We start from the raw sequence: 57,671 nt of genomic DNA, 5'->3' as shown, positions 1-57,671 counted from the left end.
AGCCCGGCACGCCACGCCAGCTCGGTGGCGTTCAGCTCCTCCTCGTCCGGCAGGTCGCGGCGTACGGTCGCGGCGGCGGAGCGTATGACGTGGGGCGGCAGCTGGAACTGGGCGACCAGCGTGCGGAGATGGGCGTCCTCCACCTCGGGGAGGTCAGCGAAAGCGTCCGCCCAGAGGCCGAACTGCTCCTCGTCGTCCAGCCGGGGCACGGTGACCCGCTCGCCGCGCGGCTGGCCGGTCGGGCGGGGGTCAAGGCTGGAGACGACGAGCGGGACGGCGGCACCTGCGATGAACGCGTCGGTGGCGGCGGCCTGTTCGCGGTCCATGTCGCCGACGTCGAGGAGGAGCGCGGCGGGGAGGAGGATCGCCTCGCGCTGCCAGAGGCGGGCGAGGCGGTCGCGTTCGGCCGCCTCGGTGGGGACGTCGTCGGCGGCCATCGCGTACAGGCCGAGCCCGGAGCGGCGGGCGGCGGCCGCGGCGATGTCGGTACGGGTGCGCAGGTCGCCGCCGACGAGTTCGACGCGGAGCGGGGCGTCGGGGCGGGACTCAGCCCAGCCGGCGGCGACGCGGTTCGCGGCCTGGTCGTACGAGGCGGGCAGCGTGTCCGGGACCGTGGCACGGCGGAGCAGGCCGTGCAAGCGGGCGTCGAGGTACGGCGAGCCGGCGAGGAAGTGCAGGATGCGCTCGTCGAAGCGGAGGCGGGTGGTAGTGAGCCGGGTGTCGTCCTCCAGCTCCACGATCCGCCAGCGGCGCAGCGGGGCGACGGGCGTGAGCGCGCTCCAGTGCGGGTCGGTGAGCGCGGCGAGGGCGAGAGAGAAGGTGGGGTACGTACGGGCAGGGTCGCCGCTCGCAGCGGCGCAGCGCGCGGCGGCCGTCGGCTCCAACTCCGCTGCTGCGCCCAGCAGGACGATGTCCCGTTCGAAGTCGCTGAGGCCGAAGCAGGCGACGAGCGCGTCCAGGGTGCTGGGGCCGGGGGGTGTGGCGGGCGGTTGGGTAGGCGGTGGCGCAGTGGGTTGGAGGGCCGGGCCCTCACCCTCCGGCTCGTCCTTCCGTACGGACGGCTCTCCTGCGGCCGTACGGGTGGCGCGGCGGGCATGGGCGTCGACGCGGGCCAGGACCGCCTGGACGGCGGCGGCCAGTGCCAGGCCGTCGGACCCGGCGCTGTCCGCCGCGCCCGCCGCGCGTTCATCGTGCGTGCTGTCCATGCCCTCCCCTGCCCCCGTCTCTCGTCGCACCGCGCCTCAGCTCTCCGTGCCGTCAGGAGTCCCGGACGAGCCTGAGCCTGAGCTGCCTTGGTTGCCGCCGCGCGGCCTGCCGCGTCCGGTCGCCTTACGCGTACGGGCCGGTGCGGCGGCCGACTTGCCCGTGCCGCTCCTGGAACCGGCGCGCTTCTTCGTGGGCGCGGGCAGCTGGGCTCCCGCCTCGGCGGCCTCCGCGGCCTGCGCTGCCTCGTCTGCCCTGCCCGGCTCGGCAGCCGACGCCCCGCCCTTCGCTGGGGCGGACGCGCGGGACGCGGCCCGCGCCTTCCCCACGGCGGACGTTCCAGCTTCCCCGGCCGGCTCACTCGGCTCCGTCGGCGGCTCCAACGGCCCCGGCGGTTCCGGCGCGCCCGGCGCCCCGAAGGGCAGGACGCGCACCGTGTGCCGTTCCACCGGCTTCGCCGGGACCGGCTTCTCGCGGCCCTCGATCAGGACCAGCGCACCCTGGTAGCAGACTGACAGGGTGTACGGCGTCTGGTGGAGCATTCCCCAGAGCTTCGAGGTCTCGTCGACGTCCATCTGCGTCGGTGTGAACCGCACCCGTTGGATCGACTCGGCCAGGTCGCTGCCGGCCAGGTACGGGTATCGGGCGACCACCTCCTCGATCACGTCCTTCGGCAGGACGGGTATCTCGTGCAGCGTGCGCACCACGCACCCGATGAGCCGCTGCCCGATCAGTTCGGCCTCCTCCCCGTACGCGCTGATCAGGTAGTTCAGGTCCATCGCCGCCGCCGGGCGCTTGAAGAGCGTGCCGTCCGAAGCGCGCGTCGGCAGGTCGTTGTGGCGCATGGAGGCGTTCGGCGTGACCTGGTAGAGGAAGACGTTGATGGTGGGTTCGAGGGGCGGTTCGGCCGGGGGTTTCTTCGTGTCGACCGCGACCGCTATGTCGATCTCAGGGGCCAGGTTGTTGGCGATGAGAATCGCCAGGGCCTTGGTGACCGTCGCGAAGGCGAGTGCGTTGCTCATCTGTACGTCAGCCCCTCTTCTCGCCGCGCGACAGGTAGTCGTCCAGACTCAGCGCGGGCGTGCGCCGTCCCGCCTGCTCGGGGCGGGCAGCGGACGGACGGCGGCCGGACGGTTCGGCGGCGCTGACCTCCAGCCGCCCGATCTGCACGTGGACGACGCGCTCGGCGGCCTTGGGCCGGCGCCGGACGGCGGCCGTCCGGACGGCGGCACGGTCCACGGCAGGGTTGGCAGCGGACGGCAGCGCGGAGGGGGTGGCCGCGCGGGCGGCGGCAGTGAACGGGAAGCCGGGCGCAGGCGTCGCGGGCCGCTGCGTCCCGTCCAATGCGGGACCAGGGGCCGGGACCCGACGCCCGGCGCTCGGCGCGCCGTCGAGGGCGGCCGGGCGCGGCCCCGGGGTAAGCGGGGTGGCGGGGCGCAGCAGCGGGGCGGCGGCCGGGGGCTGGGCAGGGCGGTCCGCCTCGGAGTGGGGGGCGGGCTCGGCGGAGCGTACGACGGTCTCGCGGTCGGTGGTCCTGATCTCCCGGACGAGGAGCTGCTCCGGTACGGGCGCGGGGTCGGGCGGTGGAGTGAGCAGCGGGCCGGGCTCGTCCAGGAGCGGCTCGGGGGCGCGCAGGGCCTCGATCCGCTCGTACGGGCCGGGCAGCCGTGGCCGTACCCGCGCCGTGGCCGTACCGTCGGCTCCGCCCGGCGGTACGGCCACGGCGGTGGCGGGGGCGTGGCGCGCGATCAGCCGGTCGAAGTAGTCAGCCATCTGCGCATAGCTCCAGGTAGTAGCGGCGCCGCAGCGGGCTGAGCGCCAGGATCTCCGGCTCGTTCCAGCCGTATGCGGTGGCGAGCAGGTGGACGTCGAGCAGCAGGTCCCGTGCCCAGGAGTCGAGTTCGGTCCAGAGGTAGGAGGTGATGTCCAGCTCCGCCCGGGTGGCCTCGCCGCAGGCGGGGCAGGCGACGTTCAGTGTCACGTCGGCGGCCGGATCGGCGGCCGCCACGGCGTCGGCGAGCCGCCGCCGTACGGGCTCGGGCAGGGCGGACGCCAGCCGGTCCGCCGGGACCGGCTGCCCGGCCCGTACGGCCGAGAGGGTGCAGCGGGCCAGCAGCTGGTGCGGGGCGTCGGGCCCGGCCGCGGCCGCCGCCTCGATGTCGGCGACGGTGGGCAGCCGGAACTGCACCACCCACTCGCCGTCCTCCACCCGCAGGGGCGACTCCCGCTGATCCGGCCCGGCGGCCGCCAGGTCGCGTACGTCGAGGTCGAACTCCATCGCCTCGCCGCACGCGCCGCACTCCACGCGCGTCTGCATCCGCTCGCCGAAGAGCGCGCGGCGCAGCGCGAGGAGATCCGCCTCCCGCTCCCCCACCGGGACCGACCGCAACGCGTCGGTGCCGGACTCCGGGCGGGCGGCCCGGTGCAGCAGCAGGGCGCGCTCCGGGCCGTGGTGTGTCAGGCCCGCCTCCCAGATGGCCAGCAGCTCGGCGGGCCCGGTCCCCGTGTTCACCATCCCTCAAGCCCGTTTCCGTTCCGTTCCAGTTGTCGCGAGCCTTACGCGGGGTGGGTGAAGGAGGGTTCTTCCGGCTCCGGTACCTCGTAGTCCCGTTCCCAGCCCTCGCATTCGAGCTTGAGGCTCTGAATGGCGACCGCGTTGGCGTTGGCGTCCAGCTCGCCCAGCACCTGGTATTCGCTGGGCCAGGTCCGGTAGAGCTTGTGCGAGACGGCGACCTGACCTGCCTCGTTGAGGACTTGGATCACGAGGTCCTTGCGGAAGTCGGCGAGGGAGACCTCGGAACCGAGTCCGGCGCCGACCTGCCAGACCTTGTTGGCCCAGCGGTCGAATTCGGGGTCGTGGGTGACTCCGCGTTCCAGGGTCACTCCCTCGAATTCGGAGCGGCCGGGGGATTTCCGGGGCGAGCTGGGGTCGCCGCCGTGCCGGTGTTTGACGACTTCGGTGGTGCGCTTCAGCGGGCTGATCTTGCTGACGCCGGCGACCGTACGACCGTCCCAGAGGACCAGAAACTTGAAGTTCTTGTACGGGTCGAAGCGATGGGCGTTGACCTGAAACTCTGCCATCACATTCCTAAATCTCGAACTGTCCGGCCATCTGCTGGATCTTGACGATCACGAACTCCGCGGGCTTCACCGGCGCGATGCCGACCACCACGTTGACGATGCCGCCCGCGATGTCCTCGTCGGTCGTCGTGTCCTTGTCGCACTTGACGAAATAGGCCTGGCGCGGAGTGCTGCCCTTGAAGGCGCCCTTTTCGAAGAGCGTGTGCAGATACGCCGACGCGTTGAGCCTGATCTGCTGCCACAACTGCTCGTTGTTGGGCTCGAAGACGACCCACTGCAGTCCGCGGCGCAGGCTCTCCTCGATGTGGAGGGCGAGCCGCCGGACCGGTACGTACTTCCACTCGCTGTCGGCCGCGTCCGAGCCCTCCAGCGTGCGCGCGCCCCACACCAGCGGGCCCACCACGGGGAAGGTGCGCAGGCAGTTGATGCCGAGAGGGTTCAGCAGCCCGTTCTCGCGGTCGGTGAGCTTGACGGTGAACGAGCGCACCCCCGCCAGCCGCGCCTCGGTGCCGGCCGGGGCCTTCCAGACGCCGCGCTCGGCGTCGGTACGGGCGATGACGCCCGCGAGGGCACCGGAGGGCGGGAAGGAGCGCAGCCGGCCGGTGAGCGGGTCGGTGAGTTGCAGGTGCGGGAAGTACAGGCCGGCGTAGTTGTTGCGTACGGGCTCGAAGGCGCCGATCCCGGCGCGTGCGGCGTCCACGCTGCCCCAGGCGGACGGCGCGTCGACAAGCAGGAAGATCCGGCGTTCCTGGCAGAGCCGCTGGGCCGCCGAGATGACGGTGATCATGTCCTCGACGGACTCGTACGAGGCGAGTTCCGGCAGCGAGAGCAGGTTGACGTCCTCGATGTCCCGCAGCGCCTGGAGGCCGGTCTTGCGGGCCTCGCCGCCGATGATGTCGCGGGGACCGGGCAGGCCGCCGTCCTCGCCGCCCGCGAGCGGGAAGACGGGCGGGTTGACGGAGGCTTCGAGGCCGAGGTCGTTGGCGCACTCCCCCAGGAAGCGCACGACGTCGTCGGGGTCGACGGACCCGGCGACGACCTGGAGGCGGCGGCCGAAGGCGGTGACCTGCACTCCCGCGTAGGCGTGCTGCCCCGGAGCGTCGGGCAGCGCGCGCAGCTTGTGCTCCAGCAGCAGGGCGAGTTCGGTGATGTCGCAGGGCGCCTCGCCGTCGCAGTCCGGGTCGTAGAGCGTGAACTCACGCTCTACTTCGCCGATCTTGACGGTCAGCTCGACGTTCAGGTCGGGGAGTTCGGCGGCGAACTTCTTGGACACGGTGCCGGACGGGTCCGGGCGGCCCTCGCCGACGACCTTGACGCGGATCAGACCGGAGCCGGAGCCCACGACCGTCTCGACGAAGCGGCCGTGGCTCGCGTCCATGGACAGGCCCGGGAAGGTCTCGCGAGCGGTGCCGCGGGCGTCGAGGACATGGAGGTTGAAGGTCTCCTCCGGGCACCTGGTGTCGTAGTCGACGGCCAGCCGCAGCCCGGAACCCCACACTCCGGGCTCCTTGGCGTGCACCTCCAGCACGGGGCACTCGCTGTGCCCTTCGGTGGAGTGGAGGGTCACGCAGGCGGCCTTGCCGGTGCCGGACTTGGCCACGCGGACGATGACGGCCACGGTCCCGCCGTTGCCGAAGAACTGGTGCACGGCGTAGCCGACCGCGCTCTGTGAGGTGAGGCCACCGAAACGGCGTTCGAAATCGGCGAAGCTGGTGATCCGCACGGGGGTGTTCAACGGACCCCGGCGGGTGTGCCCTACGAATGCGGTGACCGATGTGGTGACCGAGGCGACCGTACGTACGCTGCTGGGAAGTTCTTCGACGTATACGCCGGGATAGCCCGCTTGTGCCGGCATTCCCCCTCCATTCTCTGCGCGCATCAAGAGATGAGGAGAGGAAGTGAAGAAAGTGCGAGCATGTGCCGTCGTGCACACGCTTCCTCCATCAGTTCCCCCGTCGCACACCCCCCGCGAAATCCGTATCGCGAGACCCGACACGCCGCTTGCGGCTCCTGATGCATGAGTGCTTCTTGGAGTTTCTAGGCCGACCGAATGAGGGTCAAGAAGACTTTCCGGCCATCCCCTACAGGACCGAGACAGGGGATGGACTCAGCCGATGTCGCCCGAACGAGAGCGATATAACCCGACGTATCCCCCTTCACCACGCATGATCATTTTTTCGGCGACCACGCGAGGGGACAGAAACAAGCCGAATAACTCGCGCCTCGGCGCGTCAAATTGTCAGCAGGAAGGACGCCGGGATAAAGCCCCTAAAAGGATCATGGCCGTACCCGATTAACGGAAATAGGAGTACGCCCAGTGGTCCGACCAATGGCACGAGCGCCTGTCGCGGGAGCAGCTCGGTAGCATCGCGGTGAGCGGTGAACCGACAGCAGCCAGCCAGACCGTGAAGGAGCGCCGACGTGCGACTCAGCCCGCGCACCGTACGCGAGATCGATTCGCCGATGGGTGCGACCTACGCCCTGCTCGCGGACCGCGGCGGGGAGCGCGCGCTGCTCGATCTGGCCCAGGCCGCGCCGAGTTACCCGCCCGCGGCCGAGATGATCGAGCACGTCGCCGCGGTCGCGCACGAGCCGAACGGCGCCGCGTACGTGCCGAGCCCCGGGCTGCCCCAGCTGCGCGAGGCGTTCGCCGCGGACCTCGGCCATGGGTACGGAAGCCCGGTGGGGGCCGACCAGATGGTGGTCACCGCGGGGTGCAACCAGGCGTTCTGCCTCGTCGCCCAGGCGCTCACCGAACCGGGTGACGAGGTCATCGAAGTCCTGCCGTACTACTTCAACTACGACATGTGGCTGCGCATGAACGGCGTCGTGCCGCGCTACCTGGACCCCGGGCCCGATCTGGTGCCCAGCCCGGAAGCGGCCGAAGCGCTCATCACACCCCGCACCCGGGCGATCGTCCTGGTCACCCCGGGCAATCCGAGCGGCGTCACCATCCCGCCGGATGTGCTCGCGGGCTTCTACCAGGTGGCGAAGCGGCACGACGTCGCGCTGATCCTGGACGAGACCTACCGCTCGTTCCGCGCCACCGGGGAGCCCGCGCACGAGCTGTTCGCCGAACCGGACTGGGCGGGGACCCTGGTGAGCCTGCACAGCTTCTCCAAGGACCTGGCGATTCCCGGCTACCGGGTGGGCGCGGTCGTCGCCTCGCCGGAGCTGAACCGCGAGGTGATGAAGCTGCTCGACTGCGTGGCGATCTGCCCTCCGCGGGTCGGGCAGGAGGCCGCCTGGGCGGGGCTGACGTCGGCCCGGGAGTGGCGGCGTGCGCGTGCGGAGGAGGTCACGGACAAGCGGCGCCGGCTGGAGTCCGTGATGGCCGACCGGCCCGGCGGCTTCGAGCTGCTGAGCTGCGGAGGGTTCTTCGGCTGGGTCCGCCACCCCTTCGCCGGGCGCGGCACCGACGAGGTCGTGCGCGACCTCGTCACCCGCTACGACACACTCGTCATCCCGGGCACCGCCTTCCTGCCCGAGGACCGCGAGGTGTTCCGGGTCAGCTTCGGCAACGTCGACCGGGCCGGGCTCACCGAATTCGCGGGGCGGCTCCGGCTGATGGCCGAGGACGTCCCGGGCTGACCCGGCGTCACGAGGCGTTCACCCGTCGGTGAGCGGCCGGAGGGGGTCGTCTCCCAGGTCGCTGGTGTGGGTCTCCTTCAGGAACCACACGCACAGCGCGGAGACCAGGGCGACGACCACGATGTAGCCGGACACCGGCAGCGACGAGCCGGTGGTGGCGACGAGCTGGGTGGCGAGGAGGGGCGTGACGCCACCGCCGACGATGCCGCTCGCGTTGTAGGCCACGGAGGCGCCGGTGTAGCGGTAGCGGGTGGCGAACATCTCGGGCAGGAAGGCGCCCATCGGGCCGTACAGCGCGGCGAAGGCGAGCATCCCGACGGCCATGGCGAGCCCGATGAGCAGGGGCTCACCGGTGTTGATCAGGGCGAACATGGGATACGCCCATACCGCGGCCAGGATGCCCGCGCTCAGGCAGACGTTGCGGCGGCCGACCCGGTCGGACAGGACGGCCAGCAGCGGAGTGGCCAGCCCCAGGACGAGCGCCGCGGCCATCGCGCACAGCAGCAGCATGTCCTTGTCGAGGTCCAGCACCGTGGTGCCGTACGAGAGCGCGAAGGTCGTGATCGTGTAGAAGAGCGTGTGCGCGAGGATGAACGCGCAGGTCGCCAGGGCCAGGGTGGTGCCCTGGCGGCGGACCACGTCGACGATGGGCGCCTTGGCCCGCTCCTGCTGTTCCAGCGCCTTCTGGAAGACGGGTGTTTCGGCGATCCGCATCCGGATGTAGAAGCCGACGATCACCAGCGCCGAGCTGGCGACGAACGGAATCCGCCATCCCCAGGACTCGAACGCCGCGTCGTCCATCACCCGGCCCAGCAGCAGGAACGAGCCGCCCGCGGCGATGAAGCCGATGGCGGGGCCCATCTGCGGGAAGCTCGACCACAGCCCCCGCTTGCCCGGGGGCGCGTACTCGGTGGCCAGCAGCACCGCGCCGCCCCACTCGCCGCCCAGCCCCACACCCTGCAGGAACCGGCACAGGACCAGCAGCAGCGGTGCCGCGATGCCGACGTCCCGGTAGGTGGGCAGCAGCCCGATGGCGACGGTTCCCGTGCCCATGACGAGCAGCGAGGTGACCAGCATCGTCTTGCGGCCGGTGCGGTCCCCGAAGTGTCCGAAGATCACCGCGCCGATCGGGCGGGCCACGAAGCCGACACCGAAGGTGGCGAACGCGGCCAGGGTACCCGCGAGCGCGGAGAAGGTGGGGAAGAAGAGCTTCCCGAGGACGAGCGCGGCGGCGGTCCCGTAGATGTAGAAGTCGTAGAACTCGATGGCCGTTCCGACGAAACTGGCGACCGCGATCCGTGCGGTGGACACCGTACGGACGGCGGGTGGGGCGATGGTGGACATGGCGGCGGCTCCTGGGTGACCTTGGACTGCGGTCGGAGTATGGAGCGCGGTGGCGAAGGGTGCCACCGCGCCCTGTCGGGAATCGGCCGGGCGTTTTCCTCGCTTTGTCGAAATCCGCCAAGGCTCACCCGTAGTCGGCCGCGCCCATGAGCGCGTGGAGGCGGAGCCCCAGGTGGAGGGCGAGCCGGTTGTCGCCGTCGGCCAGGTCGAGCCCGGTGAGTTCCGTGATCCGCTGCAACCGGTAGTAGAGCGAGGTGCGGTGGAGATGGAGCGCCTGCGCGGTGCGCGGGGCCGAACCTCCGTGGTCGAGGTAGGCGGTGAGGGTTTCGGTGAGACGGCCCGAGGAGTCCTGCGCGAGGAGGACGCGCAGCGGTCCGGGCAGCAGCGCGAGGGTCAGACGGTCCGGCGGGAGCAGCGACAGGGGCGCCAGCGCGCCGAGTTCCGACCAGTGGACGATGCCGTCGCCACCGGTCCGCACACCGGCCGCCCGTGCGGCGCCGAGGGCCTGCTCGTACGACATCCACGCCGCCTCGGCGCCGCCTTCCACGGTCTCACCGGTCCCCGCGACCCACTCCGCCGTTCCGGCCAGCACCGACCGTGCCTGTTCGAGGAGTGCCGCCGCGCGGGCGCGCAGCGTCTCCCCCGGCAGGGGGCGGTCGGAGAAGGTCAGCAGGATGCCCTGCGGACCGGCGAGGCAGAACTCGGTCCGCCACGATCTGTCGGCCGCCACCCGCTCCAGCCCCGTGCGCAGCGCCACCTCCGTCGCTCCCGTGCGGTCGGCCGGTGGGTCGCCGACGATGCGGGCGACGGTGACGGTGGCGTAGCGGGACGACGGCAGGCGGCCACCGCCCGCGAGCGCGTCCCGCCCGGTTTCGCGCACGGTGGCCGACGGGTGCAGCAGTTGCCGCAGCGCTCCCTCGCGGGCCGTGCGTTCGGTGTCGGCGGCGGCGACGTCCTGGTACATCAGGGGCGCGAGGGTGCGGGTGGCCTCGGCGACGGCGTCGACGCTGGAGCGCGGGAGGGAGCCGTCGGGGTCGATGACGACGAGCAGGCCCAGCAGTTGGTGCCGCCACCGGATCGGCGCGCACAGCCGGGCCCGCATGCCGAGGTCGGCGCGCGGCGGGATGACACCGGGTTCGGTCCAGCGGTCGACGCCCTGGGCGAGGATGTGGCCGGCCGCGGCGCTCCCCGCGTCACGCTGCAGCACGGCGCGCACCCGCACCCGGTCCTCGTCGCCGAAGTGGCGGCTGGCGCAGAGGATGTGAACGCGTGGATCGTTGACCGCGACGGAGCGGCCTATGCGCTCCGCCAGGTCGTCCACGACGCCCTGGAGTCGGCCTCCGAGCATCGCGCATCGCCTCCCACCGGACAGGGGGCGGCGGCCCGGTCCGTCGCCGCCACCGACAGGGGAAGATCATTACGTATGTCCTCGGTCCGGCGGAAGGGTTATGACCTGGCGTTTTCTACAGACCGAGGAGCGGGTACGGCAGGTTTGCGACGGCCGTCGGTGGTCCGGGGGCGTCTCGGCGCCCAGGATCGGGCCATGCGCAGGGGACGACGGCTGGACGGCCGCACCGCACTTGTCTTCGGGGCCGGGTCGAGCGGGGACGGAGTGAGCAACGGCAAGGCGGCCGCGCTCGCGTTCGCCCGCGAGGGCGCGCGCGTCGCGGCGATCGACAGGGACCCGGACCAGGCGCGCCGTACGGCCGAGGCGATCACGGCCGAGGGCGGTGAGGCGCTGCCTCTGACGGCCGATGTGACGGTGGAGGAGCAGGTGGCCGCCGCCGTCGTGGCGGCCGAGCGCGCCTTCGGTACGCCCACGGTGCTGCACAACAACGTCGGTGTGGCCCATCTGGGCGATGTCACCGCGCTCGACCTCGCCACGTGGCGGTCCGCGCTCGCGGTCAACGTGGACGGTGTCTTCCTGGCCTGCAAGCATGTGCTGCCGCGGATGCTGGCGGCGGGCGGCGGGGCGGTCGTCAACGTGTCGTCGATCGCCGCGATTCGCGACACCGGCTACCCGTATCCCAGCTACAGCGCGGCGAAGGCGGCGGTCAACCAACTCACGGTGGCGCTGGCGCTGCGCCACGCCGCCGAGGGCATCCGCGTCAACGCCGTCCTTCCGGGCCTGATCGACACCCCGCTGGTGGCCCAGCAGATCGTGGCCGGTTGGGACGACCCCGAGGCCGCGCTCGCGGCCCGCCACGCGGCGAGCCCGACCGGACGCATGGGCAGCCCCTGGGATGTGGCGGCGGCCTCCGTGTTCCTCGCGTCCGACGAAGCGGCGTACGTCAACGGCGTGTGTCTGCCGGTGGACGGCGGCCTCACGGCACGCTGCTGAACCCCCCGTGCGGTCGTGCGTCAGGTTCCGGCCAACGAGCGGCACTGTCCACAACTGCGCAACTCCTTGACACTCCGTCACCCGTGCCTTGTCGTAATACCCGCACAAAGTCGAACGCCCTCGCACAGCACCGCACGGACAACGAGGAGTATGGGACATGACGTTACCCACCCGCCCCAGACGCCGGGCCATGGCCGCCGCCCTGGCGGCCGCCCTGGCGGCCGCCACGTTCACGGTGGCCGCGCCGGTCGTGGCACAGGCCGCCGCCCCGGCGAAGGCACCGATATCCGCGCAACCGCAGGCCCAGCGGGCAGAGTTGGCGTCCCTCACCTGGACGCTGCAGAAGGCCCCCAATCCCACCCCGGACCAGCAGGACGCCTATAGCCGCATCACCTCGGCCATGAACGCCGCGGTGGCCCGCTACAACAACCTGAGCGACCTGGGCAAGTCCATCACCGTGCAGTACGACCCGGGCGTTCCCACCGCGGACGGCAACATCAACGGGACCATCCGCTTCGGCAACCGCGCCTATATGACCGAGCGCACCGCGCTGCACGAGATCGCGCACACGATCGGCGTCGGCACGAGCGGCCGTTGGGCCTCGCTCACCAGCGGCGGCACCTGGCGTGGCGCGGAGGCCACCCGGCTCGTCCGGCAGTACGACGGCGCCGCCGCCACGCTGTCCGCCGGGGGCGGCCACTTCTGGCCGTACGGCCTGAACTACGACAACGAGTTCTCCCAGACCGCCGCCGACCGGCACGTCAACATCGTCGCCGCGATGGTACGGGACGGCCTGTAGCGCACCGCACACCGCGCGCCCGAGCGGTCACACGGCAGGGCTGTAGTCCGGCAGGATCAGGCCGGTGTTGGCGGCACGGAACTCGGCTCCCGTCAGCTGGGCGGGGTCGAGCAGGGCCTCGTTGCGAGCGTCGAGCATGTCCTGAGTGCCGGGGACCATCACGGTGCCGCCCGAGGTGGCCAGCGCCTGGTTCTGTTCGGCGAACGGGCGCATCCTGCGCTCGTAGGCGGCGAAGGCGTCCGCGTGGTCGGTGTGCTGGGCCAGTTCCCCGGCCAGGACGTAGGCGCCGACAAGAGCGACGCTGGAGCCCTGGCCGGAGAGGAACGAGGTGGCGTGGGCGGCGTCGCCGACGAGGGTGACACGCCCGCGCGCCCAGGTGGGCAGGTGGATCTGGCTGACGATGTCGAAGAACAGGTCGTCGGCCTCGCGCAGGGCGGCCACCAGGCGCGGAATGTGCCAGGTGTGCTCGGGGAACGTGGCGGCGACGAGCTCGCGCTGGGCCCCGGGGTCGCGGAAGGCGCTGAAGGGCGGCTCCTCCTGCCGGAAGACGAGGAACCCGTGCATCCGGTCGTCGGGTTCGTGGGCGTAGAGGACGGCCGCCCTGCCGGGGGTGTTCCAGATGACCCCCTCGTGTGAGAGCCCGAAGTCGTTGGGGAGGGTGAAACCGGCGAAGGTGTGGCCGAGGTAGCGGTGGAACCGCTCTTCGGGGCCGAAGACCAGGTGGCGGGTGTGGGAGTGCAGTCCGTCCGCGCCGATGACCAGGTCGAAGGTGCGGTGGGCGCCGCTGTCGAAGGTGACCTCGACGCGGTCCCCGCGGTCGTCCAGAGTGGCGATGGAGTCGTTGAACACGAACTCGGCCCGGTCGCGGACCGGGGCGTAGAGGGCGTCCGCCAGGTCGCCGCGCCGCACTTCGAGGTCCAGCCCCTCCGCTCCCCCGGTGATGGCTTCGGGGCGGACGGAGCCGATGAGGGTTCCGTCGGCGTCCACGAAAGACAACTTGCGGCTGTCGACATGGGCTTCGCGCAGTTGTGGGAGCAGTCCCATGCGGTCCGCGACGCCGCGGGCCGTGCCGCGGATGTCGACGGGATAGCCACCGCCGCGGATCGCGGGTGCCTTCTCGACGACGGTGACGTCGAAGCCGTAGCGATCGAGCCAGTAGGCCAGGGCCGGACCGGCGATGCTCGCGCCGGAGATGAGGACCGTGCGGTGCGTGGAGTGGGTCATGACCGCGATAATATAGATACCTAAGTTAGGTAATCAAGTAGAGGCATGGCGACGCCACGGCTTGACGTCGGTCAGAAGTTTCGGCGAGCGCTCAGTCGAAGAGGTCCAGGACGGGCGCGAGCCCCGCCGGGCGCTGGTCAACCGGCAGATGGTCGACGAAGTGCACCGGACAGCCCAGCGCCTTGGCACCGCCGTCCGCGGTGCGGTCGTCACCGACCATCAGCACCTCGGAGGGCGGCAGGCCGAGCGTGTCGCACGCGGCTCGGAAGATGGCGGGGTCGGGCTTCTGCCTGCCCAGCTCGAAGGAGAGCACGTAGGCGTCCACCAGCCCGTCGAGGTCATGCGCCCGGAAGACCGGCCGCAGGTCCCAGCCGATGTTGCTGACCACGGCCACCGGGACCCCGCGTCGGCGCAGTTCCCGCAGCGTGGCCTCGGTGTCGGGGTAAGGGCGCCACGCGGCGGGCGTCTTGTGGCGGTCGTAGAGGGCCTGCGTCAGCTCCGCCCTCGGCAGCCCGGCCTCCGCGATCAGCGCGGTGTAGGCGGCTCGATGCTGATGTGCGCTCAGGTCTCGTTCGCGCCACAGCTGTTCGAGGTGGGCGGGAATGTGCCGGGGTGCCGGTTCGCCCGGCAGTGCTCCGTACTCCGTCAACTGCCCTACCCAGTCCGAGAACTGCTCGCCGTCCGCGGGGACGGCGGCCTCCGCCAGGACCGCGCCGAGCCACTCCCCTACCGACTCGACGCGCATCAGCGTTCCGGAAAAGTCGAACATCACTCCGTTGGCCATACCGCGATCGTAGCCAGCCCCTCAGCGGCACACGGTGGCAATGCGCATCCGGTCGCTGTCGTCGTCCGACAGGAACGACGCCAGGGCCCGGCCCTCCTCGGTGACGGCGGTGTGCTCGGCGCGGGAGAAGCCGCGCAGCGGGGTGACGGTCACGGTGCCCGCCTCGACGGTCCAGGTCGCGGCGACCCTGCCGTCCACCAGGACGACGCGGGCGCCAGCCACGGACAGGCCACGGTGGGCGTCGTCGATGATCCGGCCGCGGTCGTGGTAGCCGAGGATCGCGTTGTCGAACGCCGGCAGGAACCGCACTGGGGCGGCTGTGCCGGGGTCGGGGCGCGGCGCGTCGGGCAGGTCGAGAGGTTCGCGGCCGCGCGTGTCGCGGAAGGTGACGAGCTCCCCGCGGACGGCGGCCACGGCGGTGGGCAGTCCGGCGAGGCCGCACCAGGCGCGCAGGTCGGCCGAGGCGGCGGGGCCGAACGCGGCCAGGTAGCGGCGTACCAGCGCCTCGCCGACCGGGTCGGTCCCCTGGGGTGCGGGCGGATCGATCTCGCGGCCCAGCCAGCGGGCGAGCGGAGTGTTGCGCACCCGCGACGTCGCGCGCCACAGCCCGCGCGGCGGCAGCTGCACGACCGGGACGAGGGCGGCGATCGCCATCTCCCCCAGCGCCCTCGGGCTCGGTGCGGGCCAGCGGTCGGCGAGGATTCGCGCGATCTCGGCCATCGAGCGGGGTTCGCCGTCGGCGAGCACCGCGCGGGCCGCCGTGGCGAGTTCACCGAGGTCGACCCCGTCGAGGTCGCGCCGGTAGGTGCCCATCACTTTCTGGCGCAGCATGGTGTCGTGGCGGGCCCGCCAGGCCAGCACGTCGTCGGCGGCGAGGAGGTGAACGGTGCGGCGCATGAGGTGGGTTCGCACCGCGCTCCGCCCGGTCAGCAGGGTGTCCAGGGACGCCGGTTGGAACCCGCGCAGCCGCGACCACAGGCCGGTGAACGGCTCCTGCGGCTCCTGCGCCTGGAGGCCGCCGAGGTGCGCGACGGCGTCGAGGACCGGCATGTCGGCGCGGTCGAGCAGCAGCTGCCGGGCCAGCGTGGCGCGGCCCAGCGCCCTGGTGTCGAGAACGGTCATCGACGCGTGTTCCCTTCGGTTCCGTGCGTACGGAACGACGATCGCAGGAGATGCGGTCAGGATGTGACCGCATCTCCGGGCGATCGGCGGCGATCGACGCCGGAACCGCCGTGCCGCCTACGGCAGCTCCGGGCCGCGGTATTCGCTCATCGCGTCGATGAGCCAGCGCGCCAGGTAATCGGCGAACGAGGACCGTGGGAGGAGCCGGTACGTCGGCGCGTCGTCGGCCTGCCAGAGCAGCACCGCGACCGGCCCCACCGTGGTCGACACCGCCCGGCCGGAGCCGAAGGCCCGGGGGTGCAGGTCCAGGGGGCAGCCCTTCTCCAGCACCTGCCGGGCGGCCGGGCCGCTCAGCTCCAGCGTGGTGCGGTTCGCCGAGACGTCCACCACCGATCCGGGGTCTCCCGCGAGTGCCTCCCGCAACTCGGCGGCCACGGCGGGCCCGTCGGCCGGGGAGGCCGGGGAGGCCGGGGACACCACGAGCCACTCGTCGGGGCCGAGCCAGAGGACCGTGTGGGGGCCGGAGGCCATGGTGTGGCCGCACTGCCTCGGGAGCGGCGCCCCCAGGGTCTTGCCGATGCGGTCGGCCGCCTCCGAAGCGGGGTCGACACGCAGGTTCACCATGGTGAGGAACGGCCACTCGGCCAATGCCACGCCACGGGCGCCGGTGACGGCGGCGGCGCGCATCCGCTCCTCCCAGTGGGCCAGCGGGCTGGTGCGCAATGCCACCGGGCCCGCGCCCGCGTCGATCGTCGGTTCAGCCATCGCGCTTGGTCCCTTCGGGGTCGTACAGGACGGTGTCGGCCACCAGGACGGGCACCAGTTCCTCGCCCACCGGGGCGAGCAGGGTCTGCCCGATCCTGGCCCGCCCGTCGGCGACGAGGGCGAGGGCGAAGGGGCGGCCGAGGGCCGGGCTGTGGTAGCTGGAGGTGACGTGGCCGAGCATCGGCACGGGCACCGTGTCCAAGGGGACGTCCGGCGCGACGAGCTGGGCGCCCTCGGGCAGCCGGGTCCTGCCGTCGCTCGGCAGCAGGCCGACCAGCTGCTTGCGGTCGGTGCGTGAGGTGTCCGGGCGGGCGTAGGACCGCTTTCCGACGAAGTCCTTCTGCTTGGAGACCACCCAGGACATGCCCGCGTCCTGCGGAGTGACCGTCCCGTCGGTGTCCTGGCCGACGATGATGTAGCCCTTCTCGGCCCGCAGGACGTGCATGGTCTCGGTGCCGTACGGGGTGATGCCGTGCGGCAGCCCGGCCTCGTACACCTGCTCCCAGACGGCCCGGCCGTACCACGCGGAGACGTTGATCTCGTAGGCGAGTTCGCCGGAGAAGGAGATCCGGCAGACGCGGGCGGGGACACCGGAGGCCAGGGTGGTCTCGCGGAAGGCCATGAAGGGGAACGCCTCGGCGGACAGGTCGAGGTCGGGGGCGAGTTGGGCGAGAACCTGGCGGGAACGGGGGCCGACGACGGCGATCGTCGTCCACTGCTCGGTCACCGAGGTGCAGTGGACGTCGAGTCCCGGCCACTCGGTCTGCAGCCACTCCTCCAGCCAGTCCAGGACCCCGGCGGCGCCGCCGGTCGTGGTGGTCATGAAGTAGCGGTTCTCGTCCAGGCGCAGCGTGACGCCGTCGTCGAAGATCATCCCGTCGGGCCCGCACATCACGCCGTAGCGGGCCATGCCGGGCTTCAGCTTCTTGAAGCCGTTGGTGTAGACGCGGCCCAGGAACTCGCCCGCGTCCGCGCCCCAGATCTCGATCTTGCCGAGGGTGGTGGCGTCCATGAACGCCACGCCCTCGCGGGCGGCGCGGCACTCGCGGTCCACGGCCGCGTCCATGTCCTCACCGGGCCGGGGGTAGTACCGGGGGCGCTTCCACTGCCCGACGTCCTCGAACACCGCCCCGTGCGCGACGTGCCAGCCGTGGACGGACGTGGTGCGCTCCGGGTCGAACAGCTCGCCGCGCTCACGTCCGGCCAGGGCGGCGAAGCCCACCGGCGTGTACGGCGCCCGGTAGGCCGTGGTGCCGATCTCACCGGGTGACGCGTCCGAGCCGAGGGCCTCGGCGATCACACCGATCGCGTTGACGCCGGACGTCTTGCCCTGGTCGTTCGCCGTGCCGAGCGAGGTGTAGCGCTTGACGTGTTCGACCCCGCGCATACCGGCGCCGACCGACCGCCGGACGTCGGCGACCGTCACATCGCGCTGCAGGTCGACGAAGTGGGTGTCCCAGGTGCCGGGTTCGCCCCCGGGTGCGGGGACGAGCCACAGTGCGCGAACGGGCCCGGTTTCGGACCGCGCCTGGTCGGACCGCGCCTCGTCGGACGGCGGCACGGGGACCGGGAATCCGGCGTCCGTCGCGGCCCGCGCACCGGCCCGCGCCCCTTCGGCCAGAGCGCCGTCGAGGCCGTACGTCCCACGGGCCGCGCCGACGACCCGCTGGTCCCGTACGGTGCCGTCGGGCACGAAGGCGGCCAGGTCCTCGTCCCAGCGCAGCCTGCCCTGGCGCTGGCTGTGCAGGTGCACCACCGGGCTCCAGCCACCCGAGACGGCCAGCAGGTCGCAGTCGAACGACTCGGGGTCACCGGTGAGTTGCCCGTGGTCGTCGAGGGGCAGGACGGTGACGCCGGTGAGGCGGCTCCCGCCCGCGGTGGCGACCACCGCGCTGCCCGTCAGCACCCGCACGCCGGTCGCCACGGCCACCTCGGCGGCCCGCCGGGACAGCTCGGGACGGGCGTCCACCACCGCGGCGATGTCGATGCCGACGGCGTGCAGATCCTCGACCGTGGCGTAGGCGCTGTCGTTGGTGGTGCTCACCACGGCCCGCGAGCCCGGGGTCACGGCGTACCGGTTGACGTACGAGCGCACGGCCGAGGCGAGCATCACCCCGGGGCGGTCGTTTCCGGCGAAGACCAGCGGACGCTCGTGGGCGCCGGTCGCCAGGACCACCTGGCGGGCCCGGATGTGCCACACCCGCTGGCGCGAGACGCCTTCGGACGGGTCGGGGGCGTCGGCGCCGAGGTGGTCGGTGCGGCGCTGCAGGGCCAGGACGTAGTTGTCGTCGTAGCTGCCGAACGCCGTGGTGCGCAGCAGGACGACGGCCTCGGGGGCGGCGTCGAGTGCCGCGTGGGCGTCGGCGACCCACGCGAGGTCGGCCCGCCCCCCGGAGAGCAGCGAACCGCCCGGCTCGGGCTGCTCGTCGAGGAGGATCACGCGGGCGCCGGAGCCCGCGGCGGCGGTGGCGGCGCTGAGCCCGGCAGGCCCGGCGCCGACAACGAGGACATCGGTGTGGACGTACTTCTTGTCGTAGACGGCGGGGTCGGCGGCCGGGTCGAGGCGGCCCATCCCGGACAGCGTGGTGGCGGACAGGCCGTCGTACAGCTCCGCCGTCGTCGCGGGCAGCATGCCCTCCGCGCACGGCCCGTCGATCCGCACCAGGGCGTTGGGCTCCTCGGCGCCCGCGGCGGCGATGCCGCGCGGGCGGCCGCGGTAGAGCGACGGAGCGACCTCCACGAGCCCGTTCGCCAGCATCGCCGAGGCGACGGTGTCTCCGGGGTGCCCGGTCATCTCCCGGCCGTCGACGGTGAACCGCAGCACGGTGCCGCGGTCGACGCGGCCTCCGCCCGGGAGCCGGAATGGCTGGTCGGTCATCGGTTCCCTCCGGCCTGGGGCAGTTCGGGGCGGGGCTCGTCGAGCCGGTAGGCGGCCAGCATCTGGTAACTCGCGGTGTCACGCAGGACGTTGAACCAGCGGCGGCAGCCGGTGCCGTGCATCCACCGCTCGGCGAAGGGCCCCTTGGGGTTGTCGCGGTAGAAGACGTACCCGGCCCACTGCTCGTCGGTGAGGTCCGCGGTGTTTCCGGGGTAGGGGACATGGGCCTGTCCCCCGTAGTGGTATTCGGCCTCGTCGCGAGGACCGCACCATGGGCAGGTGATCAGCAGCACGGTGTTCTCCTCAGTGCGCCACGGCCGCGGCGCCGTGTTCGTCGATCAGTGCGCCCGTCGTGAAGCGTTCGAGGGCGAAGGGGGCGTTCAGCGGATGCGGTTCGCCCGTGGCGATGGTGTGCGCGAAGGTCAGGCCGGCGGCCGGAGTGGCCTTGAATCCGCCGGTGCCCCAGCCGCAGTTGACGTAGAGGTTCTCGATCGGGGTGGCGCCGATGACCGGGGAGGCGTCCGGGGTGACGTCGACGATGCCGCCCCAGGTCCGCAGTACGTGCGCACGGGCGAAGACGGGGAACAGCTCCACCGCGGCGGCCATCTGCTGCTCGATCACATGGAACGAGCCGCGCTGCCCGTAGCCGTTGTACGCGTCGACGCCCGCACCCATCACCAGCTCGCCCTTGTGCGCCTGGGAGACGTAGACGTGCACATGGTTCGACATCACCACGGTGGGGTGCACCGGCTCGTGCAGCTCGGAGACCAGCGCCTGGAGGGGGTGAGACTGCACCGGCAGCCGGAATCCGGCCAGCTCGGCCAGGACGCTGCTGTGCCCGGCGGCCGCGAGGCCGACCCGGCCCGCGAGGATACGGCCGCGGCTGGTCTCCACGCCCACGACCCGGTCGCCGTCCTTGACGAAGCCGGTGACCTCGCACCCCTGGATCAGATCCACGCCCAGCTCGTCGGCCCGCCGGGCCAGCGCCCAGGCGACGTGGTCGTGCTTGGCGATACCGGCCCGCGGCTGGAAGGTGGCGCCGAGGACCGGATACCGGGTGCGGGGCGAGACGTTGAGGATGGGGCAGACCTCGGCGACCTCGTCGGGTTCGAGCCACTCGGCGTCGACTCCGTTGAGACGGTTGGCGCTCACCCGGCGCACGCCCTCGCGGACGTCCTGCAAGGTGTGCGCGAGGTTGAGGACGCCTCGCTGGCTGAACAGGAAGTCGTAGCCCAGCTCCTCCGGGAGCCGTTCCCACAGCCCCAGCGCGTGCTCGTACATCGCCGAGCTCTCGTCCAGCAGGTAGTTGGAGCGGATGATCGTGGTGTTGCGTGCCATATTGCCGCCGGCCAGCCAGCCCTTCTCCAGGACGGCCACGTTGGTGATGCCGTGGTTCTTGGCGAGGTAGTAGGCGGTGGCCAGGCCGTGGCCGCCCGCGCCGACGATGACGACGTCGTATGAGGAGCGCGGCTCGGGGTTGCGCCAGAGGAAGTCCGGGTGCTCCGGCAGCGGCTGGGTGGTCATGCCGCGTCTCCGTTCAGCTGGAGGTGTTCAGGTGGGGGTAGAGGGGGAACGCACCGGCAAGCTTTTCGACCCGGTCGCGCAGCGGGCCCGCGCTCGCGTCGCCGAACCGGTCGACCTTCAGGGCCTGGGCGATGATGTCCGCGACCTCCCGGAACTCCGTCTCGCCGAAGCCCCGGGCGGCCAGGGCCGGGGTGCCGATCCGCAACCCCGAGGAGACCATCGGCGGGCGCGGGTCGAACGGCACCGCGTTGCGGTTGACGGTGATACCGATGCGGTGCAGCCGGTCCTCGGCCTGCTGCCCGTCGAGCGCGGAGCCGCGCAGGTCCACGAGGACGAGATGGACTTCGGTGCCACCGGTCAGCACCGTGATCCCGGCCTCGGCCACATCGTCGGCCAGCAGCCGCCCGGCGAGGATGCGGGCACCGGCCAGGGTGCGCCGCTGGCGTTCGGTGAACTCCTCGCCCGCCGCCACCTTGAAGGCCACCGCCTTCGCCGCGATGACGTGTTCCAGCGGTCCGCCCTGCTGGCCGGGGAAGACCGCGGAGTTGATTTTCTTCGCCAGGTCGGCGCGGCTGAGGATCACACCGCCGCGCGGGCCGCCGAGGGTCTTGTGCGTGGTGGTCGTCACGACGTCGGCGTACGGCACCGGGCTCGGATGGAGGCCCGCGGCCACCAGACCGGCGAAGTGCGCCATGTCCACCAGCAGATACGCGCCCACCGCGTCGGCGATGCGCCGGAACGCGGCGAAGTCCAGCCGCCGGGGATAGGCCGACCACCCGGCGACGATCATCTTCGGGCGGTGTGCGAGGGCGAGCTGCTCGACCTCGTCCATGTCGACGCGCATGTCGGACTCGCGCACGTGGTACGGCACGACGTTGTACAGCTTGCCGGAGTAGTTGAGGCGCATGCCGTGGGTCAGATGGCCACCGTGCGCCAGGTCGAGCCCGAGGATGGTGTCGCCGGGATTCAGCAGCGCGAACATCGCGGCCGCGTTGGCCTGGGCGCCCGAGTGCGGCTGGACGTTGGCGGCCTCCGCGCCGAAGAGTTGCTTCACCCGGGCGATGGCCAGCTTCTCGACCACGTCGATGTGCTCGCAGCCGCCGTAGTAGCGGCGGCCGGGATAGCCCTCGGCGTATTTGTTGGTCAGGACCGAGCCCTGGGCCTCCATGACCGCGGCCGGAGCGAAGTTCTCCGAGGCGATCATCTCCAGGGTCGACTGCTGGCGGTGCAGCTCGGCGTCCACCGCGGCGGCGACGTCGGGGTCGAGTTCGCGGAGCGGGAGAGAAAGCGGGGAGGGGTGGGAGGTGGGGGCGGTGACCGTGGTGATCGACGGGTTCGTTGCCATCTGTGCACCATCCTGAGAGCCAACTAATGGGCAACTGATATATCAGCCTCTGCGGTAAGGTATGGGAGCTCGCCGGACAGGTCAAGGGGGCTTCTTCCATGCAGCACGTGGCGACCGAGCCGAGGGACGAGGAGCTGTCCCTCGCCGAGCGCGCCTACCGCGCCATCCGCGACCGCCTCGTCATGCTCGAAATCCGCCCCGGCGCGCCGATCAACGAGGACCAGCTGGCACAGTCCCTCGGCGTCGGACGGACACCCGTGCGCGAGGCGCTCAAGCGGCTCCAGTACGAGCGGCTGATCGCGACCTACCCCCGGCGCGGCACCTTCGCCACCGATGTGAACATCACCGACCTGGCCCATATCTCCGAGGTGCGCCAGGAGCTGGAGCCGCTGGCCGCCGCCCAGGCCGCGCGCCGCGCCACGGCCACGGACCGTGCGGCGCTGACGGCCGCCCTACGGGAGCTGGCGGGCGTGGATTCCGGTGGGCGGGAAGCCGGCGACCTCATGCGCCTGGACCTGCGGGTCCACCGCGCCATCTACGCCGCCACCCACAACCCGTACCTGGAGGACACGCTCGTCCGCCACGACAACCTGGCCACCCGCATCTGGTGTCTGTTCATCGACCGGCTGTCGGACATGGCCGGTCATGTCGAGGAGCACGGACCGCTGATCGAGGCAGTCGTCGCCGGTGATTCCGAGAAGGCGGCACAGCTCGCCCGCGATCACGTCGAGGGCTTCGAACGGGCCATTCGCGCCGCGATCTGAGACGGCGTCCGGCGTGCGGCCCGAGATGCGGTCCGAGGGCCCAAGGCGCCGCTGCGCGTCAGGGTGAATCGTCCGGGCGGGTGCGGGGCCTGCCCGCCAGGGTGGTCCACAGATGCGGGGCCGCGTCGTCCTCGGGGAGCTGGGCGATCATGAAGCGGACGCAGCGTTCGATCTTGACCCGCCACAGGCGGGCCGCCTCGTTCCCGTCGGCGTCGCGCAACGCCTCGTAGACGGCGGTGTCCTCGTCGGTGATGGTGTCGCACGCCTGGCTGTAGTCCATGTCCAGCACCGTGACGAACATGCGCAGACGGGCCGTGAGGCGTTCGAAGGTCTGGGCTGCCTGTGGCAGGTCCGCGGTGCGGGCGAGGGCGTCCTGAAACCACAGGTCGACTTCCCGGACCCGGGCGTGATCGCCGTCGCGGGCGGCGGCGCGGACCTCCGCCAGGGCCGCCGATGCCGGGGCGAGCTGCTCGCGCCCGAGCATCGCCACCCGCCGGATGAGCAGCGCGCCCAGGCTGGCGCGCAGGGCGTAGAGGTCCAGGACGTCCTTCGCCGTGACGGCGGGGACGGCGGTCGCGCCGCCCGGGAGCAGGTCGAGCATGCCCTCCTCGGCCAGCGCCCGCAGCCCCGCGCGGACGGCCCGGCGCGAGAGGCCGAGGCGGCTGCCGAGCGGCGTCTCCCGGACCCGGTCGCCGGGGCGGAGGGGCCCGGCGAGGAGGGCTTCGCGCAACAGACCGACCACGGGATCGGTCGTGAGCGGTGCGCCGGGCGGCTCGTCGGGGGATGTGAACCTGGTCGCCGTGGGGACGTCGGCGTGGCCGGGCGCGCACACGTCCCGGGCGTTCGAGTCGTTGCCGGAGCCGCAGATGGACGGGGTGTCGTACACCGGACGCGGGGCGGCGACCCGGGTGAAGGGGGCCGCGGACGGGGTCCAGGTGGTGGACCAGGTCAGCAGCGCGTCACGGAGGCGGTGCGCATCGGGGGCGGGCTCGGGAGCCGTCTCGGGGGCGGTCTCATGAGCGGGCCGGGCATCTGTGGCGAGGAGGCGCCGGGTCTCGTCGGTCCACTCCGCCGGGCCGGGTACGTGGTGCCAGCGCAGCCGCGGGGACACGTCCTGGCACCCGGAGTGGCATTCCGCGGTGACGCCGTGTGCCAGGAGGTGCACCACTCCCCCGGTATCGGCCGCCACCCCCGCCTGCTCCAGGAACGTACGCAGGGCGGGGTGGTCCGTCCGGGCCGTGTCCCGCGGGTGCCGCCCGCCCCGGAGCGCGGCGAAGGCGGAGGCCACAGCCAGGACGTGGGGCGCCTCCCGCTCCTGGCCGAACAACCGGCCCGCGCAGGTGCGCACGGCTCCGCCCCGCCCCGGCCGGGCCGCCACGGCGAGCACGCACACCGGTGGCGCGATGAACAGACCGACGACCTCCTCGGCGCGCTCCGGCAGGGACCACGCCCGGCGCGGCCCGGGAGCGGTACCCGCCCCCGGCTGGACCCGGCAGGCCCGCCAGATGCGGCTCACCGTGCTCTGGCTCAGACCGGTCTCGGCGGCCAGGGAGCGGGTCGACCAGGCCTGCCCGGCACCGGGCGGTGGTGGGGTGAGGGTGCGGACGAGGACATGGGCCACGGTGTCGTCGTCCGCCGCGGGAGGCCGCCCCGGTCGGGGGTGCTCGTCGAGGCCCGCCAGCCGTTCGGCGAGGAAGCGGGCGCGCCACTTGCCGACCATGTCGCGGGAGATGCCGAGGCGGTCGGCCACACCGGTGTTGGTGGGCTCGTCCTCGCAGGCCAGCACGATCCGCGCGCGCAGCGCCCGGGCCTGTGAGCAGCTGCGGCTGCGGGTCCATGCCGTCAGTGCGGCCCGTTCGTCCTCGGTGAGAACCACGGCGTTGCGGGGACGGCCGACCATGGCGGCAACCGTAGCCGAACTTCTGATTCGGATGTACCCCGGCGCCGGGTGTGATGCCGCGGCCATTGTTGGCCGCTCGCGGCGTTCACATACTTCGTTGCCATCCGGCGGCCGCCGACGACATCGACCCCGACCTGGACCGGACGGCCCCTCCAGGGCACGTCCGGGTACCGCTCCCGGAGGCAGTGATGACCGCGAACGCAGGAAGCAGAGTGGACGAAGCGCCACTGACGAGCTTCCACAAGAAACTGGCGCTGTACTCCTCCGGGGGCCCGTTCCTCGATGGCTACATCCTGAGCATCATCGGCGTCGCCATGGTGCAGATCACGCCGCAGCTGGATCTGTCCGACTCCGCCCAGGGCCTCATCGGCGCCTCGGCGCTCATCGGCATCTTCCTCGGCGCCTTCGCGGGCGGCTTCCTGACCGACAAGTTCGGCCGGCAGCTCCTGTACACCATCGACCTGATCGCCATCATCGTCTGCTCGGTGGCCCAGTTCTGGGCCACCGATCCGGTGTGGCTGTTCATCCTGCGCCTGCTGATCGGCATGGCGGTCGGCGCCGACTACCCCATCGCCACCTCCCTGCTGGCCGAGTTCACGCCGCGCCGTTACCGGGGGCCGCTGCTCGGCGGCCTGGTCGTCATGTGGTTCGTGGGCGCCGCCACCGCGTACATCGTCGGCGAGATCCTGCTGTCGGTCGGCGACGACGGGTGGCGGTGGATGCTCGCCAGCGCCACCCTGCCCGCCACGATCATCGTGCTGCTGCGTCATGGCACGCCCGAGTCCCCGCGCTGGCTGGCGAACAAGGGCCACACCGACAGGGCCGAGGCCGTCCTCAAGCAGGTCTACGGTCCCGACGCGACGGTCGCCGACCTGCCGACGGAGGATCACGAGAACGTCGACGTCATGGCGATCATGCGCTCCGGTTACGGCGGACGGATGCTGTACATCTCCGTCTTCTGGACCTGTTCCGTCGTCCCGCTGTTCGCCATCTACGCCTTCGGGCCGAAGATCCTGGACGCGCTGCAGCTCAAGGGCGGCCTCGCCAATATCGGGGAGGCGCTGATCACCGTCATGTTCCTCCTCGGCTGTGTGGTGGCACTGCTCGGGGTGAACCGTATGGGCCGGCGCCCGCTGGTCATCCACAGTTTCGTCTGGTCGGGCCTGGCCCTGCTGCTGCTCGGCATCTTCCCCCACGCGCCGTCGGCCGTGATCATGACCCTGTTCGCGCTGTACGCGATCATCATCGGCGGCACTCAGATCCTTCAGTGGATCTACCCGAACGAACTGTTCCCGACGGAGGTACGCGGCTCCGCCGTCGGGCTGGCCTCCTCCGTCAGCCGTATCGGCGCCGCCGTCGGCACCTATCTCGTCCCGCTGGCCCTGACCAGCTGGGGCATCGGCGGCACCATGATCGCCGCCGCCGCGATCAGCCTTCTCGGCGCCCTTGTATCCGTCCTGTGGGCGCCCGAGACACGGGGCATGGCCCTGCACGAAGCCGCCGCGCTGCACCCCCGGGCCGCCGAGCCCGCCGGGCGCCCGGCCGGTGTCTGACCGCCGCAATTCTCCAGCCGCGAATCCCCTATGGGTGCAGGAGGGTATCGATGAAGGACGTAGTGATCGTCGGAGGCGGCATCGCGGGACTGGCCGCGGGCTGGCGACTGCGGCACTGGGACACGCTCCTTCTGGAGTCGGAGGGACGGGTCGGCGGACGCATCCGATCGGAGCGCCGCGGTCCGTACTGGCTCAACTGGGGCGGACACGTCTACGCCGGTGGAAACTCCTCCACGGCGTGGCTCCTCCGCGACACCGGCGTCGACTCGACACCGGTGACGGGCTCGCTGGCCGGACTGGCCATGAACGGCAAGCTTCTGCTGAGCGGCCGGGTGGAGAGCTATCCGTTCCGGATTCCCATGCCGTGGTCCGCCCGCGCCGGGATGGTGAAGGCCGGTGCCAAGGTGGCGCTCGCCGTCGCCGCCTACGCACGGATCGTCCAAGTGCGGCCCGGCGAGGACGAGGCCGCCCGGCAGCAGCGGGTCTACGACTTCATGAACGACCGTTCCTTCAAGGACTTCATCGGAGATCTGCCGGAGGACGCCGAGGCGCTGTTCAAGCCCACGGTGACCCGCTCCTCCGCCGACATCGACCAGTTGTCGGCGGGCGCGGGCGTCGGCTACTTCAGCCTGGTGTGGAACATCGGTGCCGGTCTCTCGCAGAGCATCCTCGGCGGCCCGTCCACCCTCACCGAGGGCATCGCCGCGGCCCTGTCGGACCGGGTGCGGCTGAACGCGACCGTCGACGAGATCGTTCAGAAGAACGGCTCGGTCGTGGTCCGTTACCGGCAGGACGGAGCCGAGCGGGAGGTCGAGGCGCGCTGCGTGGTCCTGGCCACCCCCGCGACCGTCAGCCACCGGATCGCGGTCGACCTCGACCGCGACGTCCGGGAGGCCCTGTCGAAGGTTGTCTACGGCCCGTATGTGAGCGCGGCGTTCCTCACCGACGAGACCGGGCGTCAGGTGTGGGACGACGCGTACGCCATCGCGACGCCGAAGCGATCCTTCAACGTCCTGCTGAACATGTCGAACATCGCCCGCGGACTGGAGCCCGAGCGACGGCCCGGCAGCAGCATCATGGCTTTCTCGCCGGGCAGTCTGGCGCGCGAGCTCCTCGAACGCGACGACGACGAGATCCGCCGGACCTACCTCGACGACCTCGGCCAGATCCTGCCGGGCTTCGCCGATCACGTCGTGGAAGCCGAGGTGCAGCGCTGGCCCACCGGCTCGCCCTACTGCTTCCCCGGCCGCGGAAAGCTCCAGCCGACGCTGACCCGCCGCAGCGGCCGGGTCCTCCTGGCCGGGGACTACCTCGGCACCCTCTACACCGAGACCGCGATCCAGACCGGCCTGTCCGCCGCGCAGGAGGCCCAGAGCCTGCTGGCCACCGACCGGCAGGCCACCCCGCACGGCCCGGCGCCCTCGCCCGCCGTCTGCTGAACCGCCGTCTGCTGAACCGATGGCCTCTCAACCGATGGCCTCTCAACCGATGCCTTCCGCACCGATGCCCGCACCCAGCTTCATCCGAGGAGAATCACGCATGTCGTCACAGCTGAGCGGTGTCCTGACCGCCCTTGCCTCGCCGTTCGCGGCGGACGGGCAGCTCGACGAGAAGACCCTGCGCCGCCTGGTCGACCGCAGCGTCGACGGCGGAGTCGACGGCGTCGTCGCCTGTGGATCCACCGGTGAGTTCGCGGCCATGAACGGCGCGGAACGGCGCCAGGTGGTCGAGACCGTCGTCGACCAGGCGGCCGGACGTGTGCCGGTCATCGCCCAGACCGGTGCGCTGAGCACGAAGGAAGCGGTCGCGCTGTCCCGCCACGCGGAAGCCGCCGGAGCCTCGGTGCTGATGGTGGTCGCCCCGTACTACGAGCCGCTCACGCTCGACGAGACGCTGCGCTATCTGCGCACCGTGGCCGACGCCGTGGACATCCCGGTCATGCTCTACAACCTGCCCGCGGCCACCGGTGTCCCCCTCTCGCCGGAGATCGTCGGACAGCTCGCCCGCGAGGTCGAGAACATCCAGTACATCAAGGACACCAGCGGCGACATGGCCCAGGCCGGGCAGCTGATCCACCGCTACGGCGACGTCATCTCCACCTTCATCGGCTGGGACAGTCTCCTTCTGCAGGCGATCTCCGAGGGCGCCGCCGGTGTCATGGCCGGGACCGCGAACGTGATCCCCGCCGAGCTCGTCTCGGTCCACCGCGCGGTGCGCGACGGCGAACTCGGGCGGGCACGGGCCGAATGGGCGCGGATCTACCCGCTGATGGACGCCATCATGTCCGCTCCGTTCATCCCGGCCGTCAAGGCCGCCCTGAACGCGGCCGGGTTCCCCGTCGGAGAGCCCCGCGAGCCGCTGCTCGGTCTCGACGCCGCCACGACCGCCACGATCTCCTCCCTGGTCGAGGAGGGTCCGCGACGGCCCGTGTGACGTACCTCGGCGCACCCCGGCGCCTTCCCATCACCGCTCAGGCCACCACTCAGGCCATCACTCAGGGAGCCACCGATCATGACCACTGACGCCGCCACTCCGACGACGGTCACCGTCCGGCGCGCAGCGGACGCCCAGCCTCTGATCTCCGCGGCCGATCTCCCTCCGGCCCGCCATTTCATCGACGGAACGTTCCCCGAGGGGACCTCGCCCGACGGCTCTCCCGGGCGTGTCATCGATGTGATCGACCCGAGCACGGAAAACGTCATCGCCCGGATTCCCGAGGGAACCGCCGGGGACATCGACCGAGCGGTGGCCGCCGCGGCGGGGGCGAAGGGCCGGTGGGCGCGGCTGGTCCCCAAGGACCGCTCGGAGGTGCTGCACGCCATCGCCGACCGGCTCGCCGAGAACACCGACCTCCTGGTCAGGCTGGAGTCGGCGAACACCGGCAAACCGCTCGCGGTGTCACAGGACGACATCGGCATGACCATCGACACCTTCCGCTTCATGGCCGGTGCGCTGCGTGCGAACACGTCCATGGCCGCCGGGGACTACGTCGAGGACCACCTGTCGGTCATTCTCCGTGAACCGCTCGGGGTCATCGGCGTGATCACCCCGTGGAACTATCCCTTGCTCATGGCGGCCTGGAAGATCGCGCCCATTCTCGCCGCGGGCAACACCCTGGTCATCAAGCCGTCCGAGCAGACCCCGCTGACCACGCTGAAGTTCGCCGAACTCGTCGCCGATCTCCTGCCGCCCGGCGTGGTGAACGTGGTGAACGGCCACGGCCCGGAGACCGGTGCCCGGCTCGCCGAACACCCGGACGTCGACATGATCGCCCTGACCGGTTCGGTCGCCAGCGGTCGCGCGGTGGCCCGGGCGGCCGCGGACACCCTCAAACGTGTCCACCTCGAACTCGGCGGCAAGGCCCCGGTTCTGGTCTTCGAGGACGCCGATCTCGCGGCCGCCGCGTCGGCCCTGAAGGGAGCCGGGTTCTGGAACTCGGGCCAGGAGTGCGGGGCCGCCTGCCGCATACTCGTCCACGAATCGGTAGCCGACCGGTTCATCGGGCAACTCGTCGACGAGGTACGGTCGTTGGTCGTCGGTGACCCGCGCTCCGGCGAGGATGTCGAGGTCGGCCCCATGGTCTCGAAGGCCCACTTCGACCGCGTCACCGGATACGTGGAACGCGCCAGGAACGAAGGCGCCCGAGCCGCGACCGGAGGCGCGGCCCTCGACGGACCCGGCTACTTCATCGCCCCGACCGTGCTGGTCGACCTCCCCGAAGGAGCGGAAGCCACCCGTCAGGAGATCTTCGGCCCTGTGGTCACGGTCGAGACCTTCGCCGACGAGGAGGAGGCGGTACGGCGCGCCAACGACGTCCCCCTGGGCCTGTCGGCATCGGTGTGGACGGAGAACGCCCGCCGCGGCCACGACATCCCCGCGCGCCTCGACAGCGGAACGGTCTGGGTCAACTCACATCTCGTGCTGGCCGCCGAGGTCCCCTGGGGCGGATTCAAGGGCTCCGGCTACGGCCGGGACCTGTCGGTCTACGCACTGGACGACTACTCGCGCACCAAGCACGTCATGCACCACCACGGCCGCTGACCGCCCGTCGGCTTCGCCTTCCCCGCGCGAGGGATCTTCCCCGCGCGAGGGATACGGCGAGCGGCTCCGGGGCGCGGGCCGGTCAGCCCTCCCGCGCCCACGGCCGCAGCTTCTCCGGGTTGCGAACCACCCAGATCCGGTTGACGCGCCCATCGGAGACCTCGAACGAGGCTACGGTCATGACGACACCGGCACGCCGGGCCACCAGGCCCGGCATACCGTTGACCGAGCGCTCCAGGAGTTCGAGCCCCGGAGCCTTGTCGGCGATGGCGACCATGTACCGGGCGATGCGCACGCCGCCCTCGACCGGGCGCAGGGCGGTGCCGACCATGCCACCGCCGTCGGCGGTCATCACGGCGGCAGGGTCGAGGAGACCGACGAGGGCTGCGATGTCCTTGGTCTCCCATGCCTCTTTGACGTGCCTCACCACATCGCCCCGGCCGGTCGCCGACACCGCCGTCACCGTCGCCGGAGCGCGTGTGGCGCTCACCCGCCGCCGGGCGGAGGCCGCCAGCTGTTTGCAGGCCGCAGGGGTTCGGCCGAGGACGTCGGCGATCTCGGCGAACGGGTACCGGAAGACGTCGTGCAGGACGAACGCCACCCGCTCGGCGGGCGTCATCGACTCCAGGACGACGAGGAAGGCCATGGCCACCGACTCGTCCAGGACGATCTGGTCGGCGGGGTCCGCGGGGCCGGTGGGGTCGGCGCCGCCCGCGCGCTCCCCCTCGGTGCGGTCGGGCAGCGGCTCGGGCAGCCACGCGCCGACGTAGCGTTCACGGCGGGCCCGCGCCGAGCCGAGCAGGTCCAGGCAGATGCGGCCGGTCACCGTCGTCAGCCAGGCGCCGGGAGACAGGATCTCCTCCTGTCGGCTTCGCGGCAGCCCGTACCAGCGCGCGTAGGCGTCCTGTACAGCATCCTCGGCCTCGGTCACCGAACCGAGCAACCGGTAGGCCACATTGATCAGTTGGCGCCGCTCACCCGCGATCCCCTCCGCGCCGGACCCGACAGTCCCCATGCTTCCGGCCGCCCCCTCGCCTTACCTTCCGCAGGCCCGCGTCGTCGGGCTGGTGAGACCTTAATCGATCGCCTGCCCGACGGCGGAAAAGGGGAATGTGACATGGCCACTGAGGTGACGGCGACGGCGAGCCCCCAGCGCGGCTCCGCGTTCCTGCGGATCGCGATCGCCCTGCAGACCCTGACCATCTTCCTTCAGTCGGTCTCCGCCGGACTGCTGCTGACCTCGTCCTACGGGGAGACGCTGCACAGTGCCGGAGCCCGTGTGATGTACGGGGCGTCGATGCTGTACGTGCTCGCGGCGGTGCTGGCGTGGAAACCGGGCGGCGGCTCGCCCCGGCCCGTCCGGCACGCGTCAGGTTTCCTCGTACTCGCCTCGGTGCAGGTCGCGCTCGGCATCGCACACGTTCCGGCGGTCCATCTTCCCTTGGGCGTCTTGATGTTCGGCCTGAGCGTGCTGGCGCTGGCCCGTCGCTGAGATGCGGACGGCCACGGCACAAAGCAAAGGCAAGGAGAGAGGTCTCCTTGCCACTCTTAACTTATAGCGCACTGGGGGGCTTGCGGCAAGACCCGGGTCGGGGCGCAGAATCATCCGCCGAGCCCCGGAGGTAGCAGCAGTGATCGGTCAGTATGTGTGGAATCTTCAAGAGCTCGACGAGACGCGGGTCGCGGTCGTCGGCGGCAAAGGCGCGCACCTGGGCGGGCTGTCACGGATCGACGGCATCCGTGTGCCGAGTGGCTTCTGCGTGACGACGGACGCCTTCCGGCGGATCATGGCTCAAGCGCCGTCGATCGACGATCGGCTCGATCAGCTGTCGCAGCTGAACTTGGAGGACCAGGAGGCGATCCGCACGCTGAGCGCGCAGATCCGCCGGATCATCGAGGAGATCGCCATCCCGGACGATCTCGCGGCGGCGATCACCCGCGCGCTCGCCCCGTTCGGCGAGCAGACCGCCTTCGCCGTCCGGTCCAGCGCGACGGCGGAGGACCTGCCGACGGCCTCCTTCGCAGGCCAGCAGGACACGTACCTGAACATCGTGGGGCCGGCAGAGATCCTCCGGCACGTCAGCCGGTGCTGGGCCTCGCTGTTCACCGAGCGGGCCGTGACCTACCGCCGGAGGAACGGCATCGACCACCGGACGGTCCACATGGCCGTGGTCGTGCAGCGGATGGTCTTCCCCGAGGCGGCCGGCATCCTGTTCACGGCCGACCCCGTCACGGGCAACCGGAAGGTCGCCACCGTGGACGCCGGTTTCGGCCTCGGCGAGGCGCTGGTCTCCGGCCTGGTGAACCCGGACATCTTCACGGTGCGGCACGGCGAAGTCGTCGCCAAGGCGATCGCCGCCAAACAGCGTGCCGTCCACGCCCTGCCGACCGGCGGTACGCGGGAAGTGGCGGTCGACCCGCGGCGGCAGGAGCAACCGGCGCTGACGGACGCCCAGGTCGTGCGGCTGGTAGGGCTCGGGCGGCGGATCGAGGCGCACTTCGGCCGCCCACAGGACATCGAATGGTGCCTGGCCGGCGATGACTTCCAGATCGTTCAGAGTCGGCCGATCACGACGCTGTTCCCCATCCCCGAGACCGGCGACCAGGACAATCACGTCTACGTCTCCGTCGGCCATCAGCAGATGATGACCGACCCCATGAAGCCCCTGGGGCTCTCCATGTGGCAGCTGACGGCCATGGTGCCGATGCACGAGGCCGGTGGGAGGCTGTTCGTCGACGTCACCCCACGCCTGGCCTCGCCCGCGAGCCGCGCCACTCTTCTGGACCTCATGGAGAAGGGCGATCCGCTGGTCAGGGACGCGCTGGAGACCATCCTCGACCGCGACGACTTCGTCCCCCCGCTCCCGGACGCGAGTCCCGGCGGGCCGCCCGCCCGTGGCACGTCCGCCCCGGTCGAGCCGGATCCGGCCATCGTCACCGGGCTGATCGAACGCAGCCAGGCATCCCTCGCCGCCCTGGAGCGCGACATCCGGACGAAGACCGGACCGGCGCTGTTCGACTTCCTGCTGGAGGCCTTCGGCGAGCACAAGCGAGTCCTCGGTGACCCGCAGAACTTTCAGGCGATCATGGCGGGGATGGAGGCCACCTGGTGGCTCAACGACAAACTGCGGGAGTGGCTGGGCGAGAAGAACGCGGCTGACACGCTCACGCTGTCCGCCCCCGACAACATCACCTCGGAGATGGGGCTGGCGCTGCTCGACGTCGCGGATGTGATCCGCCCGCATCCGGAGGTGGTGGCGTTCCTGCGGGGCGTCGAGGACGAGGGATTCCTGGACGAGCTGGCGAAGGTCGCGGGCGGGGCCGAAGCGCGCGACGCCATCGAGGGCTACCTCGACCGGTACGGCATGCGCTGCGTCGGCGAGATCGACATCACCAGGCCGCGCTGGCGCGAGCGCCCCACCGCGCTCGTGCCCGTGATCCTCGACAACGTCAGGATTTTCGAGCCGGGCGCCGCCGAACGGCGCTTCGCGCAGGGGCGGCAGGAGGCGCGGAAGAAGGAACAGGAGGTGTTGTCGCGCTTGCGGGTCCTGCCGGACGGGGACCGGAAAGCCGACGAGACCAAGCGGATGATCGACCAGGTCCGGGCCTTCGTCGGGTACCGGGAGTACCCGAAGTACAACATCGTCAGCCGCTACTTCGTCTACAAGCGGGCCTTGCTGGCGGAGGCCGAGCGCCTCGTGCGGGCCGACGTGCTGCCCGAGAAGGAGGACATCTTCTACCTCAGCTTCCAGGAGTTGCACGACGTCGTGCGCTCGCACCAGGTGGAAGGGGGGCTCGTCCAGCGGCGCAAGGACGCGTTCCGGTCGTACCAGGCGCTCACACCGCCCCGGGTGCTCACCTCGGATGGCGAGGCCGTCACCGGGGCGTACCGGCGCGACGGCGTGCCGACAGGTGCCCTGGTCGGCCTGCCGGTTTCCGCCGGGACCGTCGAGGGGCGGGCCCGCGTCATCCTCGACATGGCGGAGGCCGATCTGGAGGCGGGCGACATCCTGGTCACGGCCCATACGGACCCCAGCTGGTCGCCCCTGTTCGTGGGAATCACGGGCCTGGTGACGGAGGTGGGCGGCCAGATGACCCATGGCGCGGTGATCGCCCGGGAGTACGGCTTGCCTGCCGTCGTGGGCGTGGAGCAGGCCACCCGGCTGATCCGGGACGGGCAGCGGATTCGCGTGCACGGAACCGACGGGTACGTCGAGATCCTGCCCTGACCGGCCGCCGGATCATCCGGAGCGTGGCCTGAGGTGTGAGGGCACTGTCCGCCGGGCTGTCGCGGCGGATGGTGCCCCGCTCCACCTCGTCACGGAACTCGCCCTTGCCCCAGTGCTCGTTCACCAGCGGCCCGACCTCGTCGCGCTTGAGGGCGCGCGTCTTGAGGAGGATCTCGCTCACGTGTCGTCACCTGTCGGGCTGCTCCTGGCTCTTCGGTCCTCATCTCACCGGCCCGTCCAGCGCGGGGCGCGGCGCTCGGCGAAGGCGGTCATGCCCTCGCGGACGTCGGCCGAGGCCATCAGGGCGCCCATCTCGCCGCGCTGTACGGCGAACGCGTCGGCCTCGGGCACACCGTCGGCGGCGCGCACGGTCTTCTTCACGGCGGCCAGCGCGAGCGGGGCGTTCAGCGCGAGCCGCTCGCCGAGCTGCAGCGCCACGGCGGCGGCGTCGCCCGTGTCCGTGACCCGGTTGACCAGGCCCAGCTCGGCGGCCCGGCGGCCGCTGACCGGTTCGCCGGTCAGCAGGAGCTCCATCGCCAGGTGGTACGGAATCCGCCGGGGCAGCCGGATCACGCCGCCGCCCGCGGCGATCAGGCCGCGCTTGACCTCGGGCAGGCCGAACGCCGCGTCCTCCGCGGCGACGATCAGGTCGCAGCTCAGCGCCAGCTCGAAGCCGCCGCCCATGGCCCAGCCCTCGACCGCCGCGATCAGCGGCTTCGTCAGCTCGGCCTCGGTCAGGCCGCCGAACCCGCGGCCCTCGATCTCGGGCGACTCGCCCCGCAGGGCGGCCTTGAGGTCCATACCGGCGCTGAAGGTGCCGTCCGCGCCGGTCAGGACTCCCACCCGGAGGCCTTGGTCGGCCTCCAGTTCGTCCAGCGCGGCGGCCAGACCGGCGGCGGTCGCGGCGTCCACGGCGTTGCGCGACCGCGGGCGGTCGATCGTGATCAGCAGGGCCGGGCCGATGCGTTCGGTACGCACTTCGGAGGTGCTCATGGCTTTGTTCCTTCTCTCTGTCCGCCGCTTCTTTCCGTGAGCCGTGGGCTCAGCGGGTGGCGAGCTCGGCGAGAACGTCCGCGGTGTCCTGGCCCGGGACCGGAGCCAGGCGGCGGATCGAGCCGGGCGTGGCGGAGAACTTCACCGGGATGCCGACGGTGCGGATCGCGCCCTCGGTCGGGTGCTCGACAGTGTCGAGCAGGTGGCCGCCGCGGACGTAGGAGTCTTCGTGGGCGCGGTCCAGCTCCAGTACCGGTGCCATCGGGATGCTGTGCTCGGTGCACACCTCGGCCCACTCGGCGGTGGTCAGCCGCGGGGCGCACTCGTCGATCAGCGCGGCCAGGGCCTCGTGGTCGGCACTGTCGATGGCTTCGCCGTTGACGCGCGGGTCCGCGGCCAGGTCGGGGCGGTCGGCGGCGGCGAAGAAGTCACGGAAGTTCCGCGGGTGGTAGGGGATCACGCACGCGAGACCGTCCTTGGTGCGCACCGCCCGGTGGCCCTTCGCCATCGACAGCGGGAAGCCGGTGGGGCCCTGCGCGGGCTCGTACACATGCCCGGCGAGGTGCTCGACCAGATTGAACGCGATCAGCGTGTCCGTCATGGGGATCTCGATCCGCTGGCCCTGTCCGGTCCTGCTCCGGTGGAGCAGCGCGGCGAGCACGCTGTAGGCGATGGTCAGCGAGGAGACCTTGTCGCCGAGGATCGTCGGCAGGTACACCGGCTCGCCCAGCGCGCGGTCGGCGATGTCGACCAGGCCGGAGGCGGCCTGCACGGTCTCGTCGTACGCGGCGTCGCCGACGCGGTCGGAGTCGCTGCGGAAGCCCTGGGCGTGGGCGTAGACCAGGCTCGGGTTGCGACCGGCGAGGTCGTCGTAGGTCATGCCCAGGCGGCCGAGCGCGTCCGGGCGCATATTGGTGATCAGCACGTCCGCGGTGTCGATGAGTTCGAGGGCCTGGGCGTGCTCGGTCGCGTCCTTGAGGTTGAGCGTGACGCTGCGCTTGTTCCGGTTGACGTTGAGGCTCAGCGGGGTCATACCGGGCGTGGTGCGGTAGTGGCCCGTGCGCACGGCGTCGACGGGGGACTCGATCTTGACCACGTCGGCGCCCAGGTCGCCGAGGATCTGGGCGGCGTACGGACCCATCACCACGGTGGAGAGGTCGATCACGCGCACACCGTCCAGCGGGCCGGTGGCGGTGGTGGTGCTGATGGAGTCCGTCATTGTTCGTCCTTTCGCACTGTGCTTCGCTGCTCTGCGATCGACGTTAGTGACGAAGGGACGAAAACGGAATGATCTTGTGACGAACAACGGTATGACCACAGCGGTCATACCCTTCCGAGAAGGTTTCCCGTCTCAGCCTCCGTCACATATCCAGTGGGTCACCGAAAACCTCTCGGGCGGTATTGACGAGCTCTTCGAGATCGCCTCCGCGAGCACGGTCGCGGTGCCAGAGCAGGGCGGTGTCCAGGCGGGGGTGGAAATCCGCGAGGGGCAGGATGGCCACGTTCTCCATCCGGTAGCCCTGCATGGGGCTTTTGGCGTCGAGCATGGAAATAGAGAATGCCAGCCCGCAGGAAACCACTTCGACTGCTCCCCCGAAACCCGTGTGAGAGAGCTTGATGCGTTTTTTGACTCCGAGTTCGGACAATTGGCGGTCGAGCTGATCGAAATAGGCGGGAGTGATTTCCGCGGGAGAGGCGACGTAAGGGAGATCGGTCAGTTCGGCCAGCGCGATGGATTCGCGCCCGCCGAACTGATCCGCCGGAACGACCGCGCCGAGCCGTTCCGACATCACCGTCAGCTGCTCCAGCGCCGGATCGGCGACCGGGAGTCGGGCCAGCGTCAGCGCGAGTCCGCCCTCGCGTACCGCGGTGACGAGATCGGCGGTGGCGCCGGGCCAGCGTTTGAGCTCGAACCGCTCACGGACCCGCCCGGCGAGGGTGTTGACGCGTTCGCGCAGCTCGGGATGGACACCGGCGGGCACCCCCAGGAACACGGTGCTGCGCCGCGGCCGGGCCGCCTCGCCCAGCCGCCACGGGATGGAGTTGACCTGCTCCAGTACGTCCCTCGCGATCGGCAGCAGCGCGGCCCCGGCCGCGGTGAGCACGACGTGGTGGGTGCTGCGGTCGAACAGCTGATGCCCGGTCTCCTGCTCAAGATCCTTGATCCGCCGGCTCAGCGGGGAGGCCGACATGTGCAGTCTGCGGGCCGCGGCGGTGAAATTCAGTTCCTCGGCGACGGCGACGAAATATCGCAGATGCAGCATCTCCACGACGGCCAACCCTATCCACCACGGGTGCTCCCGGGCCGTCGGGGCCTCGCCGCTACGGCCGCGTACCGCCGCGAGGGGTGCGGGCCACACCACGGGCCATGGTGGTCGCGCTCCCCAGATATCGGGCGGGATCACACAGCTCGCTGATCCGTTCGGCGCCGAGTCGCTTCACCAGCTCGGCGTGGCCGTGGAGTTCGGCTTCCAGGGTGGTGCCGGTTTCGATGGCGGTGCGGCAGGCTTCGTAGACGACGTCGTGCGCCCGCTGGCGGCCCAGGACGGGCGCGACGTCCATCATGACGGCTTCGGCGACGATGAGCCCGCCGGTGATGTGGGTGTTCCGGCGCATCCGGTCCACGTTCACCTCCAGTCCGCAGAGCATGAACTCGGCCTGGTGGAGGGAGCTGGAGAGGAGCAGGAAGGCCTCGGGCACCGCCGCCCACTCCAGGTGCCAGGGGCCGGTGGCGCGTTCGAAGTCCTGCATCATCGCGTCGAGGACGGTCGTGGACTTGTCGCGGAGCAATTTGGCGGCGGCGAACATCAGCTCGCTGGAGATGGGATTGCGCTTCTGCGGCATGGTCGAGCTGGCTCCCCGTCCGGGGACGAAGGGCTCCGCCACTTCGCCGAACTCGGAGGAGCACATCATCATCACGTCCCAGGCGATCTTGCCCAGGGAGCCGCCGATCGCGGCGAACAGCGCCACGAGTTCGACGAGTCCGTCCCGTGCGACGTGCCAGGTGATCTCGGGGTCGCGCAGCTCCAGTTCGGCCGCCAGGACGGCTCGGGTCTCCAGGCCCTCCGGGCCCGGGCCGAGGGAGGCCAGGGTGCCGGCCGCGCCGCCGAACTGCACCATCAGGGCGCGCCTACGGGCCTGTTCCAGGCGCTCGGCGTGCCGGTCCAGGGCGGAGAGCCATACGGCGCAGCGGTAGCCGAAGGTGACCGGGAGGGCGTGCTGAAGGTGGGTGCGTCCGGCGGTGACGGTCTCCGCGTGGTCGTCCGCGAGCTGCTGGAGGGCGTGGCGTACGCGGTCGAGCTGGTCCTGGAGGAGCGCGACGCCGCTCTTGCACTGGAGCATCACCGCGGTGTCCATGATGTCCTGGGTGGTGGCACCCCAGTGGAGGTACCGGCCCGCGTCGCCGCACTGGTCCGCCACCTGCCGGACGACCGGGAGGACCGGGTAGCCGACGATCTCCGTCTCCGTGCGCAGCCGCTCCAGGTCCAGGCCGTCGAAGCGGGCCCTGGCGGCTATGTCCTCGGCGGCGTCGGCGGGGATGACGCCCACTTTGGCCTGGGAGCGGGCGAGGGCGATCTCGGTGTCGATGATGCGCTCGACGTAGGCGGTGTCGCTGAAGATCTCGCGCATGGCCGGGGTGCCGAACATGTCGCGGAACAGCAGGGAATCGAAGACGGTGCTGCTCATGGGGTGTCTCACCTCACGGTGGTGGGGCTGGTACGGGAGGGCGCGGGGAGGGTGGTGCCGTCGGGCTCGGACTCGGACTCGGACTCGGACTCGGCGAGGAACGCGTCCGGGTCGGCCAGGGCGCGCCGCACCTTGTGGACGTCCATCTCCTTGCACCACTTGGCCAGGACGAAGGTGGCGACCACGTTGCCGAAGGTGTTGCAGAACGCGGTGGCCATGGACATGAAGCGGTAGACGCCGAAGAGCACGGCCGTGCCCTCGATCGGGAGGTTGCCGGTCGCGGCGACGGTGGAGGCGAAGACGACGAAGGTCCCGCCGGACACGGTGGCCGCGCCCTTGGACGTCAGCAGCATGATGAGCAGCAGGCCGAGCTGTTCGGGGATGCCCATCGGGATGCCGTAGGCGTTGGCCACGAACAGGGTGCAGATGGACATGTAGAGGGAGGTGCCGTCGAGGTTGAAGGCGTAGCCGGTGGGCACGATCAGGCCCACGCTCTGCTTCGAACACCCGGCCCTGGTCAGCTTCTTCAGCAGCCCGGGCAGCGCGGCTTCGGAGGAGGCGGTACCCAGGACGAGCGTCATCTCGACGCGTACGTAAGCCAGGATGCGCCAGATGTTGAATCCGGCGATCAGACAGACGAGGCCCAGGACGCCGAAGACGAACACGGCGACGACCAGCCAGTACTGGAGGACGAGTTCGGTCAGGGCCAGGAGCATCGTGCCGCCGCTGGTGCCCACCGAGTACGCGATGGCGCCGAAGGCCCCGATCGGGGCGAGCTTCATGACGACGTTGACGAAGCCGAAGAACGCTTCCGAGACGACGTCGAGGCCTGAGTTGATCCGGTCCTGTATGTGCGGCTTGAGCGACAGGAGGCCGACTCCGAACAGGACGGCCACGACGACGACCTGCAGGAGCTGCCCGGAGGAGAAGGCGCCGACGAAGTTGTCGGGAACGATGTCCCGGAGGAAGGCGGTGACCCCGTGCTCGCCCTCCCCCGCCGGGGGCGCCTGGGACGCGTCGGCGCCCGTGGCGAGGTCCCCCGCGCCCTTGCCCACGCCGAAGAGGTTCGCGGCCACCAGGCCGAGGAGCAGGGCGGCGGTGGAGACGACCTCGAAGTAGATGAGCGCCACGAGCCCGAGGCGGCTGGCCTTCTTCAGATCACCGGCCGAGGCGATGCCCATGACGACGGTGAAAAAGACCAGCGGCGCGACCCCGGCCTTGACCAGTGCCAGGAACAGGTCGCCGATGATCTTCAGGTCCGCCGCGAAGCCGGGGAAGGCGAAGCCGACCGCGACACCGAGGGCCATCGCGATGACGACCTGTGCCATGAGCCCCCGGTACCAGGGCTTGTGAGCCGTCGGGGGCGGGCCGTCGTCCACGAGCTGCTGTGGAGATCTCATGCAGCACTTCCTTGTCTAGACATGAGGTGTGTCTAGACAAGGATGCTCGCGAGATGGCGTGTGTCAAGGGTTGTTCACATGGTGTTCGGAGGGTCGCCCACGGTGAGCACTGACGAGCACCGGTGAGCGCCCCTCGCGCTAATTCCGCTGCAGAACCGTCTCGTACACGAAGCGGTCACCGGCATGCGTACTCACGGCGACCTCGAAGAGGGCGCCCGAGGCGTCGTAGTAGCGGCGTACGAATTCCAGCCCCGGGCTGCCCGGCTCCACCCCGAGGTGTGTCGCCGCCTCCGCGGATACGCCCACCGCCCGCACCTGCTGCACCACCCGCTCCACGGCGCGCCCCGTGCGGGCCTCGATCGCGTCGGCGATCAGCCTGCGGCTCTCCTCCAGATCCCCGGCCACCGCCTTGGCGTCCCCCGGGCCCAGATACACCCGCGCCCAGGACACGACCTCATCGGGCCTCCCGGCCTCCCGCCGGGTGGAGGTGACGCACACCTGCCGGGACCCCTCGGACAGTCCGGTGACGGCGGAGAGCGCGGCGTCCACCGTCACGGGCTCCACCGACAGGACACGCCGCTCGGCGGCCTCGCCGTACTGCGTCAGATCCCCGACGCTGCCGAGCTGTGCGGTGAACCCGGCGACCGGTGTCGGGCGTTCCACCCGGGTCCCCGTCCCCGGGTGCCGGGAGATGAGCCCGGCCACCTCCAGACGCCGCAACGACCGCCGCAGCGTCTCCCGCGAGACGCCGTACTCGGCGGCGAGCCCGGGCTCGGTGGGCAGCAGTTCGCCCACGGCCCACCGTCCGGCGGCGATCTTCCTCATGAGGTCGCTTGCGATCGCCACGTACCGCGGCTCACCCACGACGAACTCCTTGCCTGCTCCTGACCCCGGCCACCGGAATCCTATTACTCCCGGCCCGGCACGCCGTCGCACCGGTCAAGCCACGGCAGGCCGGTGTCCTGCGCATACCGTGTCGCCATGGTGCGCGCCGGTACTCCCCAGGCCGATCGGCCGGACGACCGGCCCGGGGCTCCGGGCCGGTCCCTGGCCCCGCTTCTCGCGGTGTGCGCGGGCTACTTCATGGTCATCCTGGACGTGACCGTCATCAACGTCGCCGTTCCCGTGGTGGGACGGGAACTGTCGGCCTCGCTCACCGGAATCCAGTGGATCACGGACGGCTACACCCTGGTCTTCGCCGGTCTGCTGCTCACCGGTGGCGCGCTGGGAGACCGGCTGGGAAACCGCCGGATCTTCTGTACCGGGGTGGTGGTGTTCACCGTGGCATCGGCGGGCTGCGGACTGGCGCGCAGCGCCGGGGCCCTGGTCGCCGCCCGGCTTCTGGAAGGGCTCGGCGCGGCACTGATCGTGCCCGGCTCCCTCGCCCTCCTCCAGCAGGCGTACCCCTCGCCCACCGCGCGCTCCCGCGCCTTCGGCCTGTGGGGCTCCATGGCGGGCGTCGCCGCCTCCGTCGGCCCGCTCCTGGGCGGCCTCCTGGTCACCACCGTGGGGTGGCGCTGGGTGTTCTTCATCAACCTGCCCGTCGGATGCGCCTGTCTGGTGCTGACGCTGCGCCACGTCCACGCGTCGGCCCGGCGCTTGGACCGCCCCCTTGACTGGCCCGCCCAGGGTGCGCTCATCGCGATGGTGGCCCTGCTGATCGCCGTCCTCAACGAGGCCGGGCGACGTGGCTGGGCGGACCCGCTGATTCTCGCCGGGGCCGGGCTGGGTGTGCTCGCGGCGGCCGCGTTCATCCTGCGCGAGCGCCTGGCCCGCACCCCCCTGCTGCCCCTGCGGCTGCTGCGCTCGCGCCCGCTGAGCGGCGGCGCGGCCATCGGTCTGCTGTTCAACTTCGCCTTCTACGGCATGATCTTCACCGCCAGCCTGTACTTCCAGCACCAGCGCGGCCTGACCGCGCTGCGGACGGGGATCGCCCTCTTCCCGGCGGTGGCCATGACGATGTTCGCCTCCGTTCTGTCGGGGCGGCTGGCCCGCCGCACCGGACACCGCCCGCTGGTGCTGACAGGCATGCTCCTGGGAGCGGCGGGTCTGGCGGGCTGGGCCGCCGCCGGACCCGACCCGGACTACCCGCTGCTCGTGGCGCCGATGATGGCGGCGGGCTTCGGCACGTCCTTCGCCCTCACCGGAGCGACCGCCACGGTGATGGCGGCCGCCCCGGACGAGTACTCCGGCACCGCCTCCGCCCTGTTCAACACCGCCCGCCAGATCGGCAGCGCCACGGGCGTCGCGCTGGGCGGCTCACTGCTGGCCGCCTCGGCCGACTTCACCACGGGGCTGCGGACCGGCATGGCCATCGGCGCGGGCGCGTACCTCACGGCCGCCGCCCTCGCGCTCTTCTGCGTCCCGCACAAGGCACCCCGTCACGCCGCCGCCTGAATGACGGACAGCCACGAAGCAGGGGTGGGCTCAGGGCGCCGTGTGGGAGATCAGCACGTGCTTGACCCGGGTGTAGTCGTCGAAGCCGTAACGGCTGAGGTCGCGCCCGGTGCCGGACTGCTTGTAGCCGCCATGGGGCAGTTCGGCCAGGATCATCTGGTGGCAGTTGGACCAGACGCAGCCGAAATCCAGCTCGGCTCCGATACGGGTGGCGCGTCCCAGGTCGGCCGTCCAGACACTGGACGCCAGGCCGAAGTCGACGCCGTTGGCGAGCGCCAGGGCCTCGTCCTCGGTGTCGAAGGGCTGAACGGTGACGACCGGCCCGAAGGTTTCCTCCTGGACCACGGCGTCGTCCTGCCGTACGCCGGAGACCACGGTCGGGGCGAAGAAGTAGCCGGGGCGGTCCAGTCGGGTGCCGCCGGTCTCCACCGTGGCGTGGGCGGGCAGCCCGGCGATGACCGACGCCACCCGTTCGGCCTGACCCGCACTGTTGAGCGGACCGTAGAAGGCGTCCTCCTCCGGCGCACCGGTGCGGGTATCCCGCGCCGCCGCGACGAGGGCGGTAAGGAGCGCGTCGTGGGCCTCGCGCTGGACGAGCACCCGGGTGATGGCCGTACAGTCCTGGCCCGCGTTGAAGAACGCCCCATCGGCCAGGGCACGGGCGGTACGCACCGGGTCGACGTCCGCGAAGACGATCGCGGGAGCCTTTCCGCCGAGCTCCAGGTGGATGTCCTTCAGGTCTGCCGCCGCGGCCCTCATGACCTCGGCTCCGGCGCGGGTGCTGCCGGTGATGGCGACCATGTCGACGTCCCCGTGGCAGACCAGGGCCCGGCCGGTGTCCCGGTCGCCGCAGACGACGTTGACGACACCGGGCGGGAAGACCCGGGCGGCCAGCTCGCCGAGGAGCACGGTGGACCACGGCGTGGTGTCGGAGGGCTTCAGAACGACGGTGTTGCCCGCGGCCAGGGCGGGGCCGAGCTTCCACACCGCCATCATCAGCGGGTAGTTCCAGGGCGTCACCTGGCCGATGACACCGACCGGCTCCCGCCGGAGGTAGGAGGTGTGGCCCTCCTCGTACTCCCCCGCGGCCAGCCCCTCCAGGACCCGGGCGGCCCCGGCGAAGAAACGCAGCTGGTCCACGCACCGGTCGAGCTCCGCGGTCCGGGTCGCCCGCCGTGGCTTGCCGGTGGCGCGCACCTCCGCGTCCAGCAGTCGGTCGGCGTTCTCGGCGACCAGATCGGCCAGGCGCAGCAGGGCGTTCTGGCGCTGGGCCGGTGTGGTGCGGCGCCAGGTGGCGAAGGCGCGGCGGGCGGCGGCGACCGCGGTGTCGATGTCGGCGGCGGTGGACCGGGGCGCGGTGCCGTAGATCTCGCCGGTGGCGGGGTCGGTCAGGCTCATGCGGCCGCCCACCACGACGTTTTCGCCGTCGATGACGTTGTGCAGGGTCAGGTCGGACCGGTCGGTCATACGGACGCTCCTTGCGCGGGGTGGGCGACGGCTTCCCCGGGGGCCAGCCGGCCCTCGGTCCTGAGCTCGATGAGGGCGGCGGTGCCGCGGGTGAGGGCGCGTTCGAGGGCGGGGGCGAACTCCTCGGTGGCGGTGACGGTTTCGCCGTGGGCGCCGAAGGCACGGGCGTAGGCCGCGAAGTCGGGGTTGACCAGGCCGGTGCCGCTGACCCGGCCGGGGTAGTGCGCTTCCTGGTGCTGCCGGATGGTGCCGTACGTGCCGTTGGCGACGACGAGTATGAGCGGCGTGGCGCCTTCCGCCACCGCGGTGGCGAGTTCCTGGCCGTTCATCAGGAAGCAGCCGTCACCGGCGACGGAGAGCACCTGGCGGCCCGGGTGGGCGATGGCCGCCGCCACCGCGGCGGGGATGCCGTACCCCATGGAGCCGTTGCGCGGGGCGAGCTGGCGGGCGCCGCCGCGGTAGGTGAGGAAGCGCTGCGCCCAGATGGCGTGGTTTCCGGCGCCGAAGGTGACGATGGTGTCGTGCGGCAGCCGGGCGTCCAGCTCGGCGAAGACGGCGCCGAGGTCCAGCCGGTCGTCGTCATGGACCGGTGCGCGGTGGGCGAGTTGGGCGGTACGGTCCTCCTTCGTCCGCGCGGCCCACGGCACGGACGCGGCGGGCTCGAGGTCCCGTACGGCCCGCCCGAAGGCCCGCGGTGCGGCGAGCAGGGTGAGCTCGGGGGCGCGGAGCAGCCCCGGTGCCCCGGCTTCGGGGACGGCGAGCACGATGCGCGGCCCGGGCCCGTCGGCGGGCAGCAGGGTGAAGCCGTCGGTGGTGACGTCGCCGGGCGGGGCTCCGACGCAGATCAGCAGGTCGGCGTCGCGCAACCGGGTGGCGAGAACGTCGGATCTGCCATAGCCGAGGGCTCCGGCGTAGACCTCGCTGCCGTTGTCGAAGAGGTCCTGGCACCGGAAGTCGACGGCGACCGGCAGGGACCACGACTCCGCCCAGGTCCGGATGTCTCCTTGCGCCTCGGGGGTCCAGCGGCTTCCGCCGAGCAGGACGAGGGGACGCTCGGCGACGGCCAACAGATCGGCGAGCGCTTCGAGTTGACCGGCGGACACGGCGCCCTCGGGTACCGGCGCCGGTACGGCGTCGGCCACCCGTACCGTGTCGGTGAGCATGTCCTCGGGCAGTCCGAGGACGACCGGGCCGGGCCGTCCGCCGGTGGCGGTGGCGAAGGCCCGGGCGAGGTGCTCGGGAATCCGGGCGGCGTCGTCGATGGTCTCGACGAGCTTGGCGCAGGCGCCGAAGGTGGCGCGCAGGTCGAGTTCCTGGAAAGCACCGCGGCCGGTGTGGCCGCGTGGCACCAGCCCGATGAAGAGCACGAGCGGGGTGGCGTCCTGCTCGGCGGTGTGCAGGGCGACCAGGGCGTTGGTGGCACCTGGGCCACGGGTGGTGAAGCACACGCCCGGGCGGCCGGTGAGCTTCCCGTAGGCCTCGGCCATGTAGGCCGCGCCGCCCTCGTGGCGGCAGACGACCATGCGGACGGGGACGTCGTACAGGGCGTCGAGCGCGGCGAGATAGCTTTCGCCGGGGACGCCGTACACGGTGTCGACACCGTGCCCGATGAGCTGGTCGATGAGGACCTCACCGCCGGTGCGGGCGGGGTACTGCGGTGTCATGCGGTGGCCTTCACGGTCGTGGGATCTTCATGGTGTCCGGGGTGGTCCGGGGCGAGGCGGCGGCGCAGCGGCGGTCCGGCGAGGTAGGAGCCGGTGGCCGTGCACGCCGCGATGAGGATCAGGAGCAGCGCCACGCCCCAGGAGGCGCCGTCGGCGAGGCCGGTCAGCCAGGCCGCGGCCAGGGGTACGAGGCCGCCCAGGACACCGGCGAGGTTGTAGGACATGGCGACCGCGCTGTAGCGGACGGTGTCGGGGAACATTCCGGTGACGACGGCGCCGATCGACGCGTAGGGGATGGAGATGACACCGACGCCGAGGGCGACGCCGAGCATCACGAGTCCGGTGTGGCGGGTGTCGATGAGCCAGAAGGCGGGGAAGGCCACCAGCACGGAGGCGACACCGCCGACGGCACACACCTTCCAGGCGCCCACCCGGTCGGCGAGCCGCCCGGCGATGACGATGACGGCGATCTCGGCAACGGCCGCCAGCAGCGTGGCGTTGATCATCACGGACTTGTCGATGCCGAGTTGCTCGGTGCCGTAGGAGATCACGTAGGTCGTCAGCAGGAAGAAGCCACCGATGCCGAGGAACGCGGCTGCCACCCCGATGAGCATGCGCCCCCAGGCCCTGCGGAACGCTTCGACCAGCGGGGCGGGCCGGGGGCCCTCGCGCTCGGCCTCGGCGGCCATGGCGCGGAAGACCGGGGATTCCTCGATACGCAGCCGCAGATAGAGAGCGAAGGCGAGCAGCCCGAAGGCGGCGAGGAAGGGGATGCGCCAGCCCCAGGAGTAGAACGCGTCGTCGGGCAGCAGACCCACGAGCGCGAAGGCGCCACTGGAGAGCAAGGTACCCACGGGCGAGCCGAGTTGGGGGATCGAGGAGTAGCTGCCGTGCTTCTCCTTCGGGGTGTGTTCCAGCGTGAGCAGCATGGCGCCGCTCCACTCGCCGCCGACCGAGATGCCCTGCAGGAAGCGGAGGACGGCGAGCAGCGCGGGCGCCCAGATGCCGATCGCGTCGTAGTCGGGGAGCAGTCCGATGCCGCCGGTGGCGGCACCCATCAGGACGACGGTGATGATGAGCGCCGCCTTGCGTCCGTAGCGGTCGCCGATATGACCGAAGATCGCGGCACCGAGGGGCCGGGCCGCGAAGCCGACGGCGAAGGTGACGAAGGAGGCGATGGTGGCGGTGGCCGGGTCGAGGGCGGGGAAGAAGAGCTTGCTGAAGACGAGTGCTGCGGCGGTGCCGTAGAGGAAGTAGTCGTACCACTCCAGGGCGGTGCCGATGAATGCCGCGGACAGCAGGCGTTTGATGTCCCGCGCGCCGGGGCGCGGGGGCTCGGTCGTGGTGGTGCTCACAGGGTCTCCTGGGGGACGGTGTCGGTCCAGAAGAGCCGCACACGTTCCGGCTCGCGAGGGGTCAGATGCACTGCCGTGGCCTCCTGGACGGTGCTGCTCGGGTGGGGTTGGTGGCGGGGTCACACCAGAATCACGGGGTGGGGGAATCCCGCCAAGGTTGAAATGCATCCGATCCACCGGCCAATATCGTGCACATGCACACCGCCGCCCATGCCTTCCCACCGCCCGATCCACGCATCGCCGAGCTCGCCCGGACATGTCTGGAGGATCTCGACGGACTCATCGAGCTGTGGATCGAGGTGGTGAGCCCCGTGCGCAGGGCATACGCCGACCGCGTGCCGGACGCGGACTTCCGGGACTCCGCGCGCGACGCCCTGGAGATGCTGCTGCGCACCGTGGCCGAGCTGCCCGTGCCCGGGCACATCGCCGAGGTGTCGGAACGGGTGGGGACACGTCGCGCACGGCAGGGCGTGCCGCTGGACGCCCTGCTGGAGGCGGCCCGGCTGGACTTCCGGGTGGTGTGGACGGCGCTGGTCCGGCGCGCCGAAGAGCGCAACATGACACATCTGGTGGCCTCCGCGTACTACGTCTGGGAGGCGGTCGAGCGCCATGTCACCGGCATCATGACCGCATACCAGCGCACCGTGCTGGAGATGGGGCGGCGGGCCGAGGACGAGCGCCAGATGTGGTTCGCCCGCCTGATGGACTGCGACGGCCGCAATCCGACCGTGGTGGGTGACGCCGCGCTGGCCCTCGGCTTCCGGGTCGGCGGGGAATACGTGTGCGCCGCCGCCTCCGCCCAGCACGGCGCCACCCTGCGCCGGGCCGCCACGGAGCTGCGCACCGCGGGGGTCCCGGTCCAGCAGCAGACCCTCGGTTCGGCGATGGTCCTCACCGCCCAACTCGGGCCGCGCACCACCGCGCACACCGTCCTGGACCATCTGGCGGACACGCCCTGCGGGGTGTCGTCGGCCGCCGGCCGTCTGGCCGACGTGCCGCGTGCCGTCCGGCTGGCCATCACCACGGCGCGCAGCCTGCCCGTGGACGCCGACGGGCCGCGGTGGCTGCGGGACAGCTGGCTGGACGTGCTCGTCCACCACACCTCGGAACTCGCGGACGACCTCGTCGACGACGTGCTCGGCGGGCTCGACCGGCCCGACGTCACCGACGCGGAGAAGGACCGGCTGCTGCGTACCGTGCAGGTGCATCTCACCGGGAACGGTGCGATAGCCGACACGGCCGCGGCCGTGTACTGCCACCGCAACACCGTGCAACACCGCTTCAACCGCTTCTGCGAGCTGACCGGTCACGACGTACGCCGCCCCGAGGACGCCGCCCTCGTCGCCCTGGCCCTGCGGGCCAGGGCGCGCCGCGCGGTCAGCGCAGGCGTATCGGCCTGAGCTCCCCGAAACGGTCACCCGGCCCGGGGTTGTCGGCCGAGGTCTTGCCACCGAGCTGGCTCATCACACCCCATACGGCGTTCAGGCCGGTGGTCACGGCCCCCTCGGCCCAGCCGCCCGTCCACGAGACGTCGTCCCCGCACAGGTAGATCCCGCGGTGCGCCGGGTCGTACCCGTCCTGCATGAAGTGGGTGTACAGGCGCTCCTGATACCGGTAGTGGCCGGGCAGGTTGTCGCTGAAGGCCCCCATGAAGTGAGGGTCGTCCTCCCAGGAGACGGTGATGGGGTCGCCGACGATGTGCGAGGCGATGTCGACGTCCGGGTAGATCTGCTTCAGGGAGTGCAGCATCAGGCGGACACGTTCGTCCCCGTCGAGGGTCAGCCACTTGAGGGCGTCGTCGTTCCACGTGTAGGACAGACAGATCAGGGCCGGTTGGCCGGGGCCGTTGTCCAGCAGATAGGTCCCGCGGGTCAGCCGGTCCGTGAGCGTCGTGCTCAGCACGTGGCGACCCGTCGCGGGGTCGACGTCCTTCCAGAAGGGACGGTCCACCACCACGAACGTCTTCGACGCCTGCATGTAGTGGCTGCGCTCGATCGCGGTCCACAGCTGGTGGCTGAACAGCGACTCGTCGGTGTCGATCCGGGCCGACAGCAGCCAGGACTGGCAGCTGGCGACGACCGCCTGGTACGTCGTCGTACTCCCCCACCGGTCCGTCACGTCGATGCCCCGTCCCGGGTCAGGCGCCCGCCACACGCGCTTGACCGCGCCGCGCGGCCCGCCCCGGTGCAGGGACGCCAGGCTCGTACCGGCGGGCCAGTGCGCCATCCGCTCCGGTGCGTGGTGCCAGAGGAGCTGGGGCAGTCGCTGCGCGCCGCCGACGATGCGGTGCTGATCGTCCTCGGCGTCGACGTAGACCACGCGCAGGATCTCCAGCATCGAATCGGGGAAGTTGGTGTCGAAGCCTCCTGTCCCGAACCCGACGAGGCCGAAGGCCTCGCGGTACTCGAACGGCAGCGAGGAGAACGCCTTCGACGTGGCGAGGTAGTGCGAGAAGGACACGTCGTCGAGGAGCGGGACCAGTTCGTTCCACAGCCTCTTGATCGTGGCGTAGTCGCGGTCCTTGATGGCCTGCTGCATGCCGGAGAAGTGCGCACGCTCTTCGAGACAGGAGTGCCAGGCGTCGGCCACGTCGTGGAAGAACCGCGGGAGGTCGCCGGTGGACTCCGCGTAGTGCTTCTGCCCGGCTATCTCGATCACCGTGCTGTCCGAGGCGGCGGTGAACGGATTGGGGAAGGGCCGGGTGTCCAGGCCCAGCAGATCGACGTAGTGGTAGAACGCCCTTCCCGACCGCGGAAACCTCATTCCGCCGAGGTCGGCGACCGGGTGGTCGGTGCCCGCCTTCCGCGCGCCGCGCAGCCGGCCCCCCAGCTCGGCTGCTTCGTACACCACGGGCTTCAGCCCCAGCTTCATCAGCTCGTACGCGGCGACGAGCCCGGACAGACCGGCGCCGATGACGGCGACCTCGGTGCCGTGGCGCTCGGGCGGAATCGCGCCCAGGCCGTCGGTGTGGCCCAGGTATTCGTCATAGGGGAAGGGGAAGTCGGGGACGAGCATGCTGATCCCGTTGGACGACGTGTTCACGGTCTCTTCCTGTAGTGCGGTCGCTGTCGTGCGTGTGCGGTTCAGTCGATCGAGGCGAGGTAATCGGTGGCGCGGCGCGCGTCCCGCAGGGTCTGCGGGTCGACGTCACCGAGCACCAGATCGGGGCCGGACTCCCCGGCCGCGACCCGTCGGCCGTACGGATCGCTGAGGCAGCTCAGCCCCGCGAACCGGGGTCCGGTGTGGTTGGCGTAGGCGATGTAGATCTGGCTCTCCAACGCCCGCGTGGGGACGACCATGCGCGGAATGAGACGGGCGTCGAAAGGGTCCGCCGAAGCTCCCTGCGGCTGCCTGAGCGGAACCGCGGTCGGGACGCAGAGCAGCTCGGCCCCGGAGCGCGCCACCTCACGGGTGAACTCGGGGAACTCCACGTCGAAGCAGACACCGAGAGAGATCCTCACTCCGGACACCGCGACCACTTCCGGCCGCCGACGACCGGGAGCGAAGACGGCCTTCTCCGCGGCACCGAAAAGGTGCCGCTTGTGGTATCTCGTCAGCTCCTGTCCGGTGTTGTCGAAGAGGGAGGCGCTGATGAGGCACTGCCCCTGGTGGTGGTCCACCGTTGAGGCGACGACGGCCAGACCGGCGAGACGGGCGGTCTCCGCGACCGCGAGCCGGTGGTCCTCGCCGTCGTCATCGGCGGCGCTCGCCGGTTGGTAGCCGCTCAGGAACAGTTCCGGTGTGACCAGCAGCTCCGCACCCTCCGACCGGGCGCGCCGGGCGGCGTCCCGGAGTGTGGTGAGGTTCCGTCGCCGATCGCCGACGAGGCCGGTGGCCTGCAGGACCGCCACTCGCAGCCGCGGGACGCGGGACCTGACGCGCTCAGCGGCCGTCATCGAGTTCTCCCCGGCACAGCCGCCGGACCACTTCGGTGAGCACATCGACTCCGGCGCACAGGTCCGTGTCCTCGGTGTACTCGCCCTCGTGGTGGCTGATGCCTTCACGGCTCGGCACGAACAGCATGACCGTCGGAACGACGTCGTTCATGTTGATCGAGTCGTGTCCGGCCAGGGTCTGGACGGGCTTGCTCCTGAGCCCGAGGGCATCGGCGCATTCCCGGGCGAGGTCCACTCCGGCCGAGGCGTAGGGGCGGACGCCCCAGGCATGCGACCCGCTGATCTCGACCGTGACCGCGGCCTCCTGCTCGATCCGCTTGACGCCCTGCTCCAGGAGCTGCTTGGCCTCCGCGAGAACGCCCTCGTCGGCGGAGCGCAGGTCCATGGTCAGGTCGACCCTGCGGGGTACCACCACCGGGGAGTTCGGCACCACCGTGAGCTGCCCGACGGATGTGTGCAGCGCACCGCCCGGGAAGCGGTCGGCCAGCTCACGGAGCAGCACCACCAGTCGCGAGGCTCCGAGCAGCGCGTCATGCCGGTCGGCGATGACCGTGGACCCGGTGTGCGCCTGCTCTCCGCGCACGACGACGGTGAACTTCTCGGCGGCCCAGCACGATTCGACCAGCCCGATCGTGGTGCCGGAGTCCTCCAGTGACCGGCCCTGCTCGATGTGGATCTCGGCAGCCGCGGCGGGCGCCGGTCCGGTCCAGGACCCGGTGCCGCCGACGGCGGAGAGGGCTTCGGCGACCGTCACGCCGTCGGCGTCCTCCGTGGCCAGGGCGACCGGTGCCGGGAGCTTGCCCGTGTAGACGGAGCTGCCCATCATGGACGGGGTGAACCGGGACCCCTCCTCGTTGAACCAGTCCACCACGGCGAGGTTGTACTTCGGCCGGTTCGCCGCGTCGCCTTCCTCCGCCAGCCGCCGTCCGGCGTGCAGCGCGGCGGCCACGCCGTAGGCCCCGTCGAACTTGCCCGCGAGGGGCTGGCTGTCGAGGTGGGAGCCGACCACGACGAACGGCGCGCCGGGGTTCCACTCCAGCAGCCCCCAGATGTTGCCGATCACATCGGTGCGCACCGTGAATCCGTACTGGTTCAGGAGGGTGGTGAACCAGGTCCGCGACTGGGCGTCGGCGACGCTCGCGGCCTGCCGCTCCACTCCCCCGCCGGGCGTCTGTCCGATGCGGCTCAACGACCGCCAGTCGCGCAGGAAGAGTTCGGCGCGGGTGTCGTCGGCAGTGCCGTGCTGAATTGGCTGGATGGTCATCTGGCTTGCTCCTCGGAGGCTCGGAGAAAGGGAATGGCGAGGGAAGGTGGTCACGGGTTCGAGGGGGAATCACCGCGGAGACGCTCGGCCGCGAGTGCGAGCACCCGGCCCCGCACGCAGTACCAGCCGACGGCCAGCGCGGGTGCGATGAGGGCGAGCGTTCCGACGGTGAACGTGCCGACGGGGTAGTCGAAAACCATCAGGAGCAGAACTCCGACCAGGAAGACCAGCGTGAGGTAGGAGGTCCACGGGGACGCGGGCATGCGGAACGCCGGCCGGCTCGCCCGGCCCTGTCGGGCCCACCGGTGCAGCTTCAGCTGGCACAGGACGATGGTTCCCCAGGTGCACAGGATGGCGAGTGCCGTCGCGTTCAGCGTGATCTCGAAGGCCATCTTCGGGACGACGGCGTTCAGCCCGACCCCGAAGAGCGCCAGCGCGGAGGTGAACAGGACACCGCCGTAGGGCACTCCGTCGCGGCTCATACGGGTCATGAAGGCGGGCGCGGTCCCGTTGTGGGCCATGGACCGGTAGATGCGGCCGGTGGAGTAGAGCCCGGCGTTGAGGCTGGACAGAGCGGCGGTGAGAACCACCAGATTCATCACGCCTCCCACGCCCGGTACTCCCAGGCTCTGGAAAAACGTCACGAACGGGGACTCACCGGCCTTGTACGAGGTGTACGGCAGCAGCAGCGCCAGAAGCGCCGTCGAGCCGACGTAGAAGACGGCGATACGCAGGACGACGGCATTCACCGCGCGGGGCATCACCTTTTCGGGCCGGGCGGTCTCACCGGCGGCCACACCGATCAGTTCGATACCGGAGTAGGCGAACACGATCCCCTGCATGACGATCACCATCGGCAGCATGCCGTGCGGCATAAGGCCTCCGTTGTCGGCGATCAGCGAAAGCCCCGGCTCGTGGCCACGCACCGGAAAACCGGCGCCGAGTACGAAACCGCCGACGAGGAGGAACAGAATCAGCGCGACGACTTTGACGAGGGCGAACCAGAACTCCATCTCACCGAAAAAGCGGACCGATACGAGATTCGCCCCGGTCACGATCAGCAGGGCGACGAATGCGAGCAGCCACTGCGGGACGCTGCTCATCGCCGACCAGTAGTGGACGTACACGGCGACCGCCGTGATGTCGACGATCGCCGTGAGCGCCCACGAAACCGAGTACACCCAGCCCGAGACGAACGCGGCCTTCTCGCCGTAGAACTCCCGGGCATAGGAGACGAACGAACCCGAACTCGGACGGTGGAGAACCAGTTCGCCCAGCGCCCTGAGTATCAGGAAGGCGAAGAACCCACAGAACATATAGACCAGCGCCAGGCCCGGACCGGCGGACGCGATGCGCCCACCGGTACCCAGAAACAGCCCGGTACCGATGGCACCGCCCACCCCGATCATCTGAATCTGCCGATGGGAGAGCAGTTTCCGATAGCCCGATTCCTCCGCCGGGGAGTCGGACAGGTCTGCGGTCGCTGGGCTCGTTTGACTGGTCACGATGGTCCCCTTGGCGACGTGGCTCGAATCTGACGTTACGAATCCTCGCCGAGCAGGTTGGCAGGGGCCCGGCCGACGGGCAATGAAGGATTGCACTGCCGACAGGACCAAAAATTGGGCGGATGCACAGCGGGCCACCGGCGCAGGTGAACGGCCGGATGCGTCCGGGCGCCACACGGGTAGGCTGCGAACCCGCGGGAGAAGGGAAATGCGAGTGCGCGTGGCAGACAGTGAGCCTTGGGACCAATTGATCGACCGGGCGAGCGGTCGGCTGGATTCGATGGTGGAACGGTTTCTGGCGAAGGTCATGACCGAGCCCGCCTATACCGTCTCCGCGCTGACTGCCGAGGACTTGAGGCACCGGAGCGTTCAGACGTTCACGGCCATGCTCGAAAGCCTGCGCACGGATGGGGATACGACCACTTTGCGGGGGCTCTCCGAATCACTCGGAACGCTCCGTGCCCGCCAGGCCATACCTCTGGACAGCCTGCTCCGCGTCATCAGGCTGGATTTCACGATCCTGTGGGAAACCCTGGCCGATCCGGCCCTCGAAGCGAATCCGGCGCTGCTGGTGCGAAACGCCGGGCGCGTATGGGCCACCGTGGATACGTTCGTCTCGGACGTCCAGGAGCACTACCTGACGGAGCAGGCCGCCATCGAGCTGGCCAACGCCGATCTCCAGCGTACCTATCTGTCACAGCTTTTCGCGTCGACGCCGCCGAGCGAAGCCTCTCTTGAACGGATCGCCGGGGCACTGCGGATTCGCACCTCGGACAACTTCTGTGTGGCGGCCACATCCAAGGTAGACGGGCTTACCGCCCAAAGACGACTGCGGAGCTCCGCCCGGCGCGGCGATGTGCTTTTCACCTGCGACAGGGGGCATCACACGCTGTTCATCTGGCCGACGACAGCGACCGCACTGGGAGAGATACCCCCGGCGGTCAAGGGGCTGTTCGAGGGGATGGCGGTCGCGATCGCTCCCGTGGCCAGGGGGCTGGAGAGCGTCCGGGAGGCGGCCACCGCCGCCCGCGAGATCATGACGGATCTCCCGATGGGCAGTTCCGGGATCGCGACCCTGCTGGAACGCTGGAAATCGGTGACGAAACACCAGCTGAGTCAGGCCGGATGCGACTTGGGTCAGCTCGTATTCCCCTACCTGCGAATGTGCACGCCTCTGGAGCGGGAAAAGATCCTCACCACGGTGACGGCATATGTGGAGACCGGAAGTCTGAGCGACACGAGCCGCTCTCTTCGCTGCCACCGCAACACCGTGCTGAACCGGCTGAACGCATTCCAGAAGTACACGGGGCTCGACGTCCAACGGCCGTACGACGCGGCCGCCGTCATCCTCGCCCTGCCGTGATTCCCGCACCACGCGGCGGAGCCCCCGCGTGGTGCGGGGGCTCCGGTGCGCGATGAGCGGTTCGGCCGTGCCTAGTGTTTCGGGGCGGCCACTGCGGCAGCGGGCTCGTCGTCGGATGCGGCGGCTTCGGCCGCGTCCTCGGGCGCGTCCTGGAGTGCGTCCTGCGGTACGTCCTGTTTGACGTCCCTCTTGGATTCCGAACGGTCCACGACGGCGGCGGCCAGCGCGTTCCCGACGACGTTGACCGCCGTACGGGCCATGTCGACGATGAAGTCGACGCCGACCAGGAGCGCGACCCCCTCGGGCGGGATACCGATCGTCTTGCCCGCGGCGAGGAGCACGACGATCGAGGCCGAGGTGACGCCCGCCATGCCCTTGGACAGCACCACCAGGACGCCGACCATGAGCAGCAGGGACGGGATCGAGGTGTCCGTGCCGTAGGCGTGGGCGAGATACACCAGGGCGGTGGCCTGGTAGAGCACGGAGCCGTCGGAGTTGAACGAGTAGCCGAGGGGGACGACGAACGAGGATGTCGAACGGCTGATACCGAAGGCTTCGAGCTTGCTCATCAGGGGTGCCAGCACCGCTTCGGAGCTGCGCGTGATGAAGGCGATGCCGACGAGTCCGCCGATCGCCTTGAGCAGGTCCACGTACCGGATGCGGTAGATCAGCGCGATGACCGGGAAGATCACACCGAGGACGATGACCAGGCCCGCGTAGACCACGGCGATGAAACCGGCCAGGCTCTTGAGGTTGCCGAATCCGTAGTGCGCCACGTCGTAGCTGATGAAGCCGAGGACGCCCAGCGGAGCCACCCGGATGACATAGCCGACGACCTTGAACATGGCCGCCGAGACGGACTCCAGGACGGAGGCGAAGGGCTGGGACTTCTCGCCGATGGCCGCCATCCCGACGCCGAGGAAGAGCGCGAAGACGATCGCGGCGAGCAGGTTGCCCTCGGTGAACGCGGCGAAGACGTTCTTCGGGACCGAGTGGAGGATCAGCTCATGGAAATTGACACCCTGGTCCATGCTGTCCAGGCTCTTGGTGTCACCACCGGCGACCGGGGCGCCGTTGCCGATGCCGCTGACCTCGGCCAGTGTCACCGCGACCACAAGGATCACGGTGGTGACGACCTCGAAGTACAGGATGGCCTTACCGGCGATCCGGCCCACCTTCTTCACCGACTCCATGCGGGCGATGCCCAGCACGATCAGCGGGAAGACCAGGGGCAGCACGACCATCTGCACCAGGTTCAGGAAGACGTCACCGAGGATCTTGAGTTGCTCGCCGACGGTCGGCGCGAGTGCTCCGATCAGCGCGCCGAGGCCGACCGCGAGGACCGACTGCACACCGAGCGGCAGCCGCCACCAGCGTCGTGCGCGCGGCGGCGGGGCCGTTGCGCCGGAGTCGCCTTCGGCGCGCTCGTCGGGGGTGTGACGTGTCTTCATATGCGGAACTCCAATAGGTTGCGCGCTGTACGTAGTGGCCGGCGGCCCTGAAACCCGCCGCGGGTTCAGGCGCTGCCCGCCGCCCGGGCGGCGTCATGGGCCGCGTCGCGCACGGCTCCGGCCACCGTGTCGGCGACCTTGTCGTTGAAGACGCTGGGGATGATGTAGTTCGGGTTGAGTTCGTCGTCGAGGACGACATCGGCGAGCGCACCCGCCGCGGCCAGCATCATGTCGGTGGTGACCGTGTGGGACTGGGCGTCCAGGAGGCCACGGAAGACACCCGGGAAGACCAGCACGTTGTTGATCTGGTTCGGGAAGTCGGAGCGGCCCGTGGCCACCACGGCGGCGGTCTGACGGGCGACCACCGGAGGGACCTCCGGGTCGGGGTTGGCGAGTGCGAAGACGATCGCGCCCTCGGCCATCCCCGCGATGTCGTCACCGTTCAGGACGTTGGGGGCGGAGACGCCGATGAAGATGTCCGCGCCCCGCACGGCCTCGCGCAGGGTGCCCGTGACGCCGTCCGGGTTGGTGTTGTCGGCGATCCAGCGCAGCGGGGAGTCGGGGTCGGCGGAGACGAGGTCCTCGCGGCCGGAGTGGACGACGCCGTGGATGTCGGCGACGACGGCGTGGCGGACGCCCGCGGCGTTGAGGAGTTTGAGGATGGCGGTGCCGGCCGCGCCGGCGCCGGACATCACCACCCGGACGTCCTCGATCTTCTTGTTGACCACGCGCAGGGCGTTG

The 57,671-nt window shown here is 70.9% G+C and carries 46 protein-coding genes (1 of these 46 running past the window's edge); 13 read left to right on the top strand and 33 right to left on the bottom strand.

The features are described from left to right. The 6 genes in view from ABZ370_RS38910 to ABZ370_RS38885 are tightly spaced (at most 41 nt apart) and all read right to left on the bottom strand, a layout consistent with a single transcriptional unit that may run on beyond the window. Positions 1-1,205, bottom strand: the 5' portion of a protein-coding gene (locus tag ABZ370_RS38910) for an ATP-binding protein (protein WP_358631549.1). It extends 829 nt beyond the left edge of the window; only the first 1,205 of its 2,034 coding nucleotides appear in the window; the start codon lies at positions 1,203-1,205; its stop codon lies off the left edge, out of view. Positions 1,206-1,241: 36 nt separating this feature from the next. Next, the gene (locus ABZ370_RS38905; protein ID WP_358631546.1) at positions 1,242-2,225 is read right to left on the bottom strand and encodes a DUF4255 domain-containing protein; all 984 of its coding nucleotides are present in this window, start codon (positions 2,223-2,225) and stop codon (positions 1,242-1,244) included. Positions 2,226-2,232: 7 nt separating this feature from the next. Further along, on the bottom strand, positions 2,233-2,976 hold the full coding sequence (locus ABZ370_RS38900; protein ID WP_358631544.1) for a hypothetical protein: 744 nt from the start codon (positions 2,974-2,976) through the stop codon (positions 2,233-2,235). Next, positions 2,969-3,718, bottom strand: a complete 750-nt coding sequence (locus ABZ370_RS38895) for a hypothetical protein (protein ID WP_358631541.1) — start codon at positions 3,716-3,718, stop codon at positions 2,969-2,971. Before ABZ370_RS38895 ends, ABZ370_RS38900 begins: the two co-directional genes overlap by 8 nt. A 41-nt stretch (positions 3,719-3,759) precedes the next feature. Next, positions 3,760-4,284: a phage tail protein gene (locus ABZ370_RS38890; protein WP_358631538.1), complete on the bottom strand. Its 525-nt coding sequence runs from the start codon at positions 4,282-4,284 to the stop codon at positions 3,760-3,762. Positions 4,285-4,291: 7 nt separating this feature from the next. Beyond that, a complete protein-coding gene (locus ABZ370_RS38885; protein ID WP_358631535.1) occupies positions 4,292-6,139 on the bottom strand; it encodes a phage tail sheath C-terminal domain-containing protein in 1,848 nt (615 codons plus the stop codon). A 566-nt stretch (positions 6,140-6,705) separates the two neighbouring features. Between ABZ370_RS38885 and ABZ370_RS38880 the strand changes: the two genes are divergently transcribed. Continuing rightward, positions 6,706-7,875: an aminotransferase gene (locus ABZ370_RS38880; protein ID WP_358631532.1), complete on the top strand. Its 1,170-nt coding sequence runs from the start codon at positions 6,706-6,708 to the stop codon at positions 7,873-7,875. A gap of 18 nt (positions 7,876-7,893) precedes the next feature. On the opposite strand, the gene ABZ370_RS38875 is transcribed toward ABZ370_RS38880, so the two are convergent. Together ABZ370_RS38875 and ABZ370_RS38870 are read right to left on the bottom strand one after the other, a co-directional pair. Beyond that, complete coding sequence (locus ABZ370_RS38875) at positions 7,894-9,219, bottom strand: MFS transporter (RefSeq protein WP_358631529.1); 1,326 nt, start codon at positions 9,217-9,219, stop codon at positions 7,894-7,896. Between the two features lie 124 nt (positions 9,220-9,343). Further along, the gene (locus ABZ370_RS38870) at positions 9,344-10,567 is read right to left on the bottom strand and encodes a helix-turn-helix domain-containing protein (RefSeq protein WP_358631526.1); all 1,224 of its coding nucleotides are present in this window, start codon (positions 10,565-10,567) and stop codon (positions 9,344-9,346) included. A gap of 195 nt (positions 10,568-10,762) precedes the next feature. Between ABZ370_RS38870 and ABZ370_RS38865 the strand changes: the two genes are divergently transcribed. Continuing rightward, complete coding sequence (locus ABZ370_RS38865; protein ID WP_358631523.1) at positions 10,763-11,560, top strand: SDR family oxidoreductase; 798 nt, start codon at positions 10,763-10,765, stop codon at positions 11,558-11,560. A gap of 157 nt (positions 11,561-11,717) precedes the next feature. Beyond that, a complete protein-coding gene (locus ABZ370_RS38860; RefSeq protein ID WP_358631520.1) occupies positions 11,718-12,359 on the top strand; it encodes a hypothetical protein in 642 nt (213 codons plus the stop codon). A 27-nt stretch (positions 12,360-12,386) separates the two neighbouring features. Here the strand turns inward: ABZ370_RS38860 and ABZ370_RS38855 are convergent, their stop codons facing one another. The 8 genes from ABZ370_RS38855 to glyA all read right to left on the bottom strand — a co-directional run bounded on the left by ABZ370_RS38855 (position 12,387) and on the right by glyA (position 22,001). Then, on the bottom strand, positions 12,387-13,583 hold the full coding sequence (locus ABZ370_RS38855) for an FAD-dependent monooxygenase (protein WP_358631518.1): 1,197 nt from the start codon (positions 13,581-13,583) through the stop codon (positions 12,387-12,389). A gap of 91 nt (positions 13,584-13,674) precedes the next feature. After that, a complete protein-coding gene (locus tag ABZ370_RS38850; RefSeq protein WP_358631515.1) occupies positions 13,675-14,367 on the bottom strand; it encodes an HAD-IA family hydrolase in 693 nt (230 codons plus the stop codon). Between the two features lie 21 nt (positions 14,368-14,388). Continuing rightward, entirely contained in the window at positions 14,389-15,489 is a 1,101-nt protein-coding gene (locus ABZ370_RS38845) for a winged helix DNA-binding domain-containing protein (RefSeq protein WP_358631512.1), read from the bottom strand. 117 nt (positions 15,490-15,606) lie between these two features. After that, complete coding sequence (locus tag ABZ370_RS38840) at positions 15,607-16,254, bottom strand: sarcosine oxidase subunit gamma family protein (RefSeq protein WP_358631509.1); 648 nt, start codon at positions 16,252-16,254, stop codon at positions 15,607-15,609. Beyond that, positions 16,247-19,132: a sarcosine oxidase subunit alpha family protein gene (locus ABZ370_RS38835; RefSeq protein ID WP_358631506.1), complete on the bottom strand. Its 2,886-nt coding sequence runs from the start codon at positions 19,130-19,132 to the stop codon at positions 16,247-16,249. Before ABZ370_RS38835 ends, ABZ370_RS38840 begins: the two co-directional genes overlap by 8 nt. Then, a complete protein-coding gene (locus ABZ370_RS38830; RefSeq protein ID WP_358631503.1) occupies positions 19,129-19,425 on the bottom strand; it encodes a sarcosine oxidase subunit delta in 297 nt (98 codons plus the stop codon). Before ABZ370_RS38830 ends, ABZ370_RS38835 begins: the two co-directional genes overlap by 4 nt. 10 nt (positions 19,426-19,435) lie before the next feature. Further along, the gene (locus ABZ370_RS38825) at positions 19,436-20,656 is read right to left on the bottom strand and encodes a sarcosine oxidase subunit beta family protein (RefSeq protein ID WP_358631500.1); all 1,221 of its coding nucleotides are present in this window, start codon (positions 20,654-20,656) and stop codon (positions 19,436-19,438) included. Positions 20,657-20,669: 13 nt separating this feature from the next. Then, positions 20,670-22,001 (bottom strand): serine hydroxymethyltransferase, encoded by a 1,332-nt coding sequence (gene glyA / locus ABZ370_RS38820; RefSeq protein WP_358631497.1) that lies wholly within the window; start codon positions 21,999-22,001, stop codon positions 20,670-20,672. Positions 22,002-22,099: 98 nt separating this feature from the next. Here glyA and ABZ370_RS38815 point away from each other — a divergent pair, with 98 nt between their 5' ends. Continuing rightward, on the top strand, positions 22,100-22,765 hold the full coding sequence (locus ABZ370_RS38815; protein ID WP_358631494.1) for a GntR family transcriptional regulator: 666 nt from the start codon (positions 22,100-22,102) through the stop codon (positions 22,763-22,765). A gap of 58 nt (positions 22,766-22,823) precedes the next feature. Here the strand turns inward: ABZ370_RS38815 and ABZ370_RS38810 are convergent, their stop codons facing one another. Then, a complete protein-coding gene (locus tag ABZ370_RS38810; protein ID WP_358631491.1) occupies positions 22,824-24,665 on the bottom strand; it encodes a helix-turn-helix domain-containing protein in 1,842 nt (613 codons plus the stop codon). 188 nt (positions 24,666-24,853) lie between these two features. Here ABZ370_RS38810 and ABZ370_RS38805 point away from each other — a divergent pair, with 188 nt between their 5' ends. The 4 genes from ABZ370_RS38805 (at position 24,854) to ABZ370_RS38790 (ending at position 30,259) form a co-directional block, all read left to right on the top strand. Next, complete coding sequence (locus tag ABZ370_RS38805; RefSeq protein ID WP_358631488.1) at positions 24,854-26,218, top strand: MFS transporter; 1,365 nt, start codon at positions 24,854-24,856, stop codon at positions 26,216-26,218. Positions 26,219-26,268: 50 nt separating this feature from the next. Further along, the gene (locus ABZ370_RS38800; RefSeq protein ID WP_358631486.1) at positions 26,269-27,657 is read left to right on the top strand and encodes an NAD(P)/FAD-dependent oxidoreductase; all 1,389 of its coding nucleotides are present in this window, start codon (positions 26,269-26,271) and stop codon (positions 27,655-27,657) included. A gap of 100 nt (positions 27,658-27,757) precedes the next feature. Next, the gene (locus ABZ370_RS38795; protein ID WP_358631483.1) at positions 27,758-28,651 is read left to right on the top strand and encodes a dihydrodipicolinate synthase family protein; all 894 of its coding nucleotides are present in this window, start codon (positions 27,758-27,760) and stop codon (positions 28,649-28,651) included. A 78-nt stretch (positions 28,652-28,729) separates the two neighbouring features. Then, positions 28,730-30,259: an aldehyde dehydrogenase family protein gene (locus ABZ370_RS38790; RefSeq protein ID WP_358631480.1), complete on the top strand. Its 1,530-nt coding sequence runs from the start codon at positions 28,730-28,732 to the stop codon at positions 30,257-30,259. Positions 30,260-30,341: 82 nt separating this feature from the next. Here the strand turns inward: ABZ370_RS38790 and sigJ are convergent, their stop codons facing one another. Continuing rightward, positions 30,342-31,274 carry an RNA polymerase sigma factor SigJ gene (gene sigJ, locus ABZ370_RS38785; protein WP_358631477.1) on the bottom strand — a complete coding sequence of 311 codons (933 nt, stop codon included), beginning with the start codon at positions 31,272-31,274 and terminating at the stop codon, positions 30,342-30,344. Between the two features lie 102 nt (positions 31,275-31,376). On the opposite strand from sigJ, the gene ABZ370_RS38780 reads away from it, so the two are divergent. Continuing rightward, positions 31,377-31,751: a hypothetical protein gene (locus ABZ370_RS38780; RefSeq protein WP_358631474.1), complete on the top strand. Its 375-nt coding sequence runs from the start codon at positions 31,377-31,379 to the stop codon at positions 31,749-31,751. Between the two features lie 139 nt (positions 31,752-31,890). Next, entirely contained in the window at positions 31,891-34,488 is a 2,598-nt protein-coding gene (gene rph / locus ABZ370_RS38775) for a rifamycin-inactivating phosphotransferase (RefSeq protein WP_358631471.1), read from the top strand. 225 nt (positions 34,489-34,713) lie between these two features. Here rph and ABZ370_RS38770 read toward each other — a convergent pair whose 3' ends face one another. The 6 genes from ABZ370_RS38770 to ABZ370_RS38745 all read right to left on the bottom strand — a co-directional run bounded on the left by ABZ370_RS38770 (position 34,714) and on the right by ABZ370_RS38745 (position 41,432). Then, entirely contained in the window at positions 34,714-35,481 is a 768-nt protein-coding gene (locus tag ABZ370_RS38770) for a crotonase/enoyl-CoA hydratase family protein (RefSeq protein WP_358631468.1), read from the bottom strand. 49 nt (positions 35,482-35,530) lie between these two features. Then, positions 35,531-36,700, bottom strand: coding sequence for a CoA transferase (locus tag ABZ370_RS38765; RefSeq protein WP_358631465.1), 1,170 nt, complete (start codon positions 36,698-36,700; stop codon positions 35,531-35,533). Positions 36,701-36,842: 142 nt separating this feature from the next. Next, positions 36,843-37,745, bottom strand: a complete 903-nt coding sequence (locus ABZ370_RS38760) for a LysR family transcriptional regulator (RefSeq protein ID WP_358631619.1) — start codon at positions 37,743-37,745, stop codon at positions 36,843-36,845. A gap of 58 nt (positions 37,746-37,803) precedes the next feature. Then, positions 37,804-39,168, bottom strand: coding sequence for an adenylosuccinate lyase family protein (locus ABZ370_RS38755; protein WP_358631462.1), 1,365 nt, complete (start codon positions 39,166-39,168; stop codon positions 37,804-37,806). 8 nt (positions 39,169-39,176) lie between these two features. Beyond that, entirely contained in the window at positions 39,177-40,568 is a 1,392-nt protein-coding gene (locus ABZ370_RS38750; RefSeq protein ID WP_358631459.1) for a cation:dicarboxylase symporter family transporter, read from the bottom strand. A 138-nt stretch (positions 40,569-40,706) separates the two neighbouring features. Then, positions 40,707-41,432: a GntR family transcriptional regulator gene (locus tag ABZ370_RS38745; RefSeq protein ID WP_358631456.1), complete on the bottom strand. Its 726-nt coding sequence runs from the start codon at positions 41,430-41,432 to the stop codon at positions 40,707-40,709. A gap of 117 nt (positions 41,433-41,549) precedes the next feature. Between ABZ370_RS38745 and ABZ370_RS38740 the strand changes: the two genes are divergently transcribed. Beyond that, positions 41,550-42,965, top strand: coding sequence for an MFS transporter (locus tag ABZ370_RS38740; RefSeq protein ID WP_358631453.1), 1,416 nt, complete (start codon positions 41,550-41,552; stop codon positions 42,963-42,965). 30 nt (positions 42,966-42,995) lie between these two features. Here ABZ370_RS38740 and ABZ370_RS38735 read toward each other — a convergent pair whose 3' ends face one another. Genes ABZ370_RS38735 through ABZ370_RS38725 form a run of 3 tightly spaced genes read right to left on the bottom strand, consistent with a single transcriptional unit; the run spans position 42,996 to position 47,451 of the window. Continuing rightward, positions 42,996-44,432, bottom strand: coding sequence for an aminobutyraldehyde dehydrogenase (locus ABZ370_RS38735; RefSeq protein WP_358631451.1), 1,437 nt, complete (start codon positions 44,430-44,432; stop codon positions 42,996-42,998). Beyond that, positions 44,429-46,096 (bottom strand): thiamine pyrophosphate-dependent enzyme, encoded by a 1,668-nt coding sequence (locus ABZ370_RS38730; protein ID WP_358631448.1) that lies wholly within the window; start codon positions 46,094-46,096, stop codon positions 44,429-44,431. Before ABZ370_RS38730 ends, ABZ370_RS38735 begins: the two co-directional genes overlap by 4 nt. Continuing rightward, positions 46,093-47,451 (bottom strand): MFS transporter, encoded by a 1,359-nt coding sequence (locus ABZ370_RS38725; RefSeq protein ID WP_358631445.1) that lies wholly within the window; start codon positions 47,449-47,451, stop codon positions 46,093-46,095. Before ABZ370_RS38725 ends, ABZ370_RS38730 begins: the two co-directional genes overlap by 4 nt. Positions 47,452-47,645: 194 nt before the next feature. Here ABZ370_RS38725 and ABZ370_RS38720 point away from each other — a divergent pair, with 194 nt between their 5' ends. Then, positions 47,646-48,851, top strand: a complete 1,206-nt coding sequence (locus ABZ370_RS38720) for a helix-turn-helix domain-containing protein (RefSeq protein WP_358631442.1) — start codon at positions 47,646-47,648, stop codon at positions 48,849-48,851. Here ABZ370_RS38720 and ABZ370_RS38715 read toward each other — a convergent pair. The 4 genes from ABZ370_RS38715 to ABZ370_RS38700 form a co-directional block, all read right to left on the bottom strand. Further along, positions 48,829-50,466 (bottom strand): NAD(P)/FAD-dependent oxidoreductase, encoded by a 1,638-nt coding sequence (locus tag ABZ370_RS38715; protein ID WP_358631616.1) that lies wholly within the window; start codon positions 50,464-50,466, stop codon positions 48,829-48,831. The two genes, ABZ370_RS38720 and ABZ370_RS38715, sit on opposite strands and share 23 nt — an antisense overlap. Before the next feature lie 68 nt (positions 50,467-50,534). Next, a complete protein-coding gene (locus ABZ370_RS38710) occupies positions 50,535-51,347 on the bottom strand; it encodes a nitrilase-related carbon-nitrogen hydrolase (RefSeq protein WP_358631439.1) in 813 nt (270 codons plus the stop codon). Then, complete coding sequence (locus ABZ370_RS38705) at positions 51,334-52,611, bottom strand: M20 family metallo-hydrolase (RefSeq protein WP_358631436.1); 1,278 nt, start codon at positions 52,609-52,611, stop codon at positions 51,334-51,336. The genes ABZ370_RS38710 and ABZ370_RS38705 overlap by 14 nt, the downstream gene beginning before the upstream one ends. A 50-nt stretch (positions 52,612-52,661) precedes the next feature. Next, on the bottom strand, positions 52,662-54,119 hold the full coding sequence (locus ABZ370_RS38700; RefSeq protein WP_358631613.1) for an amino acid permease: 1,458 nt from the start codon (positions 54,117-54,119) through the stop codon (positions 52,662-52,664). Positions 54,120-54,330: 211 nt separating this feature from the next. Here ABZ370_RS38700 and ABZ370_RS38695 point away from each other — a divergent pair, with 211 nt between their 5' ends. Further along, entirely contained in the window at positions 54,331-55,479 is a 1,149-nt protein-coding gene (locus ABZ370_RS38695) for a helix-turn-helix domain-containing protein (protein ID WP_358631433.1), read from the top strand. Positions 55,480-55,550: 71 nt separating this feature from the next. Here ABZ370_RS38695 and ABZ370_RS38690 read toward each other — a convergent pair whose 3' ends face one another. After that, positions 55,551-56,930: a dicarboxylate/amino acid:cation symporter gene (locus tag ABZ370_RS38690; protein ID WP_358631430.1), complete on the bottom strand. Its 1,380-nt coding sequence runs from the start codon at positions 56,928-56,930 to the stop codon at positions 55,551-55,553. 65 nt (positions 56,931-56,995) lie between these two features. Then, a partial coding sequence (locus tag ABZ370_RS38685; RefSeq protein ID WP_358631427.1) for an NAD-dependent malic enzyme occupies positions 56,996-57,671 on the bottom strand: 676 nt, incomplete at its 5' end.

This window comes from Streptomyces sp. NPDC005962, from assembly GCF_040629205.1.
In the GTDB taxonomy this organism is placed as follows: Bacteria; Actinomycetota; Actinomycetes; order Streptomycetales; family Streptomycetaceae; genus Streptomyces.
Note: the sequence above shows the minus strand (reverse complement) of the source record. Positions and strands in the feature narration are given on the sequence as shown.

What these genes read in the sequence shown, in the direction of transcription:
- ABZ370_RS38905 (WP_358631546.1), bottom strand. Translation starts at nt 2,225, where the DNA reads ATGAGCAACGCACTCGCCTTCGCGACGGTCACCAAGGCCCTGGCGATT.
- ABZ370_RS38900 (WP_358631544.1), bottom strand. Translation starts at nt 2,976, where the DNA reads ATGGCTGACTACTTCGACCGGCTGATCGCGCGCCACGCCCCCGCCACC.
- ABZ370_RS38895 (WP_358631541.1), bottom strand. Translation starts at nt 3,718, where the DNA reads ATGGTGAACACGGGGACCGGGCCCGCCGAGCTGCTGGCCATCTGGGAG.
- ABZ370_RS38890 (WP_358631538.1), bottom strand. Translation starts at nt 4,284, where the DNA reads ATGGCAGAGTTTCAGGTCAACGCCCATCGCTTCGACCCGTACAAGAAC.
- ABZ370_RS38885 (WP_358631535.1), bottom strand. Translation starts at nt 6,139, where the DNA reads ATGCCGGCACAAGCGGGCTATCCCGGCGTATACGTCGAAGAACTTCCC.
- ABZ370_RS38875 (WP_358631529.1), bottom strand. Translation starts at nt 9,219, where the DNA reads ATGTCCACCATCGCCCCACCCGCCGTCCGTACGGTGTCCACCGCACGG.
- ABZ370_RS38870 (WP_358631526.1), bottom strand. Translation starts at nt 10,567, where the DNA reads ATGCTCGGAGGCCGACTCCAGGGCGTCGTGGACGACCTGGCGGAGCGC.
- ABZ370_RS38865 (WP_358631523.1), top strand. Translation starts at nt 10,763, where the DNA reads ATGCGCAGGGGACGACGGCTGGACGGCCGCACCGCACTTGTCTTCGGG.
- ABZ370_RS38860 (WP_358631520.1), top strand. Translation starts at nt 11,718, where the DNA reads ATGACGTTACCCACCCGCCCCAGACGCCGGGCCATGGCCGCCGCCCTG.
- ABZ370_RS38855 (WP_358631518.1), bottom strand. Translation starts at nt 13,583, where the DNA reads ATGACCCACTCCACGCACCGCACGGTCCTCATCTCCGGCGCGAGCATC.
- ABZ370_RS38850 (WP_358631515.1), bottom strand. Translation starts at nt 14,367, where the DNA reads ATGGCCAACGGAGTGATGTTCGACTTTTCCGGAACGCTGATGCGCGTC.
- ABZ370_RS38845 (WP_358631512.1), bottom strand. Translation starts at nt 15,489, where the DNA reads ATGACCGTTCTCGACACCAGGGCGCTGGGCCGCGCCACGCTGGCCCGG.
- ABZ370_RS38840 (WP_358631509.1), bottom strand. Translation starts at nt 16,254, where the DNA reads ATGGCTGAACCGACGATCGACGCGGGCGCGGGCCCGGTGGCATTGCGC.
- ABZ370_RS38835 (WP_358631506.1), bottom strand. Translation starts at nt 19,132, where the DNA reads ATGACCGACCAGCCATTCCGGCTCCCGGGCGGAGGCCGCGTCGACCGC.
- ABZ370_RS38825 (WP_358631500.1), bottom strand. Translation starts at nt 20,656, where the DNA reads ATGACCACCCAGCCGCTGCCGGAGCACCCGGACTTCCTCTGGCGCAAC.
- glyA (WP_358631497.1), bottom strand. Translation starts at nt 22,001, where the DNA reads ATGGCAACGAACCCGTCGATCACCACGGTCACCGCCCCCACCTCCCAC.
- ABZ370_RS38815 (WP_358631494.1), top strand. Translation starts at nt 22,100, where the DNA reads ATGCAGCACGTGGCGACCGAGCCGAGGGACGAGGAGCTGTCCCTCGCC.
- ABZ370_RS38810 (WP_358631491.1), bottom strand. Translation starts at nt 24,665, where the DNA reads ATGGTCGGCCGTCCCCGCAACGCCGTGGTTCTCACCGAGGACGAACGG.
- ABZ370_RS38805 (WP_358631488.1), top strand. Translation starts at nt 24,854, where the DNA reads ATGACCGCGAACGCAGGAAGCAGAGTGGACGAAGCGCCACTGACGAGC.
- ABZ370_RS38800 (WP_358631486.1), top strand. Translation starts at nt 26,269, where the DNA reads ATGAAGGACGTAGTGATCGTCGGAGGCGGCATCGCGGGACTGGCCGCG.
- ABZ370_RS38795 (WP_358631483.1), top strand. Translation starts at nt 27,758, where the DNA reads ATGTCGTCACAGCTGAGCGGTGTCCTGACCGCCCTTGCCTCGCCGTTC.
- ABZ370_RS38790 (WP_358631480.1), top strand. Translation starts at nt 28,730, where the DNA reads ATGACCACTGACGCCGCCACTCCGACGACGGTCACCGTCCGGCGCGCA.
- sigJ (WP_358631477.1), bottom strand. Translation starts at nt 31,274, where the DNA reads ATGGGGACTGTCGGGTCCGGCGCGGAGGGGATCGCGGGTGAGCGGCGC.
- ABZ370_RS38780 (WP_358631474.1), top strand. Translation starts at nt 31,377, where the DNA reads ATGGCCACTGAGGTGACGGCGACGGCGAGCCCCCAGCGCGGCTCCGCG.
- ABZ370_RS38770 (WP_358631468.1), bottom strand. Translation starts at nt 35,481, where the DNA reads ATGAGCACCTCCGAAGTGCGTACCGAACGCATCGGCCCGGCCCTGCTG.
- ABZ370_RS38765 (WP_358631465.1), bottom strand. Translation starts at nt 36,700, where the DNA reads ATGACGGACTCCATCAGCACCACCACCGCCACCGGCCCGCTGGACGGT.
- ABZ370_RS38760 (WP_358631619.1), bottom strand. Translation starts at nt 37,745, where the DNA reads ATGCTGCATCTGCGATATTTCGTCGCCGTCGCCGAGGAACTGAATTTC.
- ABZ370_RS38755 (WP_358631462.1), bottom strand. Translation starts at nt 39,168, where the DNA reads ATGAGCAGCACCGTCTTCGATTCCCTGCTGTTCCGCGACATGTTCGGC.
- ABZ370_RS38750 (WP_358631459.1), bottom strand. Translation starts at nt 40,568, where the DNA reads ATGAGATCTCCACAGCAGCTCGTGGACGACGGCCCGCCCCCGACGGCT.
- ABZ370_RS38740 (WP_358631453.1), top strand. Translation starts at nt 41,550, where the DNA reads ATGGTGCGCGCCGGTACTCCCCAGGCCGATCGGCCGGACGACCGGCCC.
- ABZ370_RS38735 (WP_358631451.1), bottom strand. Translation starts at nt 44,432, where the DNA reads ATGACCGACCGGTCCGACCTGACCCTGCACAACGTCATCGACGGCGAA.
- ABZ370_RS38730 (WP_358631448.1), bottom strand. Translation starts at nt 46,096, where the DNA reads ATGACACCGCAGTACCCCGCCCGCACCGGCGGTGAGGTCCTCATCGAC.
- ABZ370_RS38720 (WP_358631442.1), top strand. Translation starts at nt 47,646, where the DNA reads ATGCACACCGCCGCCCATGCCTTCCCACCGCCCGATCCACGCATCGCC.
- ABZ370_RS38715 (WP_358631616.1), bottom strand. Translation starts at nt 50,466, where the DNA reads ATGCTCGTCCCCGACTTCCCCTTCCCCTATGACGAATACCTGGGCCAC.
- ABZ370_RS38710 (WP_358631439.1), bottom strand. Translation starts at nt 51,347, where the DNA reads ATGACGGCCGCTGAGCGCGTCAGGTCCCGCGTCCCGCGGCTGCGAGTG.
- ABZ370_RS38705 (WP_358631436.1), bottom strand. Translation starts at nt 52,611, where the DNA reads ATGACCATCCAGCCAATTCAGCACGGCACTGCCGACGACACCCGCGCC.
- ABZ370_RS38690 (WP_358631430.1), bottom strand. Translation starts at nt 56,930, where the DNA reads ATGAAGACACGTCACACCCCCGACGAGCGCGCCGAAGGCGACTCCGGC.